Annotated in this window: 54 protein-coding genes and 1 pseudogene (1 of these 55 only partly in view); 3 read left to right on the forward strand and 52 right to left on the reverse strand. The window is 44.1% G+C overall.

Annotated features, from left to right (window positions below):
- The 35 genes and pseudogenes from V7150_RS01120 to V7150_RS01290 all read right to left on the reverse strand — a co-directional run.
- Positions 1–395 (reverse strand): annotated as a pseudogene (locus V7150_RS01120) (NADH-quinone oxidoreductase subunit C); the annotation flags it as partial.
- A 3-nt stretch (positions 396–398) separates the two neighbouring features.
- The gene (locus V7150_RS01125; RefSeq protein ID WP_335512784.1) at positions 399–911 is read right to left on the reverse strand and encodes a NuoB/complex I 20 kDa subunit family protein; all 513 of its coding nucleotides are present in this window, start codon (positions 909–911) and stop codon (positions 399–401) included.
- The gene (locus V7150_RS01130; RefSeq protein ID WP_283920773.1) at positions 902–1,276 is read right to left on the reverse strand and encodes an NADH-quinone oxidoreductase subunit A; all 375 of its coding nucleotides are present in this window, start codon (positions 1,274–1,276) and stop codon (positions 902–904) included. Before V7150_RS01130 ends, V7150_RS01125 begins: the two co-directional genes overlap by 10 nt.
- A gap of 1,223 nt (positions 1,277–2,499) precedes the next feature.
- The gene (locus V7150_RS01135; RefSeq protein WP_335512786.1) at positions 2,500–2,907 is read right to left on the reverse strand and encodes a F0F1 ATP synthase subunit epsilon; all 408 of its coding nucleotides are present in this window, start codon (positions 2,905–2,907) and stop codon (positions 2,500–2,502) included.
- Between the two features lie 21 nt (positions 2,908–2,928).
- Positions 2,929–4,350: a F0F1 ATP synthase subunit beta gene (gene atpD / locus V7150_RS01140; RefSeq protein WP_335512788.1), complete on the reverse strand. Its 1,422-nt coding sequence runs from the start codon at positions 4,348–4,350 to the stop codon at positions 2,929–2,931.
- A gap of 240 nt (positions 4,351–4,590) precedes the next feature.
- The gene (gene atpG, locus V7150_RS01145; RefSeq protein ID WP_335512790.1) at positions 4,591–5,448 is read right to left on the reverse strand and encodes an ATP synthase F1 subunit gamma; all 858 of its coding nucleotides are present in this window, start codon (positions 5,446–5,448) and stop codon (positions 4,591–4,593) included.
- 126 nt (positions 5,449–5,574) lie between these two features.
- A complete protein-coding gene (gene atpA / locus V7150_RS01150) occupies positions 5,575–7,083 on the reverse strand; it encodes a F0F1 ATP synthase subunit alpha (protein WP_335512792.1) in 1,509 nt (502 codons plus the stop codon).
- A gap of 24 nt (positions 7,084–7,107) precedes the next feature.
- Positions 7,108–7,644 (reverse strand): F0F1 ATP synthase subunit delta, encoded by a 537-nt coding sequence (locus V7150_RS01155; RefSeq protein ID WP_335512794.1) that lies wholly within the window; start codon positions 7,642–7,644, stop codon positions 7,108–7,110.
- Positions 7,641–8,165, reverse strand: coding sequence for a F0F1 ATP synthase subunit B (atpF, locus tag V7150_RS01160; RefSeq protein ID WP_335512796.1), 525 nt, complete (start codon positions 8,163–8,165; stop codon positions 7,641–7,643). The genes V7150_RS01155 and atpF overlap by 4 nt, the downstream gene beginning before the upstream one ends.
- A gap of 226 nt (positions 8,166–8,391) precedes the next feature.
- Positions 8,392–8,604, reverse strand: coding sequence for a F0F1 ATP synthase subunit C (gene atpE, locus V7150_RS01165; RefSeq protein ID WP_283920780.1), 213 nt, complete (start codon positions 8,602–8,604; stop codon positions 8,392–8,394).
- Positions 8,605–8,670: 66 nt separating this feature from the next.
- The gene (atpB, locus tag V7150_RS01170) at positions 8,671–9,381 is read right to left on the reverse strand and encodes a F0F1 ATP synthase subunit A (protein WP_335512806.1); all 711 of its coding nucleotides are present in this window, start codon (positions 9,379–9,381) and stop codon (positions 8,671–8,673) included.
- Between the two features lie 37 nt (positions 9,382–9,418).
- On the reverse strand, positions 9,419–9,781 hold the full coding sequence (locus V7150_RS01175) for an ATP synthase subunit I (protein ID WP_335512808.1): 363 nt from the start codon (positions 9,779–9,781) through the stop codon (positions 9,419–9,421).
- Between the two features lie 6 nt (positions 9,782–9,787).
- The gene (locus V7150_RS01180) at positions 9,788–10,006 is read right to left on the reverse strand and encodes an AtpZ/AtpI family protein (RefSeq protein ID WP_283920783.1); all 219 of its coding nucleotides are present in this window, start codon (positions 10,004–10,006) and stop codon (positions 9,788–9,790) included.
- A 353-nt stretch (positions 10,007–10,359) separates the two neighbouring features.
- Positions 10,360–12,621, reverse strand: coding sequence for a S8 family serine peptidase (locus tag V7150_RS01185; protein WP_335512811.1), 2,262 nt, complete (start codon positions 12,619–12,621; stop codon positions 10,360–10,362).
- A 384-nt stretch (positions 12,622–13,005) separates the two neighbouring features.
- Entirely contained in the window at positions 13,006–13,635 is a 630-nt protein-coding gene (upp, locus tag V7150_RS01190; RefSeq protein WP_335512813.1) for a uracil phosphoribosyltransferase, read from the reverse strand.
- Positions 13,636–14,201: 566 nt separating this feature from the next.
- On the reverse strand, positions 14,202–15,443 hold the full coding sequence (gene glyA / locus V7150_RS01195; RefSeq protein ID WP_335512815.1) for a serine hydroxymethyltransferase: 1,242 nt from the start codon (positions 15,441–15,443) through the stop codon (positions 14,202–14,204).
- Positions 15,444–15,573: 130 nt separating this feature from the next.
- Positions 15,574–16,140 carry a TIGR01440 family protein gene (locus V7150_RS01200; protein WP_335512816.1) on the reverse strand — a complete coding sequence of 189 codons (567 nt, stop codon included), beginning with the start codon at positions 16,138–16,140 and terminating at the stop codon, positions 15,574–15,576.
- A gap of 282 nt (positions 16,141–16,422) precedes the next feature.
- Positions 16,423–16,869, reverse strand: coding sequence for a ribose 5-phosphate isomerase B (gene rpiB, locus V7150_RS01205; RefSeq protein ID WP_283920789.1), 447 nt, complete (start codon positions 16,867–16,869; stop codon positions 16,423–16,425).
- 309 nt (positions 16,870–17,178) lie between these two features.
- The gene (locus V7150_RS01210; RefSeq protein WP_335512818.1) at positions 17,179–17,619 is read right to left on the reverse strand and encodes a low molecular weight protein arginine phosphatase; all 441 of its coding nucleotides are present in this window, start codon (positions 17,617–17,619) and stop codon (positions 17,179–17,181) included.
- A gap of 453 nt (positions 17,620–18,072) precedes the next feature.
- A complete protein-coding gene (locus tag V7150_RS01215; protein WP_335512820.1) occupies positions 18,073–18,633 on the reverse strand; it encodes a manganese efflux pump MntP in 561 nt (186 codons plus the stop codon).
- A 216-nt stretch (positions 18,634–18,849) separates the two neighbouring features.
- Positions 18,850–19,893, reverse strand: coding sequence for an L-threonylcarbamoyladenylate synthase (locus V7150_RS01220; protein ID WP_335512822.1), 1,044 nt, complete (start codon positions 19,891–19,893; stop codon positions 18,850–18,852).
- Positions 19,894–20,078: 185 nt separating this feature from the next.
- Entirely contained in the window at positions 20,079–20,525 is a 447-nt protein-coding gene (locus V7150_RS01225) for a GNAT family N-acetyltransferase (RefSeq protein ID WP_335512825.1), read from the reverse strand.
- A gap of 359 nt (positions 20,526–20,884) precedes the next feature.
- Positions 20,885–21,838 carry a stage II sporulation protein R gene (gene spoIIR, locus V7150_RS01230; protein WP_335512828.1) on the reverse strand — a complete coding sequence of 318 codons (954 nt, stop codon included), beginning with the start codon at positions 21,836–21,838 and terminating at the stop codon, positions 20,885–20,887.
- A 233-nt stretch (positions 21,839–22,071) separates the two neighbouring features.
- Complete coding sequence (gene prmC / locus V7150_RS01235) at positions 22,072–23,052, reverse strand: peptide chain release factor N(5)-glutamine methyltransferase (protein ID WP_335512829.1); 981 nt, start codon at positions 23,050–23,052, stop codon at positions 22,072–22,074.
- On the reverse strand, positions 23,045–24,118 hold the full coding sequence (gene prfA / locus V7150_RS01240) for a peptide chain release factor 1 (RefSeq protein ID WP_335512916.1): 1,074 nt from the start codon (positions 24,116–24,118) through the stop codon (positions 23,045–23,047). Before prfA ends, prmC begins: the two co-directional genes overlap by 8 nt.
- A gap of 307 nt (positions 24,119–24,425) precedes the next feature.
- Entirely contained in the window at positions 24,426–24,935 is a 510-nt protein-coding gene (locus V7150_RS01245) for a hypothetical protein (RefSeq protein WP_335512831.1), read from the reverse strand.
- A 72-nt stretch (positions 24,936–25,007) separates the two neighbouring features.
- Positions 25,008–25,169: a hypothetical protein gene (locus tag V7150_RS01250; protein WP_335512833.1), complete on the reverse strand. Its 162-nt coding sequence runs from the start codon at positions 25,167–25,169 to the stop codon at positions 25,008–25,010.
- 110 nt (positions 25,170–25,279) lie between these two features.
- Positions 25,280–25,876: a thymidine kinase gene (locus V7150_RS01255; RefSeq protein ID WP_283920798.1), complete on the reverse strand. Its 597-nt coding sequence runs from the start codon at positions 25,874–25,876 to the stop codon at positions 25,280–25,282.
- 185 nt (positions 25,877–26,061) lie between these two features.
- Entirely contained in the window at positions 26,062–26,268 is a 207-nt protein-coding gene (gene rpmE / locus V7150_RS01260; RefSeq protein WP_335512836.1) for a 50S ribosomal protein L31, read from the reverse strand.
- Between the two features lie 200 nt (positions 26,269–26,468).
- Entirely contained in the window at positions 26,469–27,734 is a 1,266-nt protein-coding gene (gene rho / locus V7150_RS01265; RefSeq protein WP_335512838.1) for a transcription termination factor Rho, read from the reverse strand.
- A gap of 381 nt (positions 27,735–28,115) precedes the next feature.
- Positions 28,116–29,078 carry a class II fructose-bisphosphatase gene (gene glpX / locus V7150_RS01270; RefSeq protein WP_335512840.1) on the reverse strand — a complete coding sequence of 321 codons (963 nt, stop codon included), beginning with the start codon at positions 29,076–29,078 and terminating at the stop codon, positions 28,116–28,118.
- Between the two features lie 152 nt (positions 29,079–29,230).
- On the reverse strand, positions 29,231–30,517 hold the full coding sequence (locus V7150_RS01275) for a UDP-N-acetylglucosamine 1-carboxyvinyltransferase (RefSeq protein ID WP_335512842.1): 1,287 nt from the start codon (positions 30,515–30,517) through the stop codon (positions 29,231–29,233).
- A 279-nt stretch (positions 30,518–30,796) separates the two neighbouring features.
- Entirely contained in the window at positions 30,797–31,465 is a 669-nt protein-coding gene (fsa, locus tag V7150_RS01280) for a fructose-6-phosphate aldolase (protein WP_335512843.1), read from the reverse strand.
- Positions 31,466–31,673: 208 nt separating this feature from the next.
- Positions 31,674–32,531 (reverse strand): class II fructose-bisphosphate aldolase, encoded by an 858-nt coding sequence (locus V7150_RS01285; RefSeq protein WP_335512845.1) that lies wholly within the window; start codon positions 32,529–32,531, stop codon positions 31,674–31,676.
- A 384-nt stretch (positions 32,532–32,915) separates the two neighbouring features.
- On the reverse strand, positions 32,916–33,287 hold the full coding sequence (locus V7150_RS01290) for a response regulator (RefSeq protein ID WP_283920804.1): 372 nt from the start codon (positions 33,285–33,287) through the stop codon (positions 32,916–32,918).
- Between the two features lie 191 nt (positions 33,288–33,478).
- Here V7150_RS01290 and V7150_RS01295 point away from each other — a divergent pair, with 191 nt between their 5' ends.
- A complete protein-coding gene (locus tag V7150_RS01295; RefSeq protein ID WP_335512849.1) occupies positions 33,479–34,012 on the forward strand; it encodes a DUF2529 domain-containing protein in 534 nt (177 codons plus the stop codon).
- A 269-nt stretch (positions 34,013–34,281) separates the two neighbouring features.
- On the opposite strand, the gene V7150_RS01300 is transcribed toward V7150_RS01295, so the two are convergent.
- The 11 genes from V7150_RS01300 to V7150_RS01350 form a co-directional block, all read right to left on the reverse strand.
- Positions 34,282–35,877, reverse strand: coding sequence for a CTP synthase (locus V7150_RS01300; protein ID WP_335512850.1), 1,596 nt, complete (start codon positions 35,875–35,877; stop codon positions 34,282–34,284).
- A gap of 286 nt (positions 35,878–36,163) precedes the next feature.
- The gene (rpoE, locus tag V7150_RS01305) at positions 36,164–36,739 is read right to left on the reverse strand and encodes a DNA-directed RNA polymerase subunit delta (protein WP_335512853.1); all 576 of its coding nucleotides are present in this window, start codon (positions 36,737–36,739) and stop codon (positions 36,164–36,166) included.
- A 125-nt stretch (positions 36,740–36,864) separates the two neighbouring features.
- Positions 36,865–37,050: a hypothetical protein gene (locus V7150_RS01310; protein ID WP_335512855.1), complete on the reverse strand. Its 186-nt coding sequence runs from the start codon at positions 37,048–37,050 to the stop codon at positions 36,865–36,867.
- A gap of 222 nt (positions 37,051–37,272) precedes the next feature.
- Positions 37,273–40,521 carry a fused isobutyryl-CoA mutase/GTPase IcmF gene (gene icmF / locus V7150_RS01315; protein WP_335512858.1) on the reverse strand — a complete coding sequence of 1,083 codons (3,249 nt, stop codon included), beginning with the start codon at positions 40,519–40,521 and terminating at the stop codon, positions 37,273–37,275.
- Positions 40,522–40,553: 32 nt separating this feature from the next.
- On the reverse strand, positions 40,554–40,685 hold the full coding sequence (locus tag V7150_RS01320) for a hypothetical protein (RefSeq protein ID WP_335512860.1): 132 nt from the start codon (positions 40,683–40,685) through the stop codon (positions 40,554–40,556).
- 23 nt (positions 40,686–40,708) lie between these two features.
- Complete coding sequence (locus V7150_RS01325) at positions 40,709–41,362, reverse strand: TetR/AcrR family transcriptional regulator (RefSeq protein ID WP_335512862.1); 654 nt, start codon at positions 41,360–41,362, stop codon at positions 40,709–40,711.
- A 70-nt stretch (positions 41,363–41,432) separates the two neighbouring features.
- Entirely contained in the window at positions 41,433–42,572 is a 1,140-nt protein-coding gene (locus tag V7150_RS01330) for an acyl-CoA dehydrogenase (protein WP_335512864.1), read from the reverse strand.
- Positions 42,573–42,821: 249 nt separating this feature from the next.
- Positions 42,822–43,952, reverse strand: coding sequence for an acyl-CoA dehydrogenase (locus V7150_RS01335; RefSeq protein WP_335512918.1), 1,131 nt, complete (start codon positions 43,950–43,952; stop codon positions 42,822–42,824).
- A 58-nt stretch (positions 43,953–44,010) separates the two neighbouring features.
- Positions 44,011–44,862, reverse strand: coding sequence for a 3-hydroxybutyryl-CoA dehydrogenase (locus V7150_RS01340; RefSeq protein ID WP_335512866.1), 852 nt, complete (start codon positions 44,860–44,862; stop codon positions 44,011–44,013).
- A gap of 153 nt (positions 44,863–45,015) precedes the next feature.
- Positions 45,016–46,200 (reverse strand): acetyl-CoA C-acetyltransferase, encoded by a 1,185-nt coding sequence (locus tag V7150_RS01345; protein ID WP_335512868.1) that lies wholly within the window; start codon positions 46,198–46,200, stop codon positions 45,016–45,018.
- A 326-nt stretch (positions 46,201–46,526) separates the two neighbouring features.
- Positions 46,527–48,638 (reverse strand): (Fe-S)-binding protein, encoded by a 2,112-nt coding sequence (locus V7150_RS01350; RefSeq protein ID WP_335512870.1) that lies wholly within the window; start codon positions 48,636–48,638, stop codon positions 46,527–46,529.
- 198 nt (positions 48,639–48,836) lie between these two features.
- Between V7150_RS01350 and cls the strand changes: the two genes are divergently transcribed.
- Entirely contained in the window at positions 48,837–50,039 is a 1,203-nt protein-coding gene (gene cls, locus V7150_RS01355) for a cardiolipin synthase (protein ID WP_335512872.1), read from the forward strand.
- Positions 50,040–50,184: 145 nt separating this feature from the next.
- Here cls and V7150_RS01360 read toward each other — a convergent pair whose 3' ends face one another.
- From V7150_RS01360 to speE, 5 genes are all read right to left on the reverse strand, one after another.
- Complete coding sequence (locus V7150_RS01360; RefSeq protein ID WP_335512873.1) at positions 50,185–50,364, reverse strand: H-type small acid-soluble spore protein; 180 nt, start codon at positions 50,362–50,364, stop codon at positions 50,185–50,187.
- A 346-nt stretch (positions 50,365–50,710) separates the two neighbouring features.
- Positions 50,711–52,384, reverse strand: coding sequence for an arginine--tRNA ligase (gene argS, locus V7150_RS01365; protein ID WP_335512875.1), 1,674 nt, complete (start codon positions 52,382–52,384; stop codon positions 50,711–50,713).
- The gene (locus V7150_RS01370) at positions 52,381–52,794 is read right to left on the reverse strand and encodes a DUF1934 domain-containing protein (RefSeq protein ID WP_335512877.1); all 414 of its coding nucleotides are present in this window, start codon (positions 52,792–52,794) and stop codon (positions 52,381–52,383) included. The genes argS and V7150_RS01370 overlap by 4 nt, the downstream gene beginning before the upstream one ends.
- A gap of 297 nt (positions 52,795–53,091) precedes the next feature.
- Entirely contained in the window at positions 53,092–53,964 is an 873-nt protein-coding gene (gene speB / locus V7150_RS01375; protein WP_335512920.1) for an agmatinase, read from the reverse strand.
- A gap of 176 nt (positions 53,965–54,140) precedes the next feature.
- On the reverse strand, positions 54,141–54,968 hold the full coding sequence (speE, locus tag V7150_RS01380; protein ID WP_283920821.1) for a spermidine synthase: 828 nt from the start codon (positions 54,966–54,968) through the stop codon (positions 54,141–54,143).
- A 366-nt stretch (positions 54,969–55,334) separates the two neighbouring features.
- Here speE and V7150_RS01385 point away from each other — a divergent pair, with 366 nt between their 5' ends.
- Positions 55,335–57,404, forward strand: coding sequence for a transglycosylase domain-containing protein (locus V7150_RS01385; protein WP_335512879.1), 2,070 nt, complete (start codon positions 55,335–55,337; stop codon positions 57,402–57,404).
- Between the two features lie 168 nt (positions 57,405–57,572).
- Here the strand turns inward: V7150_RS01385 and V7150_RS01390 are convergent, their stop codons facing one another.
- Positions 57,573–57,671: the 3' end of a YwhD family protein gene (locus V7150_RS01390; RefSeq protein ID WP_335512881.1), read on the reverse strand. 411 nt of this gene lie beyond the right edge of the window; the window shows 99 of its 510 coding nt (coding positions 412–510); its start codon lies beyond the right edge, outside the window; it ends in the stop codon at positions 57,573–57,575.

The following is a 57,671-nucleotide window of genomic DNA, read 5'->3' on the forward strand; positions in this document are numbered from 1 at the left end:
GCTGCTTTTTTCTTCGCTAAGTCGTCAGCATCGCTTGCAGATGGGGTTTCCTCTGCTGCTGGTGTGGCTTCTGTCGCTTGCTCTGAAGCAGGTGCGGCCGATTCTGGGGCAGGTTCCTCGCTAATGCCTTCCCTTTTCTTCTTCGCTAGTGCCGCTGCCTTAGCTTTCGCTGCCGCCGCTGCCTTTTTCTTCGCCAAGTCAGCATCATCTCCAGCAGACGGGGCCTGTGGTGCATCCACGGCCGGCGTTTCAACCTTTTTCGGCTCGGCCGGCATCTCATCCTGCTTCGGCAAAGCTTCGCCTGCTTCCTTCGCCTTACGCTTTGCTAACGCCGCAGCTTTGGCCTTTTCAGCAGCTTCTCTCTTTAATTGTTCGAGATCTTTTTCCCCGCTCATTGATTAAATCACCTTCTTCCCTGTCTTCGCTTCATAACGAATTTTTCCTTTTAATTTATTAATTCCATAAATTAATGCAGCCGGGTTTGGCGGGCATCCAGGAATATATACATCAACAGGTACGATTTGGTCGACACCCTTCACAACGGAATAAGATTTGACATACGGACCTCCGGCAGTCGCACAAGACCCCATCGCAATGACCCATTTTGGCTCCGGCATTTGATCATACAAACGGCGTAATATTGGCGCCATTTTCTTTGTCACCGTACCAGATACAATCATACAATCCGATTGTCTTGGTGATGTCCGGAAAAACGATCCAAAACGGTCAAGGTCATAGTTCGCTCCCCCAACACCCATCATTTCAATCGCACAACAAGCCAGACCAAATGTCATTGGCCACAAGGAATTACTTCGTGCCCAACCCTTAATTTGCTCCAGCGTTGCAAAAAATACATTTCTTTCTAACTCTTTCATTTCCTCAGGTGTTAAATCTTCTAGTTTTAGATCCATCGTAGCACCTTCTTTTTCCAAGCATACGCTAGGCCAATTATCAGCATCGCTACGAAAATTAACATTTCGACGAGTGCAAAAATGCCTAGTTTATCATAAGCGACAGCCCATGGATATAAAAACACCGTTTCTACATCAAAAATAACAAACATTAGGGCAAAAATATAATAGCGGACATTGAACTGTACACGGGAATCGTGAAATGGCTCAATACCGCTCTCGTATGTGGTATTCTTCGCATCACTAGGCATATGCGGACGCAGAAGTTTCCCCAAATATAACGCCACCACAGGCAGCAGCACCCCAAGACATAGGAACACAAAAACTATCAGATAATTATTCTGATATACATTTAGAAGTTCCATGTCCATCCCCTCCAATGTTGTAAATTTTCATACTAATGAATATTGTAACCGAATTCATTATAGCATTGTTACAAACTTGTGTCGACAAGCCATTTACTTAAAATTGGAATTCTATTTACCGCTTAATTTTCCATTTTAAAGTTTGGGAAGCTCGCTCTCAAAAAAGACTTAAAAATGAAAATTTTGCAAGCCTCAGTAACAGAAGAGACGCAGGAATCCGATAGCTTTTGGCATTTGGAAATAGAATTACAATTTACACCATAACTGGGCTGTAGACATGGTGTCCCTTCTTGAACGTTTCCGTAATCTCTATGTGAGGCTTCTTGAAGCCGCCTCAGAGATAACGCAAGAGCGAACCATACTTATTCAACCTTGTTCTCGTGATCTAGAACGTCATTGAAAGATTACGTTCCTCGATTTGTTTTCTCAAGAACCCGCAATGCCCTATTCATTCGACAACAACCCCTATTAAATTACATAACAAGTCAATTGTCTGTGATAATTGTCATTAAATGTTCACATTTTATTATTAACATGGAAAAATACGATAACAGACTAAACTCCACTACCATCTTCAATATGTGTCAGCTACAAATATTACTTATATCACTATATTAATCATCGAATCTCATCAGCCCTCTTCCTAGCTATTTCCCCTATCATCATATGCATAAGAGTCCACTTCATGCCGTTTACACCAAAACTAGTCCTTTCCTATCATTAAAGTGTCAGAGCAAGACTAGTCAACTAAATTTTTTATAAAATCTGACCTTTTTCAGACACAAACCCTCTTAGATTTCCTTTATTTAATAAAATCTTATCAGGCATTTTCCACTGAACCCTTTTTTTCGGTCAAACATATTTCGGTCTTACTACCTTGATTGCCTTTTAGGATACTTTTTTTAAAAAAATCACTTACTTACTTTCCACTTGGTACAATTTACTGTCCACTTTCACAATTTTACTTTCCACTTTCACAATTTTACTTTCCACTTCCCACCATTTACTTTCCACTTTTGCAATATTACTTTCCACTCCATAACTACCCACATAAAAAGCCGGATATCTAGATTGGACATATTGAATATGCTAAAAACATACCACCTCATATCCAAACTCAAATTCCAACTCTTATCCCCCGAATTCTTTTACCAAAAACAAAAACCCCTCCAGACAACACAAATTGTGCTGTTCAGAGGGGTCCTGCTTTTTTTTAAATATCACTAAAATCTATGTTCCGATACGGCGAGGCGATTGATGGCGCGTCGCATCGCAAGCTCTGCACGTCGAAAATCGATATGGTCGAGTTTCTGTTCATGCAAACGCTGTTCTGCACGTTCCTTCGCTCTTAGGGCACGTTCCACATCAATATCAGATTCTTTCTCTGCCGATTGGGCAAGAATCGTCACTTGATCCGGACGAACTTCCAAAAATCCACCGCTGACCGCGATCAATTCCGTCTTGCCATCCTTCTTCAAACGAACAGCACCAATTTCGAGCGGAGCCACCATCGGAATGTGTCCAGGTAAAATTCCCAGCTCACCACTCTGAGCCTTCGTACTAACCATTTCCACATCTGAATCATACACCGGGCCATCGGGAGTAACAACACTGACTTTAATCGTCTTCATTTTTTACCCTCCTGGCGTACTTTACGCTTCTACACCCATGCGTTTTCCAGCCTCAACCACTTCTTCAATGCGACCGACCAAACGGAACGCATCTTCTGGAAGATGATCATATTTACCTTCAAGGATATCTTTAAACCCTTTAACGGTTTCTTTTACAGGTACATATGAACCTGGCTGGCCAGTAAACTGCTCAGCAACGTGGAAGTTTTGTGATAAGAAGAACTGGATACGGCGCGCACGGAGTACGACTAACTTATCATCATCAGAAAGTTCGTCCATACCAAGAATCGCGATAATATCCTGTAATTCACGGTAACGCTGCAATGTTTGCTGCACTTGGCGTGCTACATTGTAGTGCTCTTCGCCAACAATCTCTGGTGACAATGCACGAGAAGTTGATGCTAACGGATCCACCGCTGGGTAAATACCCATCTCAGAAAGCTTACGCTCAAGGTTTGTAGTCGCATCTAAGTGAGCGAAAGTTGTCGCCGGAGCCGGGTCAGTATAGTCATCGGCTGGAACGTAAATCGCTTGGATCGATGTAACAGAACCTTTATTAGTTGACGTGATACGTTCTTGTAATTTACCCATTTCAGTTGCAAGAGTTGGCTGGTAACCAACGGCAGATGGCATACGGCCAAGAAGGGCAGATACCTCAGAACCTGCTTGCGTGAAACGGAAGATGTTATCCATGAAGAACAACACGTCTTGTCCCTGGTCATCACGGAAATATTCAGCCATTGTCAAACCTGTCAAAGCAACACGCATACGTGCACCTGGGGGCTCATTCATTTGTCCGAATACCATCGCTGTTTTCTTGATAACGCCTGAATCCGTCATTTCATGAAAGAGGTCATTACCTTCACGTGTACGCTCACCAACTCCGGCGAATACTGAAATACCGCCGTGCTCTTGAGCAATGTTATTGATCAATTCCTGGATTAATACGGTTTTACCTACACCCGCACCACCGAATAGACCGATTTTTCCACCTTTAATATATGGAGCAAGCAAGTCTACTACTTTAATACCAGTTTCAAGAATTTCTACATCTGTAGAAAGATTTTCAAATGTTGGCGCTTCGCGGTGAATCGAATCACGGCGGGCACTTGCAGGTACATCCTCTACAAGGTCAATCGCTTCACCTAATACGTTAAATACACGACCAAGTGTCACATCACCAACCGGTACAGAAATTGGTGCACCAGTATCTTCAACTTCCAAGCCGCGAGTTAAACCATCAGTGGAAGCCATCGCAATCGTACGAACTGTATCATCACCTAAATGAAGGGCTACTTCAAGGGTTAAGTTGATATCAACTTCTGATGCAGAATGCGCTTTGCTAACCACTTTCAATGCGTTATAGATCTCAGGCAGCTGGCCGTTTTCAAACTTAACGTCAACAACCGGACCCATAATCTGAAGAACGCGTCCTTTGTTCATCGTTTTCCCTCCTAACATACTCTTTAGCTGAACCCACCTTTTTCATTTAAAAACGAACTCAGTGTGGTCCTCGCCATGTGCTCAAGTGAACAAAAATGAGTAGGGAACGGACAAAGCCTTCCCTCCTCAAAATCTAGTCAAACCCTTATTACCGGGTAAATTTTTTCAAAAAATAACTTTCTGATGTTGCCACCATCGTAAGAGTATCAATGGTGTCAGGCACCAAATGGTAAAAAAATACTATTCTAATGCTGCCGCACCGCCGACGATTTCGGCGATTTCTTGTGTAATCGCTGCTTGACGGGCACGGTTGTAAATTAGTGAATAATTTTTAATCATTTCTTTTGCATTATCTGTTGCGTTTCTCATGGCTGTCATCCGGGCAGCATGCTCACTTGCTTTACTGTCAAGTAAAGCTCCGAAAATTAAGCTCTCCGCATATTGTGGCAGGAGAACTTCCAAAATTTCTTCTGCAGATGGCTCAAATTCATAGGAAATGAGCTTGTGAGAAGTGGATAAATCCGATAGTGGAAGCAGCTTCTTCTCGGTCACTTCCTGCGAAATCGCACTTAAATAATGACTGTAATATACATATAGTTCATCGAATGCGCCATCAGCAAACATTCCCACCGTACTGCGCGTCACGTCCTGAATATCAACAAAGTTTGGCTGAGCTGGCAGCCCAATCATTTCAAGGACTACGTTCATGCCGCGCTTGGCAAAATAGTCACGGGCAACTCTTCCGACTGCAATAATCGCGAACTCATCATTCGATTTATGACGGCTTTGGATGGTTTGATGAACTTTACGAATGACGTTACTGTTAAACGCGCCAGCAAGTCCGCTGTCAGATGTCATGACAATATAACCGGTTTTCTTAACTGGACGAGACGTCAGCATTGGATGAATCACGCCGCCTGATCCGATTGCAATCGATGCCGTTACTTCCTGGATTTTTTCCATATAAGGAACAAATGCCTTTGCATTCATCACGGCACGATTCCATTTCGCAGCAGAAGTCATTTCCATTGCTTTCGTAATCTGACTCATCTTTTTCGTAGAATTAATACTATTTTTTATATCGCGTAATGATGCCATAGGTTCTCACCACCCTCATTCAAAGAATGTCTGGCATCCGCACCTCCCGCCTTCTTTTTTGAAAAAGGAACTCAGGGTTGAGCTTACGAAAGATGCTTCTGCCTAAACTTATGTCAGACCCTATACTTATTCGGAAACTGCAAACGTCTTTTTAAAGTCGTTGATTGCAGAAGCCATATCGTCATCGGAAGGAAGATCCTTCGTTTCTGTAATATGGTCTAACAACTCTTTGCGGTTGTGGTCTAACCAATTATGGAATTCAGATTCAAAACGACGAATATCCTCTAATGGAATATCATCAAGGAAGCCGCGTGTTAATGCATAAAGAATCGCAACTTGCTTTCCAACAGGAAGCGGCTTGTGAAGATCCTGTTTTAGGACCTCAACGGTACGTGCACCGCGGTTAAGTTTCGCTTGTGTTGCTTTATCTAAGTCAGAACCGAACTGAGCAAATGCTTCTAACTCCCGGTATGATGCAAGGTCAAGACGCAGTGTACCTGCAACCTTCCTCATCGCCTTGATTTGTGCGGATCCCCCTACACGAGATACGGAAAGACCTGCGTTAATCGCTGGGCGTACACCGGAGAAGAAAAGGTCTGATTGTAAGAAAATTTGTCCATCAGTGATGGAGATAACGTTTGTTGGGATATAAGCAGAAACGTCACCTGCTTGTGTTTCAATAAATGGCAATGCTGTGATTGAACCGGCACCAAGTGTGTCGTTCAATTTCGCTGCACGCTCTAATAAACGGGAGTGCAAGTAGAAAACATCCCCTGGATACGCTTCACGACCTGGAGGACGACGAAGCAATAATGAAAGCTCACGGTATGCAGCCGCTTGTTTTGACAAATCATCGTATACGATTAATACGTGTTTGCCATTGTACATAAATTCTTCACCCATCGCAACGCCCGCATATGGTGCTAAGAATAGCAATGGAGCTGGTTGTGATGCCGAAGCAGTTACAACGATTGAGTAGTCTAATGCGCCATATTTACGAAGTGTTTCAACAGCATTACGAACAGTTGATTCCTTCTGGCCGATGGCTACATAGATACAAATCATGTTTTGACCCTTTTGGTTCAAAATTGTATCGATGGCCACAGATGTTTTACCTGTTTGACGGTCACCAATGATTAACTCACGCTGGCCGCGTCCGATTGGCACAAGGGCGTCAATCGCTTTAATACCTGTTTGTAATGGCTCATGAACGGATTTACGAGCCATAACGCCTGAAGCAACTGCTTCAATTGGGCGCGTTTTGGTTGTGTTGATTGGACCCATACCATCGATTGGCTGTCCTAATGGGTTCACAACCCGTCCGATTAAGGCTTCACCAACGGGAACCTCCATGATGCGGCCTGTACGGCGTACTTCGTCACCTTCACGAATTTCGGTGTAAGGTCCAAGAATGATGATACCGACGTTATTTTCTTCAAGGTTTTGTGCCATACCCATAACGCCGTTCGAAAATTCAACAAGTTCTCCAGCCATGACATTGTCGAGGCCATGAACACGAGCGATACCGTCTCCAATTGAGATAACTGTACCGACATCAGTCACTTGAATTTCTGCCTGATAGTTTTCAATCTGCTTTTTTATCAGGGCACTGATTTCTTCAGCTTTGATGCTCATGAGTTTCACCCCTATCTACGAATCTTAGCTTAACAATTTACGTTCTAAACGATCGAGCTTGCCACGCAAGCTGCCGTCATATATACGGTTTCCAATACGAAGCTTTACGCCTCCAAGCAAATTGGAATCAACGATATTTTCAATTCTTAGTGATTTTTTGCCAATTTTAGCAGCAAATACAGAAGATAATGCGCTGCGCTCAGCATCTGTTAAGGCACGTGTACTTGTGACCTCAGCCTCAGCAATACCCATTTCTTCATTTGCCAGTGCTAAAAATTCATTTGCCACATCAACGATTTGGTCTTCACGGTGACGGTCGATTAAGATCATCAGTGTATTGCGTACATATACACTCACTGAAGCAAAAGCCTGTACGATAATCTCCTTTTTCTTTTCAATCGAAAGCTTAGAAGATTTCAAAACAGCTTTTAATTCAGGGTTGTACAGTACAACTTCCTTCACTACACGAAGTTCTTCTTCTATTACTCCAAGAAGCTGCTGTTCTCTCGCAATTTGTAAAAGAGCCAACGCGTAGCGTTTTGCTACCATAGAGCTACTCATCGGCCTTCTCCTGCCTCTTGAATATATTCGTTAATGAGTTTTTCTTGATCCGCTGCACTCAATTCCTTCTCAATTACTTTAGAGGCAATTAAGACAGAAAGCTGGGCAACCTGTTCACGAATAGCGGTAACCGCTTTTTCTTTTTGCTGCTCGATTTCAAGCTTAGCTGATTCTTTAATACGTTCAGCTTCGCCGCGGGCTGTAGCAATGATTTCCTCACGCTGCAAGTCGCCTTGCTTTTTCGCTGATTCGATCAAGCCTTGTGCATCTGTACGTGCTTCTTTTAAAAGAGCACGTTGTTCTTCTAAAAGTTTTTTCGCTTCTTGACGGCTGTTTTCTGCAGCGTTAATTTCATTTGCTACATGTGCTTCACGTTCTTTCATAATGCCCATTAACGGACCCCATGCGAACTTTTTCAGCAATAACATCAAGACGATAAACATAGCTAACTGGAATAGAATATCACCAGTATTAATACCGGTATGTTCTGCTGTACCTAATACAAGACTGCTTGTTAACACCTCGGGTTCACTCCCTTCAAGAGTCGTTCAAAACAAATATATCAATCAGATAATTTTCAAAAACATGATGGTGTCTGACACCCTAATTACCATTTCCCTGATGAGTAGGTGTAAAACGGTGCCTGACACCCTTTTCACTATTACAACAGTGAATACAAACATAAACGAATGGCGAAGGTTCTCATGAAATGATCTTCGCCATTTTTTGAACGTTTATTGGTTAAAATTATTTACCTTGAACCATGAACGCGATAACAACCGCGATGATAGGAATCGCCTCAACTAACGCAACCCCGATGAACATTGTTGTTTGAAGCATACCACGAGCTTCTGGTTGACGAGCAATACCCTCAACTGTACGAGATACGATAAGACCGTTACCAATACCAGCACCTAGTGCCGCTAAACCAATTGCTATTGCTGCTGCTAAAGAACCCATTTGTAATTTTCCTCCTTAAAATGTATAAAAAATTGTATTTTTTTGTTCATATAATGAACGATTATATTAATGGTCGCTGCTCACTTTGTGAGACAAGTAAACCATTGTTAACATAGTGAAAATAAATGCCTGGATGGCACCGACAAAGACTGAGAAGCCTTGCCATGCCAGCATCGGTACGATTGCGGCTAAATGTCCGCCCACACCGGTTGCCAGACTTCCTGCAAGCAAACCTAATAAAATTTCACCCGCATAAATGTTTCCGTAAAGACGGAGACCAAGCGTCAGAGTATTGGCAAACTCCTCGATCACTTTAATTGGGAACATAAACCAGAACGGTTTAAAGAATTCCTTCCCGTATGCAGACATACCTCTCATCTTTACCCCATAAAAATGGGATAAACCTACTACTAATATGGCAAGTGTTAACGTTACAGCTGGATCGGCAGTTGGTGATTTCCACCAAAGTTTACCGTCGATCACGACTGAAAATGGTAGTCCGAGCATATTGGCTACAAAGACATACATCATGATTGTAATCCCAAGAATATGGAATCGCCCGCCATCTTTCCAATCCATCGTGCTGTTAATAATATTCTTAACAAAATCCATTACCCATTCCATAAAATTTTGGATGCCTGTCGGCTTCATGGCAAGCTTGCGAGTAGATAGGACCGCAATTAAAAAGACAATGACAGAGGCAACAGTGATCATCAAAACGTTAGCCATGTTAAAATACAGCCCTAGAAATTCAACTATTGGTGCTTCGTGTTCCAACAATATTCACCTCGCTTCCACATTTTTTAATGTATTTTTAATTCTTTGTATAAAAAAAATCTATTATAATGACAATATAGGATGTCATTAACCCTATAACCACGCTAATAAGGTGAAAATGTTCCGGATACCTCATAGCAATTATCACGGCCAGTGCCGCCGACGCAAACCTTGAAAAAGATCCAAGTGACCGTACCTTTTTCCCTTGTGAAATCGATTCACCAAACTGATTCATTTTACGAACCATTAACCACAAATTAAAGAGGCTCAAGCTCGTCCCTAAAACCAATCCCAGAAAGATAGATTTGTACGACGTGAACCCCCAGCCGAGTACATAAAAAGACAATAAAAAAAACATCCATCTTCGCTGTCTTGAAAACTTAAATTGAAGTTCCGGCATGGTTGGTTAATCTCCTGAAAAGAAATGGCGGATCGATACAAGCATAGAATAAATACCTGCCGTAAGCCCGATGAACAATCCGATTATTAAGAAAATTGGTTCTGTGCCCCAATGATGGTCCAACCATCTTCCTGAAAAAATACCGATAAGAGTGGCTCCCACAAGCTGCGAGAGTATTGCGGACATTAGGGCCATCGCCTTAAATGAATTGCGGTCTTTTTGCATTCTATTCTCTCCTTATTTTTAAGAGAATCTGCAACGGACTTGAGGTATTTAGGGAAATTGATAGAGGTGTTTTTCACAGATATTTTTTTTCTGAAAATAATGAAAACCCTACCATTTATACCCTTTGTTAGCATACAATAGGCACCATTCAATGTCAATGAGTTTACGTGAATTAATCCACATGCAATTTCCCGAAATTTCATTGATTTAAAAAATTCAGTTTACACTATCATTGTATTGTAAATATTGAACGTTTCAGGTCTAAATTGTGTCTATTTTGTGAACATTTAAAAAAAGAAATGTAACCAAACCAAGGCAGGCCGGGAGGGGCGGACCACTGACAACCCTACACCTTACTCTTTCTTTTTTTCAATCACAATCATTCTCTCGATAAAGTCCTCTTTACCCGCCTTTTTCGCAAAAATCTTCACTAGATAAGAACCCTCGGCTGGCAGCTGTTCCGCAGAGAGCGTTTGGCGGATTAACCCCTTTTTCACATTTGTCAGCGTATCTAAAAAGCCAACAAAACGGTAATCCTCTGGGTTAAACAATGCAATCCCAAATTCCTCTGCCCCTCCAGGCAAATAAACCTCATACCGATACTCCCCAGGTCTATCCCCTTCTGCAAAATCAAACCCCATCACCCTTGGATATCCCGGCTCCTCGAGCACATACAAATACGGTATCTGAATCGTCTTCCTTCCTGCCTGCAAACTTAAAAAGCCGTCATGAATCTTTCCCTTAAACACTTTCGGGTCCACCATTAACTCCATCGTGATCTCCTTTGATTGCTTCGGCTCCAAGGTAAACGATAACGGAAACCGCCACGTGAGCCCATCCACCTGCTCCGGTATAGAAAATGAGTATCGCTGCACCATTTCACTCGTATTTTCAACATGTAAATCTGCTTTGTGACTGCCGCTCTCACCAGTAAACTTCCCAAACCGGATGCTGCTCGGTGACACGAGCGATGCTGCTTTGATCGCCTCATTCACTTGGATTCGGCCGGCGCCTTGCTCGAACGTACGGTAATAGGGGGATTCGATCGCGTCTTCGCTTATTTTCGCACTCCCTTCGCTAACCGTACGTTTCTCCGATAATCCCGCAGTGCCCTCGTTCTGTTTCACCAGCGGTTTCGCCGTATTCATCAACGCCGCCTTAATTTGCTCCGGTGTCCAATCCGGATGCGCCTGCTTGATTAACGCGCACGCCCCAGCCACATGCGGCGCCGCCATGCTCGTCCCCTGCAAGCTTAAGTACCCGCCCGGAATCGTCGAATTAATCGCTACACCCGGAGCAACAATATCCGGCTTGATTTCCCACGTTCCCGTTACCGGCCCCCTTGAGCTGAAATCCGCGAGCCGGTCCCTCTCTTCGCTCACCAATACCCTTGCTGTCACCCGGCGGTTTTTTAATTCTTTTTGCAAAATAACTCCGTCACCCTTCGCGAGTGAGCCGACAGGGATGGTCAGCTGAGTATCGAGGTTTCCCATGAAGCCACCGCTCATATTATTGTAAATCAGCACAGCTTTAGCCCCCGCTTCAAGGGCATTGGCTGCTTTTTCCGAAAACGTCAATGTTCCTCGCTTAATGAGGGCAATTTTCCCTTGAACATGTTTGACATCACTTTTCCTGCCCAGTCCCCCATCCACGACTTCTAAGGTGCGGTCGATCGCCCATTGACCAGAGCCTTCCATCGGCTGAAGACGAATTTTATCCTGCATTCCTTCTATTAATAAAGAAGGAATCTCCATCGTTGGTGTCGATGCGCCAACAGATATGGCTTTCGAGGCTGTCCCCGGCGAGCCGACCGTCCACACATTCGGTCCGGAATTTCCGGAAGCCGCCACCGCGACAATACCTTTATCGACAGCGCGGTTAAGGGCGAGGCTGATCGGCAGGTCCGGCCCGTTAATATCGTTCCCGAGCGACAGATTAACAATATCGACCTTATCTTTAATCGCCTGATCAATTGCTGCGAGCACCTGCTCCGTTGTCCCGCCGCCACCCGGCCCGAGTGCACGGTAGGCGACAATTTTCGCCTCTGGTGCAACGCCTTTAATTTTTCCATTGGCAGCAATGATGCCGGCAACATGAGTGCCATGGATAGTTGCTTTACCTTGGGCGAGTGTTTCCATCGGATCCCGATCGTTGTCGACCAGGTCATGGCCGCCGGCATAATTTCGCTTCAAATCCGGATGAGTGTAATCAACCCCGGTGTCGATGACCCCAACCGTCACCCCTTTTCCTGTCAGCCGTTCATTTTTTTGATCAAAATAACCGCGCACCTCTTCGCCGCCAATAATCTTGACACTCTCCTCGGTTTCCACCCTATACTGGGTAACCGGCGAGACGTTTAAGACACGTTTTTGCTCGGCAAGCTCAGCAATTGTCTGCGGGCTGCCTTGGATCGAAAAGCCATCAATCGCCTCTTGGAAAACACGACGAAGCCTCACATCTTTATACGGCCGGATAAGCTGTTTGATTTCCTGTTCGGATTGCGGTTTTTCCAGGATGACAATCGCGATTGTCTCCTGATTGGACTTAGAGATTGGCGGGTGGATAAGAGTTTTTGGAGTTTGCAGCGTGAGAAGGATGGCGAGCAGCAGCTTCATGTAATAAATTCCCCTTTTTTCATATCGTTTTCTTTTAAAGGGGAAAATATGCAATCGGGCAGAATAAAGTATTGAGTGTTCCGTTTTGCCCCGGTCGAGGGAAGGTTAAGTGAATGGAGTAAATTTTTCGCTACATCTCTATGCTCTACTGCCAGCGGCGAGTTCATAATTTTTGCCTTATTTTTTGGTTAAAAAGTTTGATTAATTATTTTCTTGAGGTTCTGCTCTTTTTCTCACTTTATTGGCTCATTTCCCTTGGGGATTTGGACTTCTTTTTTCACCTTATTGGCTCATTTTTCGTGGACATTGGCTGTTTTTTCATTTAACCCAGATTCTCGCAATACAAAAAAAGCCGAGCGGTCACACTCGACTTTTTCCAAAAACTTATTTTGTTCCAAACAACCGGTCGCCGGCATCGCCAAGGCCTGGCACGATGTAGCCGTGGTCGTTCAGTTTTTCATCCAAGGCAGCGATGTAGATATCGACGTCCGGATGTTCTGCCTTTACAGCCTCAACGCCTTCAGGTGCGGCAATTAAGCACATAAATTTGATATGTTTGGCTCCGCGCTTTTTCAAGGCATGGATCGCATCAATGGCAGAACCGCCTGTTGCCAGCATCGGATCGACAACAATGAAGTCGCGCTCTTCTACATCACTTGGAAGCTTAACATAGTATTCCACTGGTTTTAGTGTTTCCGGGTCACGGTATAATCCGACATGGCCTACCTTCGCAGCCGGAATTAATTTCAGCATTCCATCTACCATGCCAATTCCAGCCCGTAAAATCGGAACCAATCCTAATTTTTTCCCAGACAGAACCTTCGACTTTGTCTTACATACCGGTGTTTCAATCTCGATATCTTCAAGCGGCATATCCCTTGTGATTTCAAACGCCATCAATGTTGCCACTTCGTCTACGAGCTCGCGAAACTCTTTCGTTCCTGTGTTTTTATCACGTATGTAAGTAAGCTTGTGTTGGATCAATGGATGGTCGAAGACGTATACCTTTGCCACAATAATCGCCCCTTTTATAAAAATTAATCATGCATTCGTCTCATTTTACAGAAAAAAAAGCCGATGAGCAACTTCTAACCTTCTCCAATAAAGAATAAAAAATCTGCTATATCGTGCTATGTCATAGCCGGGATTTATCATGATTGGATTGGAGAATTAAGATTTTAATTTACATTTATATTTACCGTAATACTTTATAGCGCTTACGTCAAAAATTTTAACAATTTTTCCACATAAAAAAGCCTGCCGACAACTATGCCGGCAAGCTGGTTAAAAAGTCCGGAAAATTCTTAGTCAATCAGGGATATCCTCTTTTCTCCGCTTTTTACGAAGTTCTTGCAAACGGGTCATTATGGAATGGAACAAGCTGAACTTTTAACGACTTGCTCAAGCTCAAAACTTACTGCTTTTACTTGACATTGTTTTAAACACTTCTCCATTATTATCAGTTAAAATTGATTCATATTCAGTAATTTCTTTAAAGAAATCGAACCTGGATTATGTTGGGAGACGAATATTTTTCAAAAAAATCGACCCTATTTTTATTGAGGGTCGATTTTCTAAAATTAATATTCTGGATAGAGGATAAATTTGTTTGTTAATGCTTCAACACGTCCGCGTGCCTCTTCAAGTTTGGCTTCGTCTTCATGATTTTTTAACGTGAAAGCAATGATGGATGCGATTTCGTCCATTTCTTCTAAACCAAAGCCACGGCTGGTAACTGCTGCTGTTCCGATGCGGATACCACTTGTAACAAACGGGCTTTGCGGATCGAATGGAATCGTATTTTTGTTAACAGTAATGCCGATTTCATCCAATACTTTTTCTGCAACCTTACCGGTTAAGTTAAGTGTTTGGACATCGATCAACAGCAAGTGGTTATCGGTACCGCCGGACACAAGCTTTAATCCTTCTTTTTGCAGACTTTCCGCTAAGCGCTTGGCGTTGGTAATGATGTTGCTGGCATATTCTTTAAAGCTTGGCTGCAGTGCTTCACCGAAGGCAACGGCTTTCGCGGCGATCACGTGCATAAGCGGTCCACCTTGAATTCCAGGGAAGATAGATTTATCAATTTTCTTGCCGAATTCCTCTTTGCAAAGGATCATCCCGCCGCGTGGTCCTCTTAAAGTTTTATGTGTAGTCGTGGTGACAAAATCGGCGTATGGCACTGGGTTTTGGTGCAGGCCTGCGGCAACAAGTCCGGCGATGTGAGCCATATCCACCATTAGATATGCGCCAACTTCATCGGCAATCTCACGGAACTTCGCAAAGTCGATTTCACGCGGGTAGGCGCTGGCACCAGCCACGATCAACTTTGGCTTATGTGTGTGCGCTTTTTCGCGAACATCTTCATAGTTGATGCGGTGCGTCGTTTCATCAACACCATATTCAACGAAATTATATTGAATACCGCTGAAATTAACTGGGCTTCCGTGTGTTAAGTGGCCGCCATGGGAGAGGTTCATTCCTAGAACGGTATCGCCTTGCTCAAGGATGGTGAAGTAAACAGCCATATTAGCCTGTGCCCCTGAATGCGGCTGTACGTTCACATATTCTGCACCGAAAATTTCCTTCGCACGGTCGCGAGCAAGGTCTTCGACCACATCGACGTATTCACAACCGCCATAATAACGGCGGTTTGGATAGCCTTCCGCATACTTATTGGTCAAAACAGAACCCTGTGCCTCCATAACCGCTTCACTAACAAAGTTTTCTGAGGCAATAAGCTCGATTTTCGAGCGCTGACGGCCTAATTCTTTCTGAATCGCTTGAAAAACCTGCTCGTCCGCTTGAGACAAATGCTTCATGATAAATCCCCCTTTTATGTAGAAAATCACAAACAATTCGAAAATTCCCTCTTTATAATAGCACGTTTTCGGATGCCTGACACCCTTAATACTCCAACAATAGGAGAATTAGTGCCTGTCACCCTTTGCACTATGTGCAGCTTAGATTCTCTGTTTCTCTTTCGTAAACAGCTCTTGCGCCGCCAATAAGTTTTGGCCGTACTTTTGCCAAGGTGACATAGGCATGGCCAACACTTTTTTGGTTGACACGAACCGGCACGGCAACATGTTTCAGGTGCATGCCAATTAGCGTATGACCGATGTCAATCCCTGCATCTGCCTTCACGAATTCGACCAAGACAGGATCGTCCATTTTCGCAAAAGCATGCGTTGCCATTGCCCCGCCTGCTTTTCGGACAGGAACTACTGATACCTCTTCGAAACCGCGGGTAGCGGCAACGGATCGTTCTACGACCAATGCCCTGTTTAAATGTTCGCAGCATTGGAAGGCCAAATGAATGCATGTCTCTTCTTGAAGCTTCTTTAGTTGGCGAAAGATCATCTCGGCCACTTCAAGGGTGCCAGAGGTCCCGATTCGTTCGCCAATTACCTCGCTTGTGCTGCAGCCGACGACCAACAGCTGACCCGGCTTAAATGCAGCTTGCTCTTTGAATTCTGTTACGATTGTTTCTAGCTCTTTTTCCCATTCGTGAATCATCAGCCTCGACCTTTCTTTTAAAAGAGAACTATTGAATACTTTTTTGGCTTTTTAAAACGAAATCAGAGTCCATTAACCTTTAATGGATACCGCTTCCTCGGTTCCTGACGCTTTTCGGGCTCCAATAGGCCTTATTGGCGACCGTTTCCTTGGTTCCAGACGCTTTTTTAGGCTCCAATAACTACTATTGGATACCTTTCTCTAGCTTTTTTGTTCGGAGCGAGCTCCAATAACCGTTTTTAAAAGTTCCAATCGTAACACTATTAACTATCCGCAAATTTTTTAAAAGTGCTCATTTTCATATTCAGTAATTTTTCCCACACGACCTGCATGACGGCCTCCCTCAAATTCCCCTGTCAGCCAGATTTCAGCGATATCCCGAGCTAATCCTGGACCAATGACGCGCTCGCCCATAGCAAGCATGTTTGAATCGTTATGGGCACGCGTTGCTTTAGCGCTAAATGTATCGTGCACGAGGGCGCAGCGGATGCCTTTCACTTTGTTGGCGGCAATGCTCATGCCGATTCCCGTTCCACAAATCAAAATGCCTCTATCAAACTCGCCTTTCGCTACCTTTTCGGCAACAGGCAGCGCGTAATCCGGATAATCCACCGATGTTTCACACTCACAGCCGAAATCAACATACTCAATCTTTAATTCATCAAGTAAATTGGCGATTTCCTTACGAATATTGATACCGCCATGGTCTGATGCTAATGCCACTCTCATGTATAAATCCTCCTGTATTTTTTTTCAGAAATCTGCTTTCATTTTGACACACTGCAAAAAAAATATAAAGTGAAACTTCAATCGGCAGGGGTTCTTTTCAACCCCAGCAAATTGTTAGTACCGTTACTGCAAGAAAAGGTCCAAGCAAAATAATTGCCCCCTTTTTGAAGAGAGCATGAGTTAGCTAGAAATTTTTGACTAGCCGCAGAAACAATATCTTTCCAGTTGTACTTCCGCTTAGACTTTATGTTTCCAGCCAACAATCTGCGGCAGCCTTCATTTTTCAAAATCGCCTCGTGCCAAGTTCACCTACAATTTTAGTTTTTCAATCGCCTTATCAATTAATTCATATAATTCGCGATAGGTAGCCTCGTACATCCCAACGCTCCCGCCGTATGGGTCGACGACATCGTGATTAAATGGTTCGCCGGCGTATTCCTTTAAGGTAAAAACCTTCACGACAGCCTGAGGGAATTGCTGCTGGATTGCGAATTTGTGGGAAGTGGTCATCGTTAAAATCAGATCAGCCCATTCCACCTCGGCACTCGTTAACAAGCTTGAGCGATGATTGTGCGAAATCTGTTTATCGTCAAGCACCTTCTTCGCATGTGGTGACGCCTCACCACCATTTGCGGCATAAATTCCTGCCGATTTTACTTCAAACCCATCAATGTGTTTATTTTTTAAAATTGCTTCGGCTATTGGACTCCTACATGTATTTCCTGTACATACAAACAAAATGCGCTGCAATGTATTTGCCTCCCTTTCTTTTTATTATAGAACAATTTCAGTTAATTCCAACCGTGCTATTCGTCCACTTTTGAAAAAGTCACCATCGATTGAATACTTCTGTTCAAACAAATGGAGAATGGTTCCTTTTTCAAAAAGGCCCTCTTTCGAACAAAACGAAAGAAGGCCTTTTGATATAAAGGGTGCCTGACACCATTTATCACCTAACGATAGGTGGTAGCTTGTTTACCCAGTTGGTCCCAACCCGTTACGGCTACGTTTATCTCCATTGAAGCTTTGGAAAAGAGATTGAGAGATTGCTATCAAAAAAATAAAAAGCATAATCTATAATTTCCGCTGCCTCCGGTACCCCACCCCTATTGCTTTGTATAATTTTAACAGAATGGTTTATAAAAAATTTACCAATTTCTGTTCTATCATATTTAGGTGGGGTTTTTGATTTATTCTGAATAATTATCCCCAAAAAGGTGCGAGCAGCTTTAAGCCAAAGGCCAGTAATATCGCTCCACCAAGGGCCTCGCTATAGGTCCCGAGCCAGCTTTGCACCTTTTTTCCGAGCAGCAGCCCGACCCATGTTAGTACGGTTGCCACGATTCCAAAGCACAAAATCACCATAATGGTCTTTGCCCCATATATTCCTAAGGTTAGACCTACAGAAAAACTATCAAGGCTCACGCTTAAAGCAAACAACAATAAGCCGAATCCTACTGGTGTAATGACTTTTTCCTCGGCCTTTTTCAAGGTTGACCAAACCATTTGCACTCCCAAAACCATGAGAAGCAAGCCACCGATAAACGTGGCAAATATCCCAAATTTTTCTGATAAAAATTTGCCTGCGATTAAGCCTAAGAGCGGCATCCAGACATGGAATAAGCCAATAGTAATTCCGATATGAAATATTTTCTTCAGCCGCAGTCTGTACATTCCCATGCCAAGCCCGACCGAGAAGGCATCCATTCCTAGAGCAAATGCCATTATGACTAGTGTAACCACTTCGGTAACCATTCCGGACATCAATCCCCGCCTCCTTGGACTAACTAACCTAATCATATGCACGTCCAAATAGAATTAGAAGTCGACTGGTGAAATGACTGTTGGTGCCTGACACCATTAACCACCGATCTATAATGAATAGATTGAAAAAGGTGCCTGACACCATTAATCATCTTTCTATAGTAGATAGCTGATAAACAGTGTCAGGCACCCATGAAAGGGATCCATCAAATAGCGTTATTCAATTATGAGTTTATTTCCCGCTGCTTTTTGCAGGCGGTTCATGATGGCGTATCCCACGCCAGTATTCGGGAACATCTCGCTAAAAATAACGTCGACGTTTTCCTGATTGAACTTGCGTAATGTGTCATAAAGCCCGGTAGCAACCGTCTCAAGCTCTGCCCGTCTGCCACAGGCCAGCACAAGATCAGCTTGATATACAGAAGCATTCTCCTCCGTCGTCAACACTCCGACCTTGAGCCCTTCCGAACGCTTTTCTTCTACTAGACTCTGGAGAAACTCCGCGGTGCCTGACACCATAAATAACGGGGCATTCGGTGCGTAGTGGCGATATTTCATTCCCGGGGCTTTAGGCCGGGCTGCTTCATCCGTTAAAGCGGCATCCACATGAACTTCCCCGACAGCGGCCTCGAGCTGCTCCTTTGTCACACCGCCTGGTCTTAAGATGACCGGAATCGTTTCAGTGCAATCGACGACTGTGGATTCGACGCCAACCCCAGTTGTCCCCCCGTCAAGCACGCCAGCAATTTTCCCATTTAAATCGTCCAATACATGTTCGGCGTTCGTTGGGCTCGGTTTGCCCGAGCTGTTCGCACTCGGTGCCGCAATCGGCAAGCCGCAGGTTTTCAACAACGCCAGTGCCACCGGATGATCTGGCATGCGCACCGCTACCGTTGCGAGTCCTGCTGTTGCTTTTTCCGAAAGTACGCCTTCTTTCTTTTTTAAAATAATCGTCAGGGGACCCGGCCAAAAAGCGTCCATTAACGTTTCAGCCATCACAGGAACTTCAGCAACAAATCTAGTAAGCTGCTCCCGTTCCGCAATATGAATAATTAACGGATTATCTCCAGGCCTTCCCTTTGCAGCGTAAATTTTCGCTACCGCTGCGTCACTTTCGGCATTGCCGCCAAGGCCGTAAACAGTCTCCGTCGGCATGGCCACCACTTCATTTTTTCTTAAGAAATTTGCTGCATCCACAACTTGTGGATTATTTTCAAGATTATCCACATACTTATCCACTTTCCATACCATTGTGTTCATTGTTATCCACCTTTATCCTCAATGAGTCTTTTATCGAAATATGGCGAATTTAGACGGAAAGACTCATATTTTTTCGCTGAGTACGTTTGAAAGTATAAAAGATGGTGGGGATAAAAACAAGTTTTATCCACAAATTGTGCATAAGTTGTTTGAAATAGTGGATAACTTTGTGGATATATCCACAATTATAAAGAAAATTTTAAAAATAACGAGTTATCCACACTTAAAACGTGTCGAATATGCTTTGAGTGGTAAAAGTCGGCAGGCAAATCCTCCCGGCCCAACCTTTGAAAGCCCATTAATTCAAAAAACGGTAAAGCCACGCTTTTATTAGTCGCCAATAACAAGCTTTTCATCCCTTTTTCCTTTGCCAATTGCATCATTTGATCAAACAAAATGAAAATTTCCTTATCAGCTTGTCCAGATGAAACCACGAGTGACCGCAAGAGCCCATTTTCACCAAATGCCTCCAAGCCAAGCGTGCCTCGGAGCGTACCGTCCTCGTTCTCTAGCAGCAGAAAATAGTCGACGGTTTCGTCTGTTAGGCCATCTGTCCCTAGGTTTGCCCGTGAAAGAAACTCTTGTAATCTGCCCAAATCCTGTTCATTAGCCTTGCGAATCAATGCCTCCATCCCATCCACCTCTTTTTAAGATTACTCTATTACTATGAAAAAATAGGAAAAATAGAACAGGTAGATACGCGAATCTATTAAAAAATCCAGTTCATCCCTCATAAAGGCATTTTTCAGTGGATTCCTCGTCTTTTACCCGGTGGTAAATCCTCGTTTATCTGCGGGTTTCTCTTCTTTTACCAGAAGGATAATCCTCATGTATCAGGAATTTCTCGTCTTTTACCTAGAGGAAAATCTTCGTTTATCAGCGGATTTCAATCTCTCTAAGGCAAATTAGCCAGTATTTATCTGCTAAGGTTGCTGCTCTAATTTTATAAAGGAAATAGAAAAACCAGCCCCGATTTGGAACTGGTTGTTTATTAAAAAATTTTCTCCCACATTTCAACGACGAAAAACTTCACCTTCACCGGCTCTTCATCTTCAGCTGTGTACACAGGAGCAGTCTTTTTAGTTTGCTTCTTCGGCTTTTTCACTTCAGCGTCTTTCACAGTCACTGCTTGTTTTTCTTTAACCGGACTGTTTTTGCTATTTTTACCGTCTTCAATCTCTGCCTTTTCCACATCTGGCGTAGCGGCTTCCTTTCCCAACGGCTTCACATCTTTTTTCATCGGCACTACATCCTCATTCACCGGGTCTACATCGTCATTCTCCAGCTCGACTTCCTCTTTTACCGGCGCCATTTCCTTTTTCTCCAGTGCCACTTCCACTTTCGCCTTCTCTACTTCTACCTCCGGCTCCGACACAGCTTCATTCTTACTCACCGTTTTTGCCTTCGCCACCTGCTTTTCTTCTTCAAAACCCTCGCTTACCGCAACTCCATTTGAAAAATCAAGGAAACATAATGGCGGGTATAGCACACACCACCAATTTGCGCCTTCCCCACTTCCCAATGTTATCAAGATGGCTTGATACTCTCCTGCCGGATATAAAAACTGGCCATATAATTTCGTTGGAAACTGAACTTTACCGAACTCGACCTTCACCGACTGATCCGACCCTTGTTCGTACACTACTTTTTCGGCAATCGCCTGAATTTCTGGAAGCCTCGCATTCATGACCTTTTTCGCTTCCTGCATCGAGGTTAAATCCTGCACCCAAAGGGTAATTTGCGCATTGACCGCATCGCGTACCTTACGTTTAATCGCCTGATCCTTTTCAAAATCACTATTTGCCAGAATCCTGAGGCGAATCGCTTCCCCTGGAATCACAATCGATTCCTTTGCCGCAGCTTCCGTTTTTGGCATATATAAACTCAACATCGTTCCCAATGATAACACCACTAAATAACCCCAAACTACTAATTTACTTCTCATTATTAAGCACCGTCCCTTCGCTATCTACATTGTGGACAAAATGCCAGAATCCTAAACTAGTAAATTTTAATATTTTTAGTGGATAGTGAGAGAATCAGTGAAAAACGAATTTGGTAAAGACCAACATCTCGTATACAGGCTTGATTATGCTCGTGTCTTGCACAACATTTTTTCCATGACCGGGCTGAGAATTGAATCTAATAAGTTTTTAATAAAGAAAAAAGCCTCGGGCGTTATACCCCGAAGCCAATTTCAGCAAATACCATGCGATCCTTGCCATTTATATCATTAACGATCTCTACTTTTACATCCTCGAATGCCTGTTGAAAAAGCTCCGCTACCGCTTCGCCCTGACCGGCCCCAATTTCAAAACATACGAGCGCGGCCGGCGCAAGCACCTGTGGCAGTTCGACCATAAAACGGCGATAAAAATCCAGGCCATCCTCACCAGCAAACAAAGCTCGATGCGGCTCATGCTCTGTTACGACCTCGGACATCGTTATCTGGTCACCAAGCGGAATATACGGCGGATTGGAGATGACCACATCGAACGCCCCGCCGATAAACGGCTTTAATAAATCACCTTGCACAAATTCAACCTCAGCTTGATGTCGGCGAGCATTCTCCTTCGCCACCTTCAAAGATTCCTTAGCAATATCTGAAGCAAATACCGTCAGCGATGGCTCTTCAGTTTTAGTGCCTCTCACCTTTTCTACTACCTCCGCAGTAGTATTGGTATCAGGCACCCTTTGCACTACCTCTGTAGTAGTATTTGTATCAGGCACCGTACTCGACGACCATTCGAGTTGCATGCTAATGGCAATCGCTCCACTGCCTGTTCCGATATCAACAAGCTTGATTTTCCGTTTGCATTCACCGAAAATCCGCTTCATCCTTTTAAGCGCGCCGTCCACGAGCTCCTCCGTCTCCGGCCTCGGGATCAGCACTTCTTCATTGACAATAAACATCCGGCCGTAAAATCCCTCCGACCCGATGATATATTGTACCGGTACACCCTTTGCATGCTCGAATACTGCTCGCTCAAAATCTTCCCAAACAGCCGCAGGGAAATCATCCCGAACATTAGCAAACAACTGCGCCCGCGACCACCCGGTAAAGTGCCGCAGCAACAGCTCCCCCGCATTCTCATCGCGATTCGCTTCAATTAAAAAAGAAGAAGCCCATTTTAGAGCTTCGAATACTTTTTTACTCATTTGAGGCATCTTCCAGTCTTCTCGCCTGGTCATCCATCACCAACGCATCAATAATTTCATCCAGTTTACCCTCAATGATTTGATCCAATTTTTGAATCGTCAATCCGATTCGGTGATCAGTCACTCGGTTTTGCGGGAAATTGTACGTCCGAATCCGCTCTGAACGGTCTCCGGTACCAACAGCTGACTTACGTACTTGATCATATTCCGCCTGTGCTTCCTGCTGGAACTTATCATACACACGTGCACGTAAAACCTTCATCGCCTTGTCTTTGTTTTTATGCTGCGATTTCTCATCCTGACACGAAACCACAATGCCGGTTGGAATGTGCGTCAAACGAACAGCTGACATCGTCGTATTAACGGACTGTCCGCCGGCGCCGCTAGAGGCAAACGCATCAAAACGGATATCCTTATCATGAATTTCAATTTCCACTTCTTCAGCTTCCGGCAAACACGCAACCGTCGCCGTAGACGTGTGAATCCGGCCGCCAGACTCGGTTTCCGGCACACGCTGCACACGGTGAGCCCCATTCTCATACTTCAATTTGGAGTATGCACCCGCACCATTAATCATAAAAATAATCTCTTTAAAGCCGCCAAGACCAGTCGGGTTCGCATCAATAACGTCCGTTTTCCAGCCCTGCGCCTCTGCATAGCGGCTGTACATGCGGTAAAGCGTACCAGCAAAAAGCGCCGCCTCTTCCCCGCCGGCTGCCCCGCGGATTTCAAAGATTACGTTCTTGTCATCATTTGGATCCTTTGGAATCAGAAGAATCTTCATGCGCGCCTCTAGTTCTTCAATCTGCGCTTCTAATTCATTAACTTCTTCCTTCACCATTTCACGCATCTCAGCATCCAGCTTTTCATCGAGCATCGCCTTGGCATCCTGAAGCTGCTCGCGAGCCTCTTTATATTGGCGGTATGTTTGTACAGTTTCCTGTATATCAGATTGTTCTTTTGAATATTCACGAAGTTTTTTTGTATCATTAATAATTTCTGGGTCGCTTAAAAGTTCATTCAACTTTTCATAGCGATCCTCCACCGATTGTAGACGATCAAACACAGTCATTCACCTCAAGTTTTAGTCCATAACATTCTAATTATAGTATAGGTGAAAACCAGCGTCAAAACCAAATTACGGGAGAAATTTTTTGATGGGATATCATTGAGGAGTTTTATTTTTAAAAATTTGCCTTGATGCCGCTCACAGAGTAAGAAAACGGATCTACATACCATCTACTTTGGACAAAAATCACCTAACAGAATAGGCGGTGTAAGCTGAACTTCAACTCATTTAAAAAAATATGTTCATTTTTTGCTGTGCTCAGCATCTTTCCTATAAAAAAACATGCCCTAAAAATCAGAGCATGTTACCGTCGATCTTCCTGCACCCGCACTTCAATATTGTATCTCGGTAAGGCCTGAACTAGTTTCCGATGAAGCCGTGCTTCTGCATCGACCCTTCCTCGGTCAGAAAGCATACCTTTTTTATAAACAGACACCCACATCCGGTCGCCATTCACCCAGACAGAGTCGACCACAAACTCATTCGTATCAGCAATGACTTGTTTGGCTTTGTCGATATCGTTGCCCTGATTTCCGGCACCAGCCTCTCCGCCGCTTCCCGTCCTATTCAGATCAAGGAAGTTCGGATTTTGATTAGTAACATCATCCTCTACTAAATGCTGCTGACTCTTACCTCGTCCGCCGTTGGTCATATTATCTAGAATATTTTGGTCATTATTACGGTTCGACATATAATTAGGAGCAGTACGGTCTTTACGCAGGTCGTAGGCTTCCTCTTTTGCACTGCGATTATTTTGACATCCGCTTACGGCAAACAACATAATAAGCGAAAGAAACATCCACTTCTTCAGCATATTACACCCCCTATTACTATCATGCCCGACAGGAGGTCGACCTTGCCGTGAGAAATCTTTCCACGCCTTCGGTTATTGGGGAATTCCGCCGACTTTTCCCTTTTTTCCGCCAACAGTTCTGGTATTCCCGCCAAAATTAAAATAATCCCGCCAAACCTCACGATTATTCCACCAAATTTTAAAATAAACCCACCAAACTCCATGAATCCATTCCAACACAAAAAAACTGCCCAAGAAACCAACTCTCAGACAGTGTTTACGTTATTAAGGGTGTCAGGCACCAATAACTGATCTCGAACAGTGTTTACGTTATTAAGGGTGTCAGGCACCCTTTTCGAAGGCACCTATCGGGCATTGACAGGTGTGGTTTTTGGGACTTCGTGGTGATGGCGACAACGGGGCTCGTAGGCCTCGGCTGCGCCGACCAATATGACTGGGTCGTGGTAGGATGCGGGACGACCATCAATAAGGCGCTGTGTCCGGCTTGATGGCGATCCGCAAACCGTGCAGACTGCCTGAAGCTTCGTTACAGATTCAGCGATGGCCATCAACGCCGGCATTTGACCAAACGGCTCGCCACGGAAATCCGTGTCGAGACCGGCACACACGACGCGATGACCGCTGTCAGCCAGCTGCTGAACCACCCGGACAATCCCTTCATCAAAAAATTGAATCTCATCAATCGCAATAATATCCATATCTGCTTCAACATGATGCAAAATCTCAATCGAATGGGAAATTGGCGTCGCATGAAAAGAAGAACCATTATGGGAAACTACACATTGGTCACTATAGCGATTATCAATTTTTGGCTTAAACACAGCTATTTTTTGTTTCGCAAATTGAGCTCGTCTGACACGGCGAATCAATTCCTCGGATTTCCCAGAAAACATACTGCCGCAGATAACCTCAACCCATCCGCTTTGCTTCATTAAATACATAAAACGGCGTCTCCTTCCTTAAAACGAACCCTTTAAACGATCTTTTTTTTATTATTAAACCGCTAATTACGTTTGCATCAACGCTCAGCAGCCTTTAAGTATTTAATCTACTATACATCTATGTCAACACGCATTTTTCTCAATAAAAAACAGGCAAGTCAAAGTTCTTGCCTGTTCCTCCGCAATTATTGTTGCTTAAGGCCGTATTTTTTGTTGAAACGGTCAACACGTCCGCCAGCTTCAGCGAATTTTTGACGACCAGTATAGAATGGATGACATTCTGAACAAGTTTCAACACGGATCTCTTTCTTAACAGAACCAGTTTCAAACGTGTTACCACATGCACATGTCACCGTAACTGTTTTATAATTTGGATGAATTCCTGCTTTCATTCTTTTCATCTCCTTCCGCCCTGAATCATTCGAAACAGAGTTATCTAAAGTGCTTGTCTAATCAAGCACTGAATTACTTAAAACACACTGCATCCATTATAGCAAGGCCATCCTAATTTTGCAAGTTGGGATTTGCTGGTTTCTTTTTTAAAAAGGAACCTAGAATTGTGACTGAACTAGAGGCAGTCCCAGTAATCAGCCTATGAACGTCTTGACTTCAATTCCTCGCCAATCTGTGAGAAAAATTCTTCATTTGATTTCGTTTGCCGTAATTTTTTCAAGAAGCGCTCAGCAAAGTCTGGAGAGTCTGACATGGACTTCCGAATCACCCATAATTTATCCAAATGATCCTTCGGAATCAGCAATTCTTCCTTACGCGTTCCAGAACGGCGGATATCAAGCGCAGGGAAAATTCGACGCTCAGCCAGCTGACGATCAAGATGAAGTTCCATGTTGCCTGTCCCTTTAAATTCCTCATAAATAACATCGTCCATCCGGGATCCGGTATCAACTAACGCCGTTGCAAGGATCGTCAAGCTGCCGCCCTCCTCGATATTACGTGCGGCACCGAAGAAACGCTTTGGACGGTGGAAAGCTGCTGGGTCAATCCCCCCGGAAAGTGTCCGGCCGCTTGGTGGAATCACGAGGTTATACGCACGTGCAAGACGCGTAATACTATCCATCAAAATAACGACATCGCGTTTGTGCTCGACTAAGCGCATCGCCCGATCAAGCACGAGCTCGGCCACTTTAATATGGTTTTCAGGTACCTCATCAAACGTGGAGCTGACGACATCGCCAGCAACAGAACGCTCGATGTCGGTTACCTCTTCCGGACGTTCGTCGATAAGCAGCACGATTAACTCGACATCAGGATGATTCGTCGTAATGCTGTTGGCGATTTCTTTCAATAGCATCGTTTTACCTGCCTTAGGAGGAGCCACAATAAGACCCCTTTGGCCAAAACCGACCGGTGCCACTAAATCCATTATCCTTGTTGAAAGGAATTTTGGATTCGTCTCCAGCTTCATTTGTCTATCTGGATAAAGCGGTGTTAATGCCGGAAAATAGACGCGTTCTTTCGCAGATTCCGGATCTTCGCCGTTTACAGCTTCAACATGCAGCAGTCCGTAATAACGTTCATTTTCTTTTGGAGGACGAACCTTACCGGAAACCTTGTCCCCATTACGAAGATCGAAACGACGGATTTGCGATGCTGAAATGTAAATATCCTCTGAACTTGGCGAATAGTTAATTGGCCGCAAGAATCCGAATCCTTCCGATTGGATGATTTCGAGGACACCTTCCATGAAGAAGTACCCTTGCTGTTCGGCACGAGATTTTAAAATTGCAAAAATTAATTCTTTTTTCGTTAATTTGCTGTAATAGGTCACTTTAAATTCGCGGGCAAGCTCATAAAGTTCCTTCAGCTTCATATTTTCTAAACTTGAAATTGTTAAGTCCATTTGTACACCACACTTTAAAATTTTTCCATCAAACCGCTTATTTTTTAGGCAGCGGGAGATTGTGAGTAAAAAATAAAAATTAAGAGATTAGAGGAATTGAAATGGAAGTAGAAAAGAAATGAATAGAATTGCAGATATTATACATACTAAAAACAATTACTATTTTACCCTCTGAACAAAAAATTAATCAACTACATTTATTTATTTCACCCGTTGGAAATTTTTTCTGGCGGGGGGTTAATTCAACATCCTCTAGAAGTAACCGGAGTTTCGGTGCCTGATTAATACCAATAACACTATCTTCGTAATGCTATTGGTGCCTGACACCATTTGCACTATCTGCATGCAATTATTGGTGCCCGACACCATTTTTTTAAGGCTTTATTTGATTACTAAATTTGGTTTTTTCTTTAGGCTGTGGCGGCCTTCGATGAAGCGGACGGTGCCTGATTTGGCGCGCATGACGACGGAGTGTGTTGAGCCGTAAGAGCCTTTGAATTGCACACCGCGTAAAAGTTCACCGTCTGTAACACCGGTAGCTGCAAAAATAGCGTCATCGCCTTTCACAAGGTCGTCCATCCTTAATACACGACTCACATCCAAGCCCATTTTGACGCAGCGTTCAAGTTCAGCATCACTTTGCGGTAATAATTTTCCCATGATTTCCCCGCCGAGACATTTGAGGGCAACGGCCGAAAGCACACCCTCTGGCGCACCGCCTGAACCAAAGAGAATATCGACACCGGTGTTATCGAAAGCTGTATTGATGGCGCCGGCGACATCGCCGTCGTTGATGAGTTTAATCCGTGCTCCGGCTTCACGAAGCTGGGCAATGATATGTTCATGGCGCGGACGATTCAAGACGGTTGCCACAACATCCTCAATATCCTTGTTTTTCGCCTTCGCCACGGCTTTAAGGTTGTCCAAAACAGACGCATTAATATCGACACACCCAACTGCTTCAGGGCCAACAGCGATTTTTTCCATATACATATCCGGTGCATGCAGGAGATTGCCATGATCGGCAACAGCAAGAACGGCTAAGGCATTCCAGCCGCCCGAAGCTAAAATATTGGTGCCTTCAAGCGGATCAACTGCAACATCGACACGCGGGCCGTAGCCAGTACCAAGCTTTTCCCCAATATAGAGCATTGGTGCCTCATCCATTTCCCCTTCACCAATAACGACCGTTCCTTTCATTGGAACGGTGTCAAACACATCACGCATCGCAGAGGTTGCTGCACCGTCAGCTTCATCCTTCTTCCCGCGGCCCATCCAGCGGGCTGAAGCAAGGGCAGCCCCTTCTGTGACACGGACAAGTTCCATCGTTAAACTTCTTTCCATCAGTTTCCATCTCCCATTTTCACTTTTGCCTATCTAAGTAGAAATTACCATTTTTTCTTTTAGTAGTAATTCAGCAAATACGTAAGGTACGAAACCTATCATAAAAAGTCAGCAGTCCTTTTCGAGAAGCCTTCCAAAATACCTCGAAAAGGTTATGTGTTTTTCAGGTGTTCTACTTCTTCCTTTGTCAGTGTTTCCCGCCAAACGGTTGCACCAAGGCCGTTTAATTTTTCAACGAGATTGCTGTAGCCGCGGTCAATATGCTCAAGTCCGGTGACTTCAGTAATTCCTTCAGCAATGAGACCTGCGATGACGAGTGCTGCGCCAGCTCTCAGGTCGCTTGCCTTTACTTTAGCACCATTGAGCTGCACAGGTCCGTTAATGATCGCGGAACGTCCTTCAACCTTTATATTAGCATTCATTCTTCTTAGTTCATCAATATGTTTAAAACGGGCACCGTAAATAGTATCGGTAACAACGCTAGAGCCTGTAGCTTTTGTTAAAAGAGTCGTAAATGGCTGCTGCAGATCAGTAGGGAATCCAGGATGCACGAGCGTTTTAATATCAACCGCTTTCAATTTTGCCGAGCCGTCCACAAACACCTGATCATCCCCAGATTCAATGTACACGTCCATCTCACGGAGCTTAGCAATCAGCGATTCTAAGTGCTGAGGAATCACATTATCGATCAATACCCCTTCACCAACAGCGGCACCTAAAATCATGTACGTCCCTGCTTCAATTCGGTCAGGAATAATCGTGTGACGGCATCCGTGTAAAGTATCCACACCATCAATCCGTATCACATCGGTTCCAGCCCCTTTAATTTTTGCCCCCATATTCGTTAACAGTGTGGCAACATCAATGATTTCCGGCTCTTTTGCGGCATTTTCTATAATGGTCCGTCCTTTTGCCCGTACCGCAGCAAGCATAATATTGATCGTCGCACCAACGCTGACAACGTCAAGGTAAATGCGGGCACCGCGAAGTTCATCCGCACGCAAATAAATTGCACCTTGCTCGTTCGTTATTTGAGCGCCTAGTGCTTCGAAGCCTTTAATGTGCTGATCGATTGGCCTTGGTCCTAGATGACAGCCGCCCGGCAGACCAATGACCGCCTTTTTAAAGCGTCCGAGCATAGCCCCCATTAAATAATAGGACGCGCGCAGCATCTTTACTTTACCGTTTGGCAGCGGCATGGAAATCATCGTCGAGGGATCAACCGTCATTTCATCTTCCGTGATCTTGACTTTGCCGCCGATTTCTTCAAGCAGGTCTTTCAAGATTTCCACGTCAGAAATATGTGGCAGCCCTTCGATAGTCACTGGAGATTCTGCTAAAATGGTTGCTGGAATTAAGGCGACCGCGCTATTTTTTGCGCCGCTGATGCGAACCGTTCCCTTTAACGGATATCCGCCCGCAATTTTAAGTTTTTCCATTTTCGACTCCCTTCTAAGCCCTATGTATGTCATGATTGATGAATGGAATAGGACTTTAATTTTTTTCGTAAGCACAAGTCTAAGGCTCGAAAGACTTACCTGACGACGTTTACGCTTTTTTTAAAAGTCCCCTTGTATCAAACAAAGCTCTAGGTATATTTTTCCAACACTAAAAGCCAAATTCCGACAGCTTGTCTATTCTTTAGTTTACACGAAAATTCTATTTTCATGTATCCAAATTAAAAAAATTTGCACGAAAATGGAAAAAACGTGAAATTTCTATGCGTTTGTGTGAGCATTCCAGTCTTTTAGGAAGCCTTCCATACCTTTATCGGTCAATGGATGCTTGGTTAGCTGTTCAATAACTTTGTAAGGAATGGTTGCAATGTGAGCACCTGCCATAGCTACACGTGTTACATGGTCTGGATGTCGAACAGATGCAGCAATGATTTGGGCATCTAAGTTATGGATACGGAATAATTCTGCTATTTTCTTTACTAATAGTACACCATCTTCAGAAATATCATCTAAACGACCTAAGAATGGTGAAACATATGCTGCGCCTGCACGTGCTGCTAAAAGTGCTTGGTTAACCGTGAAGATTAGTGTTACATTGACTTTAACACCTTTTTTTGCAAGATAACGAGTGGTCTCTAAGCCTGCTACTGTCATTGGAACTTTGATGGTGACTTTTTCATCCCCGCCATTAATTTTGATTAGTTCTTCAGCTTCTGCAATCATCTCTTCAGCTGTTTCGGCATAAGGTGAAACTTCTGCAGATACAGATTCAACTTCAGGTACTGCTTGTAAAATTTCCTCGATTCGATCCTCGAATTTCACACCTTCTTTAGCAACTAAAGAAGGGTTTGTTGTTACACCAGATAAAACTCCCATTTTATAAGCCTTTTTAATATCAGCTAAATTTGCTGTATCAATAAAAAATTTCATGTTTTTCCCTCCAGATTTCGACTAAATTTTCAGTTTCTTATTTACACACTGAAACCGCCCTCTTGCAAAGGGCGGTTTTCATATTATCACAATTACAATAAATTTCCAAAAGGTGCCTGGCACCTTTTGGAATAAATATCCAATTTTCTGCATCGATTATTGTTCAGCGGCTGCCGAACAATTATAAATGGCGCTTTCGCTTTTCTTATTACGCTTTGTTTGATGAACCGAATTCGCGCATTTTGCCGATGACAGTTTCTTTGATGGCGTCACGAGCTGGGCCTAAATATTTACGTGGATCATATTCGTTTGGTTTTGCGGCTAAAACTTCACGGACAGCCTTTGCAGAAGTAATTTGATTTTCTGTGTTTACGTTGATTTTAGCTGTACCAAGGGAAATCGATTTTTGGATATCCTTTGTTGGGATTCCAGTACCGCCGTGAAGGACTAATGGTACACCGGTAAGGTTGCCGATTTCTTCCATTTCTTTGAAACCAAGTTTTGGTTCGCCTTTGTATGGGCCATGAACAGAACCTAATGCTGGAGCAAGGCAGTCAATGCCAGTTTGTTTTACAAGCTCGACACATTCATTTGCATCTGCATACTTAATGCCATCAGCTACAACATCGTCCTCTTGTCCGCCAACAGTTCCGAGTTCCGCTTCAACGGAAACACCTTTAGCGTGAGCATACTCAACCACTTTTAAAGTTGTTTCCACATTTTCTTTAAATGGGTGGTGGGAAGCATCAATCATAACAGATGTGAAGCCGGCATCAATGGCTTCTTTACATTTGTCAAAGCTTGAACCGTGGTCAAGGTGAATCGCCACAGGAACAGTAATTTTATAATCTTCTAATAATCCTTCTACCATTTTTACACAAGTTTTGAAACCACCGATATAGCGGCCTGCACCTTCAGAAACACCAAGAATTACTGGTGATTTTTCTTCCTCGGCAGCTTGAAGAATTGCCTGGGTAAATTCTAAGTTATTAATGTTAAATTGCCCAACAGCGTAGCCTTCCGCCTTCGCTTTATTAAGCATGTCTTTCATAGATACTAAAGGCATTTCTCTTCCTCCTTAAATTAGGTTGATATCATCTCGAAACAGGGTCTTCCATTAAAGGTTTTCCCTCTGATTTGACGTTTATGTATAAATCGAAAATGATATTCAGCCTGTAAAAAGTTCATATGTATCATAACAAAACGACGGAGGAAATTCCATTATTCAAACACAGTTTTTTAAACTGTCACAATGAAAGCGTCGCCATTTTTCTTTCAGCTTTTTGGGGATGATTTTTGGAAATATTACTGAGCTTTTTTAAAAGAAAATACTGCTAATTTGGCTGGCTTTAAAATTTATACCGACTGTTGAAACCTTTCAAACAATATTACGCTGACAAGTTAGAAATTTTAAAAATAGACTACCACTAGAAAACCTTAGCTTCCGGTATTAATTCGCTTTTTGCGGAATATGTTTGCGAACAGCTGCCCTGATATCATCAATGTCAAAAGGCTTTGCGAAATGGGTTATCGCACCAAGGTCTTTGGCTTCTTGAATCATATCCAATTCACCGTAGGCAGTCATGATAATGACACGAATATCTGGGTCAATGACTTTCATTCGTTTTAAAATTTCAATTCCATCCATTCCCGGTATTTTCATATCAAGCAGAACAAGGTCGGGATCATGCTTTGTGACAATGTCCAGTGCCTGAATGCCATTAGCTGCCTGAAATGTTTGATACCCCTCTTTTTGAAACACCTCATTTAGCAAAATTCGAATACCAAATTGATCGTCTACAATTAAAATTTTTTCTTTCATTAACTCCACCTCTTCCTTGATTTTATTAAATTAACTAACCCCTATACATATCATTTGTAAATATTCTACTTAGAGGAGTAAATTTCCTGCCTGTTTTTTGCTCCAATAGTGTTATTCTGTGGAAATTAGCAATTATTTTTGCCTGTTCAGGAAAAAGCTTATAATAGGGATGGTGATAAGGAGGGTTTTTTATGTTAAAAATGTTTACTACCCAATTAACAGGCGTGTTTAAAAAAATAAATGAAAAAGAGGAGTTTTCGTTTGAGGACGGGGCCCGTTTACTTGCCCAAGCTCCAGTTGGAGACGGGTCAATCTATATTTTTGGCACGAAGGAAATGAAGGCTGTCGAATATGAGGCACTAGAAGGTGCCGAGCCGTTTAAGGGGGCGAAGGTGCTGACATCGGCAGGTGTTGACGAACTTAGCGGATCCGACCGCGTCCTGATTTTTACTCGTACCTCCTTCGATAAGGACGCATTAGCGCTGGCGGTGCAGCTCCGAGAAAAAAGGGTTCCATTCGTTGCTGTTACTACGGTGATGGAGCCTGATGCTGACGATGATTTAGTGGAATTTGCTGATGTTCATATCGATTTACGGCTGACAAAAGGCCTACTGCCCGATGATTTTGGAAACCGTTATGGTTATCCGTCCTCGATGGCGGCTTTATTCGTTTATTATGGCCTGAAATTTATAATTGATGAGATGTTAGCGGAATATGAAGAGTAAAACGGCCCTGTAAATGGGGCCTTTTTTTATTCTACAGCTCATTTTTTGTTTATGGCTGATTTTTCCGATACTTTAGCTCATTCTCCTAAAGTTTCGGCTCATTATTTCCGATAATTGGCCCATTTCCCTAAGGTTCCTGCTCATTATTTCAGATTTTTGGCCTACTTTATAATAAACATTTATTATCATTTTTACCACAAAAAAAAGACCAATCCCCCCAAAAAGGAGAACTGGTCCACAACCAATTTACAATTTTTGACCGATCTAACTTACTTCTGTATCGTTGCCTTAATAAAATCTCTAAACAACGGCTGCGGGCGCGTTGGTCTTGAAACAAATTCCGGATGGAACTGGGAAGCCACGAACCATGGGTGATCCGTAAGCTCAATGATTTCAACCAAACGGCCGTCTGGGCTTGTACCAGAGAAAACAAAGCCGTGTGCTTCCATTTCTTGACGATAATGATTGTTAAATTCATAACGGTGACGATGACGCTCATACACTACTTCATCCTCATAGGCAGCATATGCCTTCGTTCCTTCAATCAAACGGCAAGGATATAGACCTAAACGAAGTGTGCCCCCTAAGTCCTCAACATCCTTCTGCTCTGGAAGTAAATCAATAATTGGATGTGCAGTCTCAGGCACAAATTCTGCTGAATGCGCATCTTTATACCCTAGAACATTTCGAGCGAATTCAATCGTTGCCAGCTGCATACCTAAACAAATACCAAGGAATGGTTTCTTCGTTTCACGCGCATAGCGGGTTGCTTCAATTTTCCCTTCTATCCCACGGTCACCAAAGCCTCCAGGAACAAGCACTCCATCCACATCATGAAGCAGCTCTGCTACATTTTCTCTTGTAACCTCTTCTGAATTAATCCACTTAATTTCCACATCATTATCAAAAGTATAACCGGCATGCTTCATCGCTTCAACTACAGAGATATAGGCATCTTGCAGCTCTACATATTTCCCGACAAGACCGATGCGCGTTTTGTTCGATAGGTTCAGAACACGGTCCACTAACGCCTTCCACTCGGTCATATCTGCTTTATTCGTATCTAATTTCAGATGGTCACAGACAATTTGGTCCATATTTTGCTCTTGAAGTGCAAGCGGGATCGAATAAAGGGTATCCGCATCCTGGCATTCGATGACTGCTTTCGCATCGATATCACAGAACAAGGCAAGTTTGTCCTTCATGTCTTGTGAAACCGGCATTTCTGTACGCACCACGATAATATTTGGCTGAATACCAAGGCTGCGCAACTCTTTTACACTGTGCTGTGTCGGTTTTGTCTTCATTTCCCCTGCAGCTTTGATGTACGGGATTAGCGTACAGTGAATATACATTACATTGTCACGGCCGATATCACTTTTAATTTGGCGAATGGCTTCTAAAAATGGCAGTGATTCGATATCACCAACCGTACCACCGATTTCCGTGATAACAACATCGGCATTTGTCTCCTTGCCGGCACGGAAAACGCGATCCTTAATTTCATTCGTAATGTGTGGAATAACCTGTACAGTTCCCCCTAAGTAATCGCCGCGGCGTTCTTTTCTGAGCACTGACGAATAAATTTTTCCAGTCGTTACGTTAGAATACTTGTTTAAATTGATATCAATAAAGCGCTCATAGTGACCTAAATCCAAGTCTGTTTCCGCACCATCATCGGTCACGAATACTTCACCATGCTGATATGGGCTCATCGTTCCCGGGTCGACGTTAATATATGGGTCGAATTTTTGTATTGTTACATTCAAGCCACGGTTTTTCAAGAGGCGCCCAAGAGAGGACGCGGTAATTCCTTTTCCGAGTGAGGAAACAACCCCACCGGTTACAAAAATATACTTTGTCATAAATATTCCCCTTTCAGTTACAGTTTGTACATTATTAGGTTGTTTAAGGACTTTTTGTAAAAATAATTTTCCCTATTGCTCCAAAAACGAAAAAACTCCTTTATACGGGAGTTTTTTAAAAATAAAAAGCGCTCCTTCTCGCTATTGCAAGGGAGCGCATATAAGTAAATAGTAATTCGTCCTTTTTTAAGGAGCCCAAAAAAGATAATACAAGGGCTAGAATAAAAAGTCAAGTAGTTTCCTCTTCAAGGGTAAATCGACACGGTCGATTCCGATCGAAAAAGAATTACAAGTCTTCCTCTTCTTTCTCGTCTTTCTCGTCGCCAAATTCTTCTTCTTCTTCTTCTTCTTCATCAAGAGCTTCGTCTTCATCCAGCTCAAATTCTTCATCTTCCTCAATGACGTCATCATCGTCATCTTCGTCAAATTCATCGACTTCGTCAAGATCGAGATCCTCTTCATCATCTAGAAGATCGTCTTCATCGGCAAAATCATCGAGTTCATCATAATCTTCATCTTCAATTTCATCGAAATCTTCTTCCTCGACAACCTTCTTCGCCTTTTTCTTCTTCGTTTTAACGGATGGAACCAATTCTTCCTCCGCCGAATCGACAGGATACCAAACGCGGAGTCCCCAACGGTTTTCTCCTAGTGAGCGGAAGCGGCCATCGATGTTGATGTCCGTATAAAATTGTGCCAAGCGGGATCTGATCTCTTGTTCAGAAATATCAGCAGCTGCTTGAATCTCTTTTACTAATTCATTAAATGAGATTGGCTGTTTGCTATTTTTTAAAAATTCATAAGCCATTTCGATGAGGGATAACTCTTGTAATTCCTCTTTTGAGTATTGTGCTAAACTCAATATTGGCACTTCCTTTCTCTATTTAACACTCTCTTATCGAGTAGTTAAGGGCATTTCTCCCATTTTGCATATTCTTCATTATAAACAAATTCTTGCTGTTTATGCTAGTTCTAGTTGGACAATCACTAGATTTTTTCCCTCGGCGATTCTTTTTCCTTCTGTGCCCTTAGTTTTTTTGTCTCCTTAATCGTAATGACAAGGAAAAAGATGGCCAGCAACAGGAAAGAGACGGCACCTAATTGAAGTTGATAGAGATAGTATAATGGCCAGGCAAAAATGATTAAAACAATAATTATGTGACTAGCTTTCATCTGTACTCACCTGCCTGTATTCCCTTAGAAGTTTGAACGATATTTTGATTATATAAGATAAATGATTATTTTAATATCTCCAAGAAAAATAAATTTACTAAAAAAATACAATGGCTTATAGGTAAAAGCCATTGTATATAAAAAATGTATACTAAATCAACTTTGAGAATTGTTCAGCTTCTGCGATACTGGTGAGGGTGCCTTACACCTTTTACCTTATTTTTACATATTACGACGATACTGCCCGCCGACTTCATATAGGGCCCTGGTAATTTGGCCGAGGCTTGCAACTTGAACGGTTTCCATTAGTTCAGCAAAAATATTTCCGCCGCTGACAGCCGCTTCTTTCAATCGTTTCAAAGCATCCGCCGCTTTGTGCGCATGTGCTTCCTGGAAGGCGCGCAAATTATGAATTTGCAGCTCCTTTTCCTCGGTCGTTGCCCGGGCCAGTTCCATATTATTCACGTCTTCCACTGAAGGAGGGTTCGGGTTTAAATATGTGTTGACCCCGATTATCGGCAATTCACCGGTATGCTTTTTCATTTCATAGTACATCGACTCATCCTGGATTTTGCCTCGCTGGTACTGAGTTTCCATCGAACCAAGCACCCCGCCTCGGTCGTTCAAGCGTTCGAATTCCTGGAGAACGGCTTCCTCAACAAGATCCGTTAGTTCTTCTACCACGAAAGAACCTTGAAGCGGATTTTCATTTTTCGTCAGCCCGTGCTCTTTTGTAATAATCATCTGAATCGCCATCGCCCGGCGCACCGATTCCTCAGTTGGCGTCGTAATCGCCTCGTCATAGGCATTCGTGTGCAGCGAATTACAGTTATCATGCAAGGCCATTAACGCCTGCAAGGTTGTGCGGATATCGTTGAAATCAATTTCCTGGGCGTGCAGTGAACGCCCCGATGTCTGCACATGATATTTCAGCTTTTGGCTGCGCTCGTTCGCATCATACTTATCACGCATCACCGTTGCCCAAATCCGGCGCGCTACTCGGCCTATTACCGTATACTCTGGATCTAATCCATTCGAGAAAAAGAACGACAGATTCGGTGCGAAATCATCGATGTTCATGCCGCGGCTTAAATAATACTCAACATAAGTAAACCCATTCGACAAAGTAAACGCCAGCTGCGAAATCGGGTTAGCTCCTGCTTCAGCAATATGGTAGCCAGAAATCGAAACAGAATAGTAGTTGCGCACTTGATGATCAATGAAATATTGCTGAATATCGCCCATCATCCTTAGAGCAAATTCTGTTGAAAAAATACAAGTGTTTTGGCCTTGATCTTCTTTCAAAATATCAGCCTGGACCGTGCCGCGAACCGTCCGTAAAGTATACGCCCGAACTTCCGCGAATTCTTCGACCGTCAATACGCGCCCAAGCTCGGCTTCTTTCTTTTGTACCTGCTGATCGATCGCTGTGTTCATGAACATCGCCAATATAATCGGTGCCGGACCATTAATGGTCATCGAAACTGATGTCGATGGGTGACACAGGTCAAAGCCGTTATACAATTTTTTCATGTCGTCGAGCGTACAAATGCTGACACCGCTCTCACCGACTTTTCCGTAAATGTCCGGGCGGTGATCCGGGTCTTCCCCATACAAGGTCACCGAGTCAAACGCCGTACTTAAGCGCTTCGCGGAATCGTCCTTCGATAAATAATGGAAACGACGGTTCGTCCGTTCCGGTGTCCCTTCACCGGCAAATTGCCGTTTCGGATCTTCGCCCTCACGCTTGAACGGGAATACCCCGGCCGTATACGGGAACGAGCCCGGAACGTTTTCCTGGTACACCCAGCGGAGGATTTCACCGTAATCCTTATATTTCGGCAAGGCCACTTTCGGAATATCGAGGCCCGATAAGCTTTTGGATTTTAACACTGTGATAATCTCTTTATCGCGGATTCTCGTAACGAATTGATCGCCGGCGTAGGCAGCCTTAGTTTGCGCCCACGAACCAAGAATTTTCCGTGATTCCGGTGTCAGCAGGGCTTCGGTTTGCTGCTGGACTGCCTCTAAAGCAGCAACGACTTCTGGCTGCTCTTTAACCGCAGCAATCGCACCTTCCAGCTGGAATAATTTCCGGGCAATATTTGCCTGCTCTTCCGCCTTCTTATGGTAGCCGCGCACCGTTTCCGAGATTTCCCGTAAATAATAGCGGCGGTCCGTTGGGATGATGACGTTTTGCTTTTCAACAACTGCATTTTTGCTAAAAGATGTCACCCAATCAGTCGCCATTTTCTCATTGATTTTTTCCACCAACGCCGCAAACAAAGCATTCGTACCCGGGTCATGGAACTGGCTGGCAATCGTGCCGTACACCGGCATTTCCTCGAGCTCCTGTTCAAACAGCATATGATTGCGCTGATACTGCTTTTGCACCTGGCGCTTTGCATCCTCCGAGCCCTTGCGCTCGAATTTATTGATGACAATTAGATCAGCAAAATCGAGCATATCAATTTTTTCAAGCTGTGACGGGGCTCCGAATTCACTGGTCATCACGTACATCGACACATCACAGATTTCCGTGATTTCCGCATCCCCTTGGCCAATACCGCTTGTTTCGACGATCACTAAGTCAAACCCCGCTGCCTTTGTAACGGCTACCGCATCTTTAATCGCAAGCGAAAGCTCATTTTTCGATCTCCGGGTCGCGAGGCTGCGCATATACACATTCGGTGAGAAAATCGCATTCATGCGAATTCGGTCCCCGAGCAGTGCACCGCCCGTTTTTTGCTTTGTCGGGTCGACCGATAGAATCGCTACTCGTTTCTCTGGAAATTCATTGATAAAGCGGCGGATTAATTCGTCCGTTAATGAACTTTTTCCAGCACCACCCGTTCCCGTGATTCCAACTACTGGAATCCCTTTCTCGAGTGACTTCACTTGTTCAAGCACCTGCTCAGCTGTTGCTGCAGCCTCATTCCTTTTATCCACATGAAGCTCTGCTAAGGTAATCAGCTTGGCAATGCTGTTAATGTCGCCTGAAGGGAGTTTTTCAATTTGCTCGGCTACATCTGTTGTGACAGTGGCAAAATCACATTCCCGAATCATCTGGTCAATCATGCCCTGCAAGCCAAGTATCCGCCCATCTTCAGGCGAAAAAATCCTGGCAATCCCGTATTGGTGCAGTTCATCCAATTCGCGTGGAATAATTACCCCGCCTCCGCCGCCATAAATGCGGATGTTCGGCGCCCCTTTTTCCTTTAACAGATCGTACATATATTTAAAGTATTCAACGTGCCCGCCTTGATAAGACGAAATCGCAATCCCCTGCACATCCTCCTGAATCGCAGCGTTCACGACCTCCTCCACTGAGCGGTTGTGACCAAGGTGAATGACCTCCGCCCCGCTCGCCTGGAGAATCCTGCGCATAATGTTGATTGAAGCATCATGGCCGTCAAACAAGCTCGACGCCGTCACAAAGCGGATATGATGCTTTGGCTGATAATTTCCCATCGTGCTCCCCCTTTTGTAAAAATGAACTCAGTTCACCGTTCGCTGCCTTTATTACTTTTCTGGAATTTTGTACAGTCAACGAGACCTTGTGGAAGCTCGGCCCCGTTCACCGTTTGCTGCTGTTTCGAAAATTGAAACTCGGTCATCGTTAACTGCTGTTCCAATAATTGAACCCGGCGGCAATTTGCTAGTGTTTCGGAACTTTTGCAGCCGCCGAGACCGCTCCACTAATCCCCGATAATAAAAGTTCAGTCTGCAATTCAATATATTCTTCCAGGGTAAATAATTTCCTGAGCGCCCAGCGGCGGAATCCCCACATTTGCCCCTGGACAAAAATGTTATGGGCAATGATTTGCACTTGTTTTTCTGACAGATGCAACTCCCCATTTTCGACACATCTCGAAAGCAGGTTCTCAAACATGCCGACCATTTCCATTTCTTTTTTTAATACATATGGTAGAGCGTCTTTCGAAAGCGACTTTACTTCCTGATACATCACCAGTACCTCCGCCTGCATCTCATCCATCACCTGAAAAAAGTTGGCAATCCCGAGCTTCAAGCTGTCCAATGTCCCTTTTTTCAAAGCGAGATCCTGCTGCAGGCGCTCACTGACATGGTCATAAATGCTGTCGCAAACAAGATAAAGCACGTCTTCCTTTGTGCGAATGTATTCATACAGCGTACCGATGCTAAATCCGGCTGCTTTGGCAATTTCCCTTGTCGTCGTCCGGTGAAACCCCTTTTGTTTAAAAAGTGCTACGGCCCCTTTGATCATTTGATCCCGCCTTTTTTGCACAAGGCGCTCATCCTTAACCGAAGCCTGTACTTCCCGCTTATTCATCCCGCTAACCGCCTTTATTCAAATTAGGCGATCCTTAATTGCCGCCTTTCTGTGTGTTTATGCCAGCTGGTTATTTCGTTAACATTCTTGAAATAACGAGGCGCTGAATTTCCTGTGTCCCCTCATAAATCTGGGTTATTTTGGCATCGCGCATAAAACGCTCAACAGGGTAATCCTTCGTATAACCATAACCGCCAAAAACTTGAACCGCCTCGGTCGTCACCTTCATCGCGGTGTCGCCTGCAAATAATTTTGACATCGCTGATTCTTTACCGTATGGTAAGCCGTTTGACTCGAGCCATGCCGCTTGATAGGTTAATAATCTGGCAGCCTCAATATTTGTGGCCATATCAGCAAGCTTGAAGCTGATGCCTTGGTTCGCAGCAATTGGTTTGCCAAACTGGTGGCGTTCCTTTGCATAGTCAACAGCTGCATCAAGGGCACCTTGGGCGATCCCAACAGCTTGGGCCGCGATGCCGTTGCGGCCGCCATCAAGAGTCATCATCGCAATTTTAAAGCCGTCGCCTTCTTCGCCGAGCCTGTTGGCAACAGGAACCTTGCAATCTTCAAAAATAATCTCAGTTGTCGGCGATGAACGAATACCGAGTTTCTTTTCTTTTTTACCAACAGAGAAGCCTGGGAAGTCGCTCTCGACAATAAATGCCGATGTTCCTCTTTGCTTACTGGATGGGTCTGTTAAGGCAAACACCACATAAATATCGGCCTCGCCGCCGTTAGTGATGAAAATTTTTGAACCGTTGAGGACGTAATGGTCGCCCTCTAGGCGTGCTGTCGTTCTCATCCCGCCTGCATCGGAGCCGCTGCCAGGTTCCGTTAAGCCGTATGCGCCAATTTTCGTTCCTTCTGCCATTGGGCGCAGATAGGTTTGCTTTTGCTCCTCGCTGCCGAATTTGTAAATCGGCCAGCCGGCAAGGGAGGTGTGTGCGGAAAGAAGTACGCCTGTTGACGCATCAACGCGGGACAGCTCCTCTACAGCAATACAATAAGCAAGATAATCGCTGCCAATGCCCCCATACTCTTCCGGCCACGGAATCCCTGTTAAGCCTAGCTCCGCCATTTTGTCAAAAATCTCCCGGTCAAAGCGTTCTTCCTCATCCCGCTCCGCCGCTGTCGGTGCCACTTCATTTCGCGCAAAATCTCGCACCATTTTGCGAATCATTTCATGCTCTTCGGATAATTTAAATTGCATTTTTTAGTCCTCCTCTTATTAAAAAAGCATTCTTTCAGCGATTTTTGGGGACATATTCTACAAAAATAAGCCCTTATTCTATAATCAATTTACTTACTACGGATTTTTTGACGTTTACTACCTATTTTTTGCTCTTTACTACCTATTTTTCATCACTCACGACGTTTTCCAGGCTTTTTATGACATATTTGAGATACTTTATGACATTCATTGGATAATATCGGAAAGTAAACGCTCTTCACTTCCAATTTAAAGATACTTACTTATCACAATCCGCTGGATCTCACTTGTACCTTCGTAGATCTCCGTTACCTTTGCATCGCGGAAGTAGCGTTCAACCGGGTAATCTTCCGTATAGCCATAGCCGCCGAATACTTGAATCGCTTCAGTAGTGACCTCAACCGCTGTCCTTGTGGCAAACAACTTTGCCATCGAGGCTTCCATGCCGCATTTCAAGCCTTGGCTCCGCAAATCCGCTGCACGATAGACTAATAGTTTTGCTGCCTCGACACTTGTCGCCATGTCAGCAAGCTTAAAGGCAATCCCTTGCTGTGCGGCAATCGGTTTGCCAAATTGCTGGCGCTCCTTCGCGTAGGCAGTTGCTGCCATTAGCGCGGCCTCGGCAATTCCGAGTGCCTGTGCCGCTATCCCGATGCGGCCGACATCAAGGTTCGCCATGGCAATTTTAAAGCCTTCACTTTCATTGCCCAAAAGGTTTCCCACTGGGACATGCATATCTTCAAATGTCAGCTGGACGGTTCTTGAGCCGTGCAAACCCATTTTCTTCTCATCCTTGCCGATAATAAGACCAGGTGTATTTTTTTCCACAATAAAAGCGGCAATGCCTTTTGTGCCTAATTTCGGATTGGTGGTCGCAAAAACGATATAAATATCGGCCTCGCCGCCATTCGTAATAAACATTTTTGAGCCATTGAGAACATAGTGGTCGCCCTTCTTGACAGCCCGGGTCTTCAAGCTCGCGGCATCAGAACCTGAGCTTGGCTCGGTTAAACAAAAGGCACCCAAATACTCCCCTGAGGCAAGCTTCGGTACATAGCTTTGCTTCTGTTCTTCTGTCCCGAAGTAAAGAATCGGGTTCGTACAAACCGATGTATGAACGGATAGAATAACACCAATAGTGGCACTTACTTTTGAAAGTTCATTAATCGCAATGATATAGGAGGTGAAGTCCATTTCGGCGCCGCCGTATTTTTCCGGAATTGGAATTCCCATCAGGCCAAGTTCACCCATTTTGCGGAGAATTTCACGCGGAAATTCTCCTTTTTCCATCTTCTCAATAAATGGGGCAATTTTGCTCTCGGCATAATCGCGCACCATTTTTCGCATCATTTCTTGTTCTTCAGTAAATGTAAGATTCACGTTGATTTCCCCTTCCCGAGGATTTTTTATAAAAAGATTACTGCCGCTTGCCGCACTATTATTCGTATTTGTAGAACCCGCGTCCTGTTTTCTTGCCGAGCCAGCCTGCTTTGACATACTTGCGCAGCAGCGGACATGGACGGTATTTGTCATCGCCGAAGCCTTCATGAAGCGTTTCCATAATATACAAGCATGTATCTAAGCCGATAAAATCAGCTAAGGTTAACGGCCCCATCGGGTGATTCATGCCGAGTTTCATCACCTCGTCAATCGCTTCCTTCGTGGCTACGCCCTCGTACAACGTATAAATCGCTTCATTGATCATTGGCATAAGTATGCGGTTGGACACGAATCCAGGGAAGTCATTGACTTCAACCGGCACCTTGCTCAAGGTTTTTGTCATATCTTCAATCACTTGGTACACTTCATCGGCTGTTGCCAGGCCGCGGATAATTTCTACGAGTTTCATCACCGGTACCGGATTCATAAAGTGCATGCCAATCACCTTTTCCGGACGCTTCGTCGCTGCAGCAATTTCGGTGATGGGCAGTGATGACGTATTGCTCGCTAATATCACATGTTCCGGAGCAATTTCATCTAATTGGGCAAAAATTTTCGCTTTAATTTCCATGTTTTCAACAGCCGCTTCGATGACAAGATCAACACCGCTTGCATCGTTCAGGTCGGTTGACACAGTCAGCCTTGCCAATACTTCCTGCTTCTGCTCCTCGGTCATCCGGCCTTTATCGACGCTACGCGATAGATTTTTGTTGATGACTCCGAAGCCGCGCTCGACGAATTCCGGCTTTAAGTCGTTTAATATAACCTTGTATCCCGCTTGGGCACAAACCTGAGCAATTCCTGAACCCATCTGCCCTGACCCGATTACCATTACATTTGAAACCTTCATGTTTTCCCCTCCAATTTTGGCGCCAAAAATAAATTTCAGCCCTTCTTTTTTTATAAAAATTCCTTTTAATTATGACTAGACTGGTAGATTGCCTATCTTTTTTCACATCTATTAGCAAAAATCATGATTTATCGGCAAATCAATTTTTCCCTACTACTTCGGTACCTCAATCATCACGGCATCTCCCTGGCCGCCGCCACTGCAAATTGCAGCAATACCGATTCCACCGCCGCGGCGCTTCAGTTCGTGCATCAATGTGATGATAATGCGCGCCCCGCTTGCACCAATCGGATGCCCTAATGCAACCGCACCGCCATTGACATTGACCTTTTCCGGGTCTAGTCCAGCTATTTTTCCGCTAACCAAAGCAACAGCGGCAAAGGCTTCGTTAATTTCAAACAAATCAATTTCATCTAAGCTTCTGCCAGTTTTTCGTAAAAGTTCATTAATGACAAGTCCCGGTGTTTGCGGGAAATCCTTTGCTTCTACGGCAATTGCAGCGTGGCCAAGAATCACGGCTTCCACCTCATGGCCTTCGCGAACAGCGCGTTCTTCGCTCATGAGCACAAGGGCGGCTGCACCGTCATTAACACCAGGGGCATTCCCCGCGGTAATCGTTCCTGATGAATTAAAGACGGGCGCTAGTTTGGCAAGCCGTTCTAAAGAAGTATCTTTCCGCGGCCCCTCGTCTTGCGCGACAACGACCGGTGCCCCTTTTCGCTGCGGTACCTCTACAGAAACAATCTCTTTAGCTAATTTCCCGCTCTCGATGGCCGAAAGTGCCCGGACATGACTTCTCAATGCCCACTCGTCCTGCGCCTCACGCGTAATCTCCATTTCCGCGGCTGTCGAGTTTCCGTAAGTCCCCATGTGAACACCGGTAAAGCTGCAGCTTAAGCCGTCATGGATCATTAGATCCTTAACGGAAGAATCACCCATTCTGAAGCCCCATCTTGCTTTTGGTAAAATATATGGGGCGTTGCTCATCGATTCCATCCCGCCTGCGACGATCACTTCTTCGTCGCCGGCGCGAATGATTTGATCGGCCAATGTAACAGAGCGCATCCCTGAGGCACAAACTTTATTAATCGTTTCTGTTTTGACTTCCCATGGAAGGCCGGCATAACGCGCTGCCTGGCGAGATGGGATTTGTCCCTGTCCCCCTTGTAGAACTGTTCCAAGAATGACTTCCTGTACTTCTTCTGGCTTTACATCTGCTCGTACCAATGCCTCTTTTACAGCGATTCCCCCAAGCTGTGAGGCGGTAAAGCTGCTCAATGCTCCCCCTAATTTTCCAAATGGTGTTCTAACACCGCTTAAAATAACTGTTTTTCCCATTCCAAACACTCTCCCTTTTCCCAATATTCAGTCATATAAATCTAAAAAAATCCTTACAATAAAACGGTGACTGAACGCTCGCTCATTATTTTATGAAAAATTTAACGCCAGCCTTACTGCCAACGCTCTATTAACAAAAAGAGGAAATGTAAGCGTTTTTATTCCTATAATCTATTTTATATAAAAAATAGCAGAAGTTGAAATGTTTTACACGAAATTCTTCAAATTCTTCGAAAATTCCCAACTCCTGCTATTCTATATTCCTGATAATTTCTTGGGACAGTGTCCCAACTTCTTTTACTGCCAACAATTAGCCAAAAGCCCGATTAAGAAGCAGCGGGTTCAGGTGCGCCGCAAACCGCTTTTTCAAGCAATTCAGCCACATCGTAGGTGGAAACCTTTTCTTCGACCTCTTTTGCCTTTGTTCCGTCTGAGAGCATCGTTAAGCAGTACGGACAGCCAGAACTGATTACCGAAGGATTAACGGCTAGAGCTTGCTCTGTTCGGCTTACGTTAATGCGATGGCCTGTTTCTTCCTCCATCCACATCAAACCGCCGCCGGCGCCACAGCACATTCCTTTTTCACGATTACGTTCAATTTCCACGAGCCTCACGCCTGGAATCGCTTTTAAAATCTCCCTCGGCGGATCGTAAACGTCATTGTAACGGCCTAAGTAACAAGAATCATGGAAGGTGATCGTTTCGTTTACGGCATGTTTCGGAACAAGTCGGCCATCCCTCACAAGCTCATAGAGAATTTCTGTGTGGTGATACACTTCCGCCTCTAAGCCGAAATCAGGGTATTCATTTTTGAAAATATTATAGGCATGCGGATCAATCGTGACGATTTTCTTCGCCTCAGCCTTTTGAAATTCTTCGATATTTTTTACAGCAAGTTCTTGGAACAAGAACTCGTTTCCAAGGCGGCGCGGTGTGTCACCGGAGTTCTTCTCTTTATTTCCAAGGATTGCAAACTTCACGCCCGCTTCATTCATCAGCTTCGCGAACGATAACGCAATCTTTTGGCTGCGGTTATCATAGGATCCCATCGAACCAACCCAGAATAAGTATTCAAATTCTTCGCCAGCCTTGTTCATTTCTTTTACAGTAGGAATATGAACATCCCCGCGGGCTTCACGCCAGCTCTCGCGCTCTTTGCGGTTTAAGCCCCACGGATTGCCTTGGCGCTCAATATTTGTCATCGCACGCTGGGCATCAGCGTCCATTTTTCCTTCTGTTAAAACAAGATAACGGCGCAGGTCGATAATTTTATCAACGTGCTCATTCATCACCGGACATTGGTCTTCACAGTTGCGGCACGTTGTACAAGCCCAGATTTCTTCTTCGGTAATGATATCACCGATTAGGCTTGGACTGTAAGCGAGAGCAGCGGCAGATTCCTGAGCACCTTGCCCTGCCGCTGCAAGGGCAATTTGATTTCCTTTCGTGTTAGCAAAAGCGAACGTCGGCACCCATGGCTGCTTCGAGGTAACCGAGGCACCATAATTGGTAAGATGGTCCCGCATTTTCACAATTAAGTCCATTGGTGACAGCATTTTACCTGTTCCGGTAGCCGGACACATATTGGTACAGCGGCCACATTCAACACAGGCATAAAAATCAATCATTTGGTGCTGGGTAAAGTCTTCAATTTTTCCAACCCCAAACGATTCTTGTGATTCATCTTCAAAATCAACCTTTTTCAACTTACCTGGGTTTTCTAATCGATTAAAGTAGACGTTTGCCGGTCCGGCAATTAAGTGGGCATGCTTGGACTGCGGTACGTAAACTAAGAAGGTTAACAAGAATAATAAATGCGCCCACCATGCCAGATAAAAAACGACAACGGCTGCAGTTTTACCAAGCCATGAAAATGCCATGGAAATGACGGAGGCGACAGGCTCTGTCCATGCAGGATCTTCGCCGTGCCAAATGATTGACATGCCGTTTCCAATTAAAACAGAAACCATCAAGCCGCCGATAAACAACAGCACTAGGCCTGATTTAAAATTACGCTTTAAACGGACTAATTTTTCCACATAACGGCGATAAAACGCCCAAATGACGGCAACTAAGATCATCAATGTGACGATTTCTTGGAAAAAAGTAAACCCGGAATACAGCGGACCTAGTGGCAGGTGTGCCCCTGGTTTAATCCCTTTGATAATAAAGTCAATGGCACCAAATTGAACTAAAATAAAGCCGTAAAAAAACATGACGTGGATGGCGCCGCTTTTTTTATCCTTTAGCAGCTTCTTCTGCCCAAACACATTCACCCAAATTTTTTGCAGACGCTCTTTAACATTGTTGTCAAACTCGACCTTTTTACCAAGCTTAATAAATTCAATCCTCGTTTTGACCACATAAACGAACAGACTGAGTGCGTAAGCGGTTACAGCCAAAAATGCAATGAGGTTGACCCATAAAAGACCATTCATGTAAAACGCCCCTTTCTTTGATTTCCTATCCCCTGTTTTTGTAAGTAGTAGAAAATAATAAATTTTCTGAACTTATACTTACCTCTATTATATAATGAATGAGCATTCAGTCAACCAATTTTTTGCATGATTTGTTCGACTTATAGAAATGACAGCCTTCGGAAACACTAACAAAACTGAATGGGGGAAAGATTGTCAATGAAATTTGTACTCATTTTAATCGGACTTGTCCTTCTCATCATTATATGGCTCGTCATTGATTTTAGATTAGGCCGCCGGAAGCATCTTTTGGCTGCAGGTAACACGGAAACCGCCATCCTCCACGGAAATTTTGAGATTTTTACGCACGGAAAGGAACTGTTCCGCAATTATTTTACTGACATTCACCATGCAAAAAAGCATATCCATGTCCTCTTTTACATTGTTAAAGATGATGCGGTCAGCCAGGAATTTTTTGCGATTTTAAAAGAAAAGGCACGTGAAGGTGTGGAAGTCCGGGTGCTGCTTGACCGGATCGGCAGCTGGAAGATTAACAAGGCGACGGTTGCGGTATTAAGGGAAGCGGGTATCCAATTTGCTTTTAGTAATCGGATTAAGCTTCCTTTTCTCTATTATTCATTGCAGGTCCGAAATCACCGTAAGATCTCGATTATTGACGGGGAAATTGGCTATCTCGGCGGCTTTAATATTGGAAAAGAATACATTGATGAAGACCCTAAGCTTAGCCCGTGGCGTGACTATCATTTAAAGATTACCGGTGAGAGCGTGAATTTTTTGCAAAGTGAGTTTTTGATTGATTGGAACGAGTATGCCGGGGAGGATCTCCAGAATCACCCGGATTATTTTCCTGAATTGCCTAAGGGGGCGATCCGCCACCAATTTATTCCAACAGAGGCCGGTCAGCTTGAAGAAAATTTTATCAGGCTTATCCGGAAAGCAGAACAGTCGATAATAATTGGCTCCCCATACTTTATTCCAAGTGCTGCGATTTTTGCGGAACTTCTGGAATCACGGCGGCGCGGTGTCAGTATCACGGTGCTTGTCCCTTTTACGGCGGATCACCTTCTTGTACAAGAGGCTTCGTTTCGATATTTACGGCGGCTTCTTAAGACAGGTGCTTTGGTTTATCAATATAAAAATGGTTTTTATCATGCCAAAACAATTGTGATAGATGACAAAATCTGCGATATCGGTACCGCCAATTTTGATAAACGGAGTTTATTTTTAAACAAAGAAATCAATTGCTTACTCTATGATCCATCCTTTATCGAGCGCTTGAAGGGCGTTATAAAAAAAGACATTCTCGACTCGGAGCTATTAACACTGGCAGTGCTGAATAAACCGAACCTGCTTAGGACCGTGAAAGAGCGCATCGCCGGTGCCCTTTCATACTTCCTATAAAACTCTTTTGTCCACACCAGGCGGACATTGTCCACGAAGGGTGTCAGGCACCATGTGAAAAATTCACAATGATGTCAAGCTCAAAATATGCTTCAAATATGCCTCAAATAGGAAGAGTCCCCGAACGTTTATCGGAGACTCTTTTCTATTCTTCAATTAAGTTTAGTACAGGAACGTCGCGCTCGTGGTCCGGGTCGGTTCTGGAATAAATTCGTGCCATTTTTGTCGTTTCATCCACATGTTGGATGATCACAAGGGTGCCATCATAGGTCACATTGATCATCTCAGCAGATTCGAGAATTTCCTTTGCTCTTCCTACATTCATGCGTTCTCCTCACTCCTCACTCAAAAATCTATCTTTAATATTTGTATTTTTTTGGGAGTTATTCATATTTTAAAAACTGTTTCCGTGAAAATCGGTATGCTAATCATTCATTAACGCCTTCTCAGGTTCACTTTTTTTGAATTACAATTCACTTAAAACAGTTTTCTTTCCGGTTCCGGCAATTACTGTCCGGTTTCACGGTTTTACTTTCCACTTTTCTACTTTTACTTTCCGGTTTCACGGATTTACTTTCCACTTTTCGTCATTTACTGTCCACTTCAAAAATTGACCCCCAAAAACAAATAGAAAAAGCCCCCTTTCCAATGAAAAAGGGGGCCTACATAATTTACATTTTTTCCGGAGCCGAAACGCCAATCAACGCCAAGGCATTCTTTAACGTGATTTGCACTGTCTTCACTAACCCAAGACGTGCCTTCGTCCGTTCAGGCTGCTCGCTGTCGAGTACCTTTTCCGCATTGTAAAAACTGTGGAATGTCGACGCTAACTCAAAAATATAGTTCGTAACCCGGTGCGGCACACGCTTCACTGCGGCCTCGCCAACAGCGGAAGGGAACTCACCCAATTTTTTCAATAAGTCAATTTCCTTTTCCGACGACACCACTAATGAAAAATCAGCATCGGCAGCAACTGTCACACCCTGTTCTTCGCCTGCACGCAAAATGCTGCAAATTCGAGCATGGGCATACTGCGCGTAATAAACCGGATTTTCATTCGACTCCGACACCGCCAGGTCCAAATCAAAGTCCATATGGGTATCCGAGCTGCGCATCGCAAAGAAATAACGGGTCGCATCAAGGCCAACCTCATCAACCAAATCCCTCATCGTCACAGCCTTTCCGGTCCGTTTACTCATCTTCATCTTCTCGCCGTTTTTATAAAGATGGACAAGCTGGATAATTTCCACCTCGAGCGCCTCGCGGGCAAATCCTAGAGCTTGAATCGCCGCCTTCATCCTTGGGATATAGCCATGGTGGTCAGCCCCCCAAATATTAATCAACTTTTCAAAACCGCGCGCAAGCTTGTCCTTGTGGTAAGCGATATCCGGCGTCAAATACGTATAAGAGCCGTCCTGCTTAATTAAAACGCGGTCCTTATCGTCACCAAAATGAGTCGAACGCAGCCAGGTCGCCCCGTCTTCCTCATACACATAGCCGCTCTCACGCAGCGCATCCAAAGCCTCATCGATTTTTCCATTTTTGTAAAGTGAGGTTTCCGAGTACCAGACATCAAAGCCGACACGGAAATCCTCTAAATCGCGCTTCAACTTCGCCATTTCGTATTTCAAACCGTACTCACGGAAAAATTCAAACCGCTCCGCGTCTGGGACCTCAACATACTTATCGCCAAACTCTTCCGCCAGCGCCTTCCCGATGCCGACAATATCAGCACCATGATAGCCATCCTCCGGCATATCCTTTTCCATGCCAAGCGCTTGGAAATAACGGGCCTCAACAGACAATGCCAGATTATTAATCTGATTGCCGGCATCATTAATATAATATTCTCTTGAAACGTCATAGCCCGCCTTGTCTAAAATATTGCACAGTGAATCGCCGACCGCAGCACCGCGGGCATGTCCAAGATGTAAGTCCCCCGTTGGATTGGCCGACACAAACTCGATCTGGATTTTCTGGCCTCCGCCCACGGTTGTCGAGCCGTACTTGTCCCCCGCTTCAAGAATGGTTGGAATCAAGTTGGTTAAATAATCATTATTCATATAAAAATTAATAAACCCTGGCCCCGCAAGCTCAATTTTTTCAATCGAAGCCTGCGAACGGTCGAAATTTTCCACCAAGCTTTCAGCAATCATCCGCGGTGCCTTCTTCGCCACCCTTGCTAGCTGCATTGCCATATTCGTCGAATAGTCACCGTGTGCCTTTTCCTTCGGAGTCTCTAAGATCACATCGGGAATCTGCTCCTCAGTCGCAAGCCCCGCCTTCAGCACCGCCGCGCGAATTTCTTCCTTTATTTTACTTTGAACCTGTTCTACAATATTCATTTTTGATCCTCCTGAAAGGTAATTTCTAAATGGTATGTACCGGCGGGCGAGCCCTGCATCGTGAAATCATAAAGAATGTCAATCAGACCATCCGAATGCTCGATTTTTTTTGCCATTGTTAACGTTTCAAACGTACCAAACGGCATCTCGTAGCTGCCGCGCATTTTTTTATGTAAACGAAACGGAAGCCGCATTTTCACCGCACCGCCCCTTAAGATCAGCGCCTCATCCTCGGCCACCTTCACAATCGTACGGACACTTCCTTCCTCCAGCACTTCCTCATACTGCAGAAATGAAGCACCCTCCTTTTGATGGTATCGGCCAAACACCGTCAATTCAAAAGTCTCTTGCTCATCTATCGTCGTTTTCACCTTAATTTTCACCGGAATTTCATGGTTTGCCAAACGCATTTGCACTTCCTTTTAGTATTTTTACACAAATTCTGCCCTTATTTTTGCAAAACACGATTTTATTTGCGAAAAAATGAAGTTTATTTGCGAAACTTCACGATTTATTTGCGAAACATCGGTATTTATTTTCGAAACAACCCTATTTATTTTCGAACCTTAGCCTTTGATTGCTCTCTTACTTTGTTCTAGCCTTATCATTAACTTGGGGGCGTTATCGCATACTTTCCCTATTATACATTGTTACGGTGCAAATCAAAAGATGCCCGCCCCCAATGGGACAGGCACCAACTTGAAAGATTATTTCACCCAACCTAGCAACATTTCACGAATTAATTTGCTCGCTGTGTTCGCAGTTTGCTCTGATGGATCGTAAATCGGCGCAACCTCAACAAGGTCACCGCCGACCACCTTTACCTCTGAACGGGCAATTTCATGAATCGAGGCAAGCAGTTCTTTCGACGTGATTCCTCCGCAATCGACCGTACCTGTTCCAGGCGCATGCGCGGGGTCAAGCACATCGATATCGATTGTTACATAAACCGGACGCCCGGCAAGCGTTGGCAGGATTTCTTTCAACGGCTCAAGCACATCAAATTTTGAAATATGCATACCATTTTGCTTCGCCCACTCAAATTCTTCCTTCATCCCGGAACGGATGCCGAAGGAATAAACGTTTTTCGGCCCGATTAATTCAGCGATTTTGCGAATCGGGGTCGAGTGTGACAATGGCTCGCCTTCATAATTCTCACGCAGATCGGTATGCGCATCAAAATGAATAATCGCTAAATCCGGATATTTTTTATAAACAGCCCGCATGACAGGCCATGATACTAGGTGCTCACCGCCCATGCCAAGCGGGAACTTTCCTGCCGCTAGAATTTGATCGACAAACCCTTCAATTAAATCAAGGCTGCGCTGAGCGTTTCCAAACGGCAGTGGAATATCGCCGGCGTCGAAATATTTAACCTCTTCCAATTCGCGGTCGAGATAGGCACTGTACTCCTCAAGACCAATTGACACCTCGCGGATTCGGGCCGGGCCAAAGCGCGAACCTGGGCGATAACTCACCGTCCAATCCATCGGCATCCCGTAAAGCACAACCTGACTCTCCTCAAAATTCGGGTGACTCTTAATAAAAACCTTCCCCGAATAAGCCTCATCAAAACGCATCAAACATCCCTCACTTTCTAGGTATTCCCCTAGAACCTTTTTATTTAACCAAATTTTCGCTTTTTCATCAGTTTCGGTCACGTAGATTCTCTCTAGGTGACCGGTGACTCGTTTTTTATCGATTTTGGTCACGTAGACCTATATTAACAGGAATACCTACCTAACTCCCGTTTAGTTTACTTCACTAAATCGCCAACAAACTTAGGCAATACGAATGCAGCTTTGTGAAGTTCTTTTGTGTAGTATTTTGTTTCGATTTCGTGGAAGCGGTCTTCGCTTACTTCTAATGGATCGTATTTCTTTGAACCGATCGTGAAAGCCCATAGGCCGCTTGGATACGTAGGAATGTTAGCTACATACAAACGGGTAATTGGGAAAATTTCTCGAACGTCGCGCTGAACATTGCGAATTAAATCCGCTTTAAACCAAGGGTTGTCCGATTGAGCAACAAAAATGCCGTCTTCTTTTAACGCCTTGGAAATTCCCGCATAGAAGCCTTTTGTAAACAGGTTTACCGCTGGGCCAACCGGTTCCGTTGAGTCAACCATAATAACATCATACTGATTGTCGCTTTCAGCGATATGCATAAAGCCATCGCCCACCTGCACGTCTACACGCTCGTTCTCAAGCCATCCAGCAATCTCAGGCAAAAACTTCTTTGAATACTCGATTACTTTTCCGTCAATATCTACAAGTGTCGCTTTTTTCACGCTTGGGTGCTTTAACACTTCACGAATAACGCCGCCGTCACCGCCGCCGACAACAAGCACATTCTCTGGATTTGGGTGCGTAAATAACGGTACATGTGCCACCATTTCATGGTAAACGAACTCATCTTTAACAGAAGTCATAACCATGTCATCTAAAAGCAGCATGTTACCCCACTCTTCTGTTTCAATCATATCAAGCTTTTGAAATTCCGTTTGCTCTGTATGTAATGTTTTATTTACTTTCATTGTAATTCCAAAGTTTTCAGTTTGCTTTTCTGTAAACCAAATTGTCATATTTCATCTTCCTTCCGTATTTTTATTCATTTTCCAGCTTCCGCGCTTAGCTACTAATGTGCTTCCGTGCATCTGCTTTGTTTTTAATTTTATCGTACCCAACCTATTGAATTACAAACAGAAAAAAAAGTCTAGCAAAATTTAAAGAATTTTTTCATGAATGTTTAAAAAGGCTCTATTTTTTCAATACTATTACTATCTATTTTTTTTAAAACTGGAAAATGAGAATATCTAGCTGCAGCGCTTTTGCCCCTCGAGATCGCTTCGGTCCTGTCAATGAAGTCAAAGAACGACTTCACCGCCTGGCCCTCCAGCGCTTGTCAAGGCGGATCAAAGCGCTTCCGCTTTTAATGTGAGGTGAACAAAATGGAAATCATGACTGATCAAGGGTTTCGAAAGACGGTTAAATATTTACGGGCATTTATTATCATCAGTTTGATAGGCATGATTTGTGTGCTCATTCTCTTCCTTGGCATCCTTGCTTATGCCAAAATTTTAGGTGCGCCGCCGCTCGCAGTTCCGCAATCGACACTGTTTTTTGCCGAAGATGGAACCTTAATCGGAGAGAGCCATAGCGGGCAAAAACGCTATTGGGTCAAACTCAAGGATATTTCGCCTGATTTAGTAAATGCGACCGTCTCCATTGAGGATAAAAATTTTTACGAACATCATGGTTTTGATTTTAAACGAATTGCCGGTGCCGTGATTGCTGATATTCAAGCCTTCGCCAAGGTGCAAGGAGCAAGTACCATTACTCAGCAGTATGCCAGAAATCTGTTTCTCGAGCACGACAAAACGTGGAAACGGAAGCTGACGGAGGCGTTTTATTCAATCCGCCTGGAAATGAGCTATTCGAAGCAGGACATTCTCGAAGGCTATTTAAATACCATCTACTATGGCAACGGTGCCTATGGTGTTGAAGCAGCAAGCCAATATTATTTTGGAAAAAAGTCCTCCGACTTAACCCTTGCCGAAGCAAGCATGCTCGCGGGAATTCCAAAGGGGCCGGGTACCTACTCACCGCTTGCTTCAATGGAAAAAGCAAAAAGCCGCCAGGCGATTATTTTACAAACCATGGTAAAAAACGGCTATATCAGCAAAGACACAGCAAAAACAGCCGCTAAAGAACCGCTCACATTAGTAGGCGTCCATACAACGCAAAAAGTAAAGGTGGCACCGTATTTTCAGGATGCGGTTAAAAATGCGCTGAAAAATCAATTACATTTAGATGACCGCACGATTGCCCTCGGCGGTTTAAAGATTTATACGACACTCAACCTAAAACAGCAGGAAGCTGCCGAAAGCCAGGTCAACAAATATGTGGCCAGCTCCTCGGAAATCCAGGTCGGCCTTGTGGCGATGGATCCGAAAAACGGCTATGTAAGAGCAATGGTCGGAGGCCGGGACTATGACAAAAGCCCTTTTAACCGCGCGGTTCAAGCAATTAGGCAGCCGGGTTCGACCATCAAGCCGCTCTTGTATTACGCCGCTCTTGAGCACGGCTTTACCCCATCCTCGACGATGCGGAGCGAGTTTACGACCTTCCATTTTGATGACGGCCAGGCCGATTATACACCGCATAACTTTAACAACAAGTATGCCGATGGTGAAGTCACTCTTGCCCAAGCATTGGCCGTATCCGATAATATTTTTGCTGTCAAAACGCATTTATTTTTAGGAGAAGAGACGTTAATCGAGACAGCGAAGAAATTTGGCCTTTCTACCAAAATGGCCAAGGTTCCGTCGCTATCCTTAGGAACTTCAGGTGTTCGTGTAATTGAAATGGCGGGTGCCTATAGCCTGTTAGCTAACGGTGGAAAACGGGTTAACCCGACGTTAATTACGAGAGTTGAAGACTATAATGGCAATGTTATTTTTGAAAAAGAAAATGTATCGAAAATAGTTTTGAACCCGGCAAAGGCCTTTGTGATGACGCAGATGCTGACTGGGATTTTCGATGCAAAATTAAACGGCTATGCTAAGGTAACCGGGAGCACGATTATGAAGGATCTTACCCGGCCATACGCAGGAAAGTCAGGCTCAACGGAAACAGACAGTTGGATGATTGGCTACTCACCGCAGCTTGTTACGGCGGTCTGGACTGGGTACGACATCGGAAAACCAATTGATTTAACTGCGGAAAAAACGTACGCGAAGAACATCTGGGCCAACTTTATGGAGGAAGCGTTACAGGGGAAACCCGTAAAGGCGTTTAAACCGCCAAAAGAGGGAGTTGTCGGCGTTTACGTGAACCCGGAAAATGGCAAGCTGGCAACCAAGGATTGCCCTGTCCGACGCTACACCTATTTCGTTGCTGGCACCGAACCGACTGAATATTGCACCGATCACTTAAAAAATTCGGACGAGTCCCCGGCAAAAAAGCGGGATCACAAAAAAGTACCGTGGTATAAGAAAATTATGCCTTGGGGGAACTAAAATTGAAAAGCTCCGGATTGCTCCGGAGCTTTTCTTGTCCTAGTTTTACAGTGTATTCACACTGATTATAATACTACCTATTTTTGAGAAAAACTACAAGCCATTCTCCACTTTATTTTTTTAAAAAAATATAATTCCTCAATTACGAAGTAGTAATGAATTTGTACTTTATTCCGCCAATAACCCTTTTTTCAGTTCTTCTGTGGAATTATTCCATAAGGCTTCATTATGTCCTCGCAGGAAAGCAGCTAGTACTTTTTTCGAGTT

The organism is Neobacillus drentensis (assembly GCF_036965245.1).
In the GTDB taxonomy this organism is placed as follows: domain Bacteria; phylum Bacillota; class Bacilli; order Bacillales; family Cytobacillaceae; genus Neobacillus; species Neobacillus drentensis_G.

Coding starts and splice junctions, on each gene's coding strand:
- glyA (WP_335512815.1), bottom strand. CDS start 15,443: ATGAAGCATTTGTCTCAAGCGGACGAGCAGGTTTTTCAAGCGATTCAG.
- atpE (WP_283920780.1), bottom strand. CDS start 8,604: ATGGGTTCTTTAGCAGCAGCAATAGCAATTGGTTTAGCGGCACTAGGT.
- V7150_RS01275 (WP_335512842.1), bottom strand. CDS start 30,517: ATGGAAAAACTTAAAATTGCGGGCGGATATCCGTTAAAGGGAACGGTT.
- V7150_RS01180 (WP_283920783.1), bottom strand. CDS start 10,006: ATGCAAAAAGACCGCAATTCATTTAAGGCGATGGCCCTAATGTCCGCA.
- V7150_RS01245 (WP_335512831.1), bottom strand. CDS start 24,935: ATGCTGAAGAAGTGGATGTTTCTTTCGCTTATTATGTTGTTTGCCGTA.
- V7150_RS01225 (WP_335512825.1), bottom strand. CDS start 20,525: ATGGAGGCATTGATTCGCAAGGCTAATGAACAGGATTTGGGCAGATTA.
- V7150_RS01300 (WP_335512850.1), bottom strand. CDS start 35,877: ATGACAAAGTATATTTTTGTAACCGGTGGGGTTGTTTCCTCACTCGGA.
- speE (WP_283920821.1), bottom strand. CDS start 54,968: ATGACAATTTGGTTTACAGAAAAGCAAACTGAAAACTTTGGAATTACA.
- atpD (WP_335512788.1), bottom strand. CDS start 4,350: ATGAACAAAGGACGCGTTCTTCAGATTATGGGTCCGGTTGTTGACGTT.
- V7150_RS01345 (WP_335512868.1), bottom strand. CDS start 46,200: ATGGGAAAAACAGTTATTTTAAGCGGTGTTAGAACACCATTTGGAAAA.
- rpmE (WP_335512836.1), bottom strand. CDS start 26,268: ATGAAAGCAGGAATTCATCCAAATTATAAAACAGTTACGGTGACATGT.
- V7150_RS01290 (WP_283920804.1), bottom strand. CDS start 33,287: ATGAAAGAAAAAATTTTAATTGTAGACGATCAATTTGGTATTCGAATT.
- V7150_RS01155 (WP_335512794.1), bottom strand. CDS start 7,644: ATGAGTAGCTCTATGGTAGCAAAACGCTACGCGTTGGCTCTTTTACAA.
- V7150_RS01330 (WP_335512864.1), bottom strand. CDS start 42,572: ATGCAATTTAAATTATCCGAAGAGCATGAAATGATTCGCAAAATGGTG.
- V7150_RS01295 (WP_335512849.1), top strand. CDS start 33,479: ATGTTAAAAATGTTTACTACCCAATTAACAGGCGTGTTTAAAAAAATA.
- V7150_RS01360 (WP_335512873.1), bottom strand. CDS start 50,364: ATGAATGTAGGAAGAGCAAAGGAAATTCTCGAATCTGCTGAGATGATC.
- icmF (WP_335512858.1), bottom strand. CDS start 40,521: ATGGGAAATTATCAGCCAAAGCATCATATCCGCTTTGTGACGGCGTCG.
- V7150_RS01255 (WP_283920798.1), bottom strand. CDS start 25,876: ATGTATTTAATGAAGCAAAGCGGATGGGTTGAGGTTATCTGCGGCAGT.
- V7150_RS01350 (WP_335512870.1), bottom strand. CDS start 48,638: ATGAATGGTCTTTTATGGGTCAACCTCATTGCATTTTTGGCTGTAACC.
- atpA (WP_335512792.1), bottom strand. CDS start 7,083: ATGAGCATCAAAGCTGAAGAAATCAGTGCCCTGATAAAAAAGCAGATT.
- V7150_RS01175 (WP_335512808.1), bottom strand. CDS start 9,781: ATGCCGGAACTTCAATTTAAGTTTTCAAGACAGCGAAGATGGATGTTT.
- fsa (WP_335512843.1), bottom strand. CDS start 31,465: ATGAAATTTTTTATTGATACAGCAAATTTAGCTGATATTAAAAAGGCT.
- glpX (WP_335512840.1), bottom strand. CDS start 29,078: ATGGAAAGAAGTTTAACGATGGAACTTGTCCGTGTCACAGAAGGGGCT.
- V7150_RS01310 (WP_335512855.1), bottom strand. CDS start 37,050: ATGAAAGCTAGTCACATAATTATTGTTTTAATCATTTTTGCCTGGCCA.
- V7150_RS01285 (WP_335512845.1), bottom strand. CDS start 32,531: ATGCCTTTAGTATCTATGAAAGACATGCTTAATAAAGCGAAGGCGGAA.
- V7150_RS01325 (WP_335512862.1), bottom strand. CDS start 41,362: ATGAATAAGCGGGAAGTACAGGCTTCGGTTAAGGATGAGCGCCTTGTG.
- V7150_RS01185 (WP_335512811.1), bottom strand. CDS start 12,621: ATGAAGCTGCTGCTCGCCATCCTTCTCACGCTGCAAACTCCAAAAACT.
- V7150_RS01385 (WP_335512879.1), top strand. CDS start 55,335: ATGGAAATCATGACTGATCAAGGGTTTCGAAAGACGGTTAAATATTTA.
- V7150_RS01215 (WP_335512820.1), bottom strand. CDS start 18,633: ATGTCCGGAATGGTTACCGAAGTGGTTACACTAGTCATAATGGCATTT.
- V7150_RS01135 (WP_335512786.1), bottom strand. CDS start 2,907: ATGAAGACGATTAAAGTCAGTGTTGTTACTCCCGATGGCCCGGTGTAT.
- speB (WP_335512920.1), bottom strand. CDS start 53,964: ATGCGTTTTGATGAGGCTTATTCGGGGAAGGTTTTTATTAAGAGTCAC.
- rho (WP_335512838.1), bottom strand. CDS start 27,734: ATGGACTTAACAATTTCAAGTTTAGAAAATATGAAGCTGAAGGAACTT.
- V7150_RS01370 (WP_335512877.1), bottom strand. CDS start 52,794: ATGCGTTTGGCAAACCATGAAATTCCGGTGAAAATTAAGGTGAAAACG.
- V7150_RS01125 (WP_335512784.1), bottom strand. CDS start 911: ATGGATCTAAAACTAGAAGATTTAACACCTGAGGAAATGAAAGAGTTA.
- spoIIR (WP_335512828.1), bottom strand. CDS start 21,838: ATGAGAAGTAAATTAGTAGTTTGGGGTTATTTAGTGGTGTTATCATTG.
- atpG (WP_335512790.1), bottom strand. CDS start 5,448: ATGGCATCATTACGCGATATAAAAAATAGTATTAATTCTACGAAAAAG.
- V7150_RS01340 (WP_335512866.1), bottom strand. CDS start 44,862: ATGAAGGTTTCAAATGTAATGGTAATCGGGTCAGGGCAGATGGGTTCA.
- rpiB (WP_283920789.1), bottom strand. CDS start 16,869: ATGAGAGTGGCATTAGCATCAGACCATGGCGGTATCAATATTCGTAAG.
- argS (WP_335512875.1), bottom strand. CDS start 52,384: ATGAATATTGTAGAACAGGTTCAAAGTAAAATAAAGGAAGAAATTCGC.
- V7150_RS01130 (WP_283920773.1), bottom strand. CDS start 1,276: ATGGAACTTCTAAATGTATATCAGAATAATTATCTGATAGTTTTTGTG.
- prmC (WP_335512829.1), bottom strand. CDS start 23,052: ATGAGTAAAAAAGTATTCGAAGCTCTAAAATGGGCTTCTTCTTTTTTA.
- cls (WP_335512872.1), top strand. CDS start 48,837: ATGAAATTTGTACTCATTTTAATCGGACTTGTCCTTCTCATCATTATA.
- V7150_RS01200 (WP_335512816.1), bottom strand. CDS start 16,140: ATGATTCACGAATGGGAAAAAGAGCTAGAAACAATCGTAACAGAATTC.
- V7150_RS01220 (WP_335512822.1), bottom strand. CDS start 19,893: ATGAACACAATGGTATGGAAAGTGGATAAGTATGTGGATAATCTTGAA.